Annotated in this window: 58 protein-coding genes and 1 pseudogene (2 of these 59 cut by a window edge); 19 read left to right on the plus strand and 40 right to left on the minus strand. The window is 64.7% G+C overall.

Annotated features, from left to right (window positions below):
- From MRY80_RS07240 to MRY80_RS07275, 8 genes are all read right to left on the minus strand, one after another.
- A protein-coding gene (locus MRY80_RS07240; protein ID WP_293289460.1) for an AMP-binding protein crosses the window boundary here: on the minus strand, positions 1-359 show its 5' end (the start). 1,621 nt of this gene lie to the left of the window's left edge; the window shows 359 of its 1,980 coding nt (coding positions 1-359); it begins with the start codon at positions 357-359; its stop codon lies off the left edge, out of view.
- A gap of 222 nt (positions 360-581) precedes the next feature.
- Positions 582-1,298, minus strand: coding sequence for a response regulator transcription factor (locus MRY80_RS07245; RefSeq protein ID WP_293289462.1), 717 nt, complete (start codon positions 1,296-1,298; stop codon positions 582-584).
- Positions 1,295-3,367, minus strand: a complete 2,073-nt coding sequence (locus tag MRY80_RS07250; RefSeq protein ID WP_293289464.1) for a PAS-domain containing protein — start codon at positions 3,365-3,367, stop codon at positions 1,295-1,297. Before MRY80_RS07250 ends, MRY80_RS07245 begins: the two co-directional genes overlap by 4 nt.
- A 17-nt stretch (positions 3,368-3,384) precedes the next feature.
- Positions 3,385-3,969, minus strand: coding sequence for a peroxidase-related enzyme (locus tag MRY80_RS07255; RefSeq protein ID WP_293289466.1), 585 nt, complete (start codon positions 3,967-3,969; stop codon positions 3,385-3,387).
- 86 nt (positions 3,970-4,055) lie between these two features.
- On the minus strand, positions 4,056-5,024 hold the full coding sequence (locus MRY80_RS07260; RefSeq protein ID WP_293289468.1) for an SLAC1 anion channel family protein: 969 nt from the start codon (positions 5,022-5,024) through the stop codon (positions 4,056-4,058).
- 96 nt (positions 5,025-5,120) lie between these two features.
- The gene (locus tag MRY80_RS07265; RefSeq protein ID WP_293289470.1) at positions 5,121-5,483 is read right to left on the minus strand and encodes a DUF5368 domain-containing protein; all 363 of its coding nucleotides are present in this window, start codon (positions 5,481-5,483) and stop codon (positions 5,121-5,123) included.
- A gap of 10 nt (positions 5,484-5,493) precedes the next feature.
- Entirely contained in the window at positions 5,494-6,792 is a 1,299-nt protein-coding gene (locus MRY80_RS07270; protein WP_293289472.1) for an FAD/NAD(P)-binding oxidoreductase, read from the minus strand.
- Positions 6,793-6,968: 176 nt separating this feature from the next.
- Complete coding sequence (locus MRY80_RS07275; RefSeq protein WP_293289474.1) at positions 6,969-7,808, minus strand: inositol monophosphatase; 840 nt, start codon at positions 7,806-7,808, stop codon at positions 6,969-6,971.
- A 144-nt stretch (positions 7,809-7,952) separates the two neighbouring features.
- Here MRY80_RS07275 and MRY80_RS07280 point away from each other — a divergent pair, with 144 nt between their 5' ends.
- The 6 genes from MRY80_RS07280 (at position 7,953) to MRY80_RS07305 (ending at position 13,009) form a co-directional block, all read left to right on the plus strand.
- Positions 7,953-8,555: a sugar transferase gene (locus MRY80_RS07280; protein WP_293289476.1), complete on the plus strand. Its 603-nt coding sequence runs from the start codon at positions 7,953-7,955 to the stop codon at positions 8,553-8,555.
- A 117-nt stretch (positions 8,556-8,672) separates the two neighbouring features.
- Positions 8,673-9,554: a glucose-1-phosphate thymidylyltransferase RfbA gene (gene rfbA / locus MRY80_RS07285; RefSeq protein ID WP_293289478.1), complete on the plus strand. Its 882-nt coding sequence runs from the start codon at positions 8,673-8,675 to the stop codon at positions 9,552-9,554.
- On the plus strand, positions 9,547-10,119 hold the full coding sequence (gene rfbC, locus MRY80_RS07290) for a dTDP-4-dehydrorhamnose 3,5-epimerase (RefSeq protein ID WP_293289480.1): 573 nt from the start codon (positions 9,547-9,549) through the stop codon (positions 10,117-10,119). Before rfbA ends, rfbC begins: the two co-directional genes overlap by 8 nt.
- A gap of 4 nt (positions 10,120-10,123) precedes the next feature.
- Positions 10,124-11,191 (plus strand): dTDP-glucose 4,6-dehydratase, encoded by a 1,068-nt coding sequence (gene rfbB, locus MRY80_RS07295; protein WP_293289481.1) that lies wholly within the window; start codon positions 10,124-10,126, stop codon positions 11,189-11,191.
- A gap of 4 nt (positions 11,192-11,195) precedes the next feature.
- Positions 11,196-12,065, plus strand: a complete 870-nt coding sequence (gene rfbD, locus MRY80_RS07300; RefSeq protein ID WP_293289483.1) for a dTDP-4-dehydrorhamnose reductase — start codon at positions 11,196-11,198, stop codon at positions 12,063-12,065.
- Positions 12,062-13,009 (plus strand): glycosyltransferase, encoded by a 948-nt coding sequence (locus tag MRY80_RS07305; RefSeq protein WP_293289485.1) that lies wholly within the window; start codon positions 12,062-12,064, stop codon positions 13,007-13,009. Before rfbD ends, MRY80_RS07305 begins: the two co-directional genes overlap by 4 nt.
- A gap of 10 nt (positions 13,010-13,019) precedes the next feature.
- Here the strand turns inward: MRY80_RS07305 and MRY80_RS07310 are convergent, their stop codons facing one another.
- From MRY80_RS07310 to MRY80_RS07360, 11 genes are all read right to left on the minus strand, one after another.
- The gene (locus MRY80_RS07310) at positions 13,020-14,432 is read right to left on the minus strand and encodes a sensor domain-containing diguanylate cyclase (protein WP_346433388.1); all 1,413 of its coding nucleotides are present in this window, start codon (positions 14,430-14,432) and stop codon (positions 13,020-13,022) included.
- Positions 14,433-14,593: 161 nt separating this feature from the next.
- Positions 14,594-15,379, minus strand: coding sequence for an HpcH/HpaI aldolase/citrate lyase family protein (locus tag MRY80_RS07315; RefSeq protein ID WP_293289489.1), 786 nt, complete (start codon positions 15,377-15,379; stop codon positions 14,594-14,596).
- Complete coding sequence (gene hpaH, locus MRY80_RS07320) at positions 15,376-16,158, minus strand: 2-oxo-hept-4-ene-1,7-dioate hydratase (protein WP_293289491.1); 783 nt, start codon at positions 16,156-16,158, stop codon at positions 15,376-15,378. The genes MRY80_RS07315 and hpaH overlap by 4 nt, the downstream gene beginning before the upstream one ends.
- A gap of 7 nt (positions 16,159-16,165) precedes the next feature.
- Complete coding sequence (locus tag MRY80_RS07325) at positions 16,166-17,620, minus strand: 2-hydroxymuconic semialdehyde dehydrogenase (RefSeq protein ID WP_293289493.1); 1,455 nt, start codon at positions 17,618-17,620, stop codon at positions 16,166-16,168.
- Positions 17,617-18,309 (minus strand): class II aldolase/adducin family protein, encoded by a 693-nt coding sequence (locus tag MRY80_RS07330; protein ID WP_293289495.1) that lies wholly within the window; start codon positions 18,307-18,309, stop codon positions 17,617-17,619. The genes MRY80_RS07325 and MRY80_RS07330 overlap by 4 nt, the downstream gene beginning before the upstream one ends.
- Positions 18,306-19,175 (minus strand): VOC family protein, encoded by an 870-nt coding sequence (locus tag MRY80_RS07335; RefSeq protein ID WP_293289497.1) that lies wholly within the window; start codon positions 19,173-19,175, stop codon positions 18,306-18,308. Before MRY80_RS07335 ends, MRY80_RS07330 begins: the two co-directional genes overlap by 4 nt.
- Positions 19,172-20,038 carry a VOC family protein gene (locus tag MRY80_RS07340; protein ID WP_293289498.1) on the minus strand — a complete coding sequence of 289 codons (867 nt, stop codon included), beginning with the start codon at positions 20,036-20,038 and terminating at the stop codon, positions 19,172-19,174. The genes MRY80_RS07335 and MRY80_RS07340 overlap by 4 nt, the downstream gene beginning before the upstream one ends.
- A gap of 65 nt (positions 20,039-20,103) precedes the next feature.
- Complete coding sequence (locus MRY80_RS07345; protein WP_293289500.1) at positions 20,104-21,072, minus strand: TRAP transporter substrate-binding protein; 969 nt, start codon at positions 21,070-21,072, stop codon at positions 20,104-20,106.
- A 134-nt stretch (positions 21,073-21,206) separates the two neighbouring features.
- Positions 21,207-22,139 (minus strand): 3-hydroxyacyl-CoA dehydrogenase NAD-binding domain-containing protein, encoded by a 933-nt coding sequence (locus MRY80_RS07350; RefSeq protein WP_293289502.1) that lies wholly within the window; start codon positions 22,137-22,139, stop codon positions 21,207-21,209.
- Positions 22,136-23,410, minus strand: a complete 1,275-nt coding sequence (locus tag MRY80_RS07355) for a TRAP transporter large permease (RefSeq protein ID WP_293289504.1) — start codon at positions 23,408-23,410, stop codon at positions 22,136-22,138. Before MRY80_RS07355 ends, MRY80_RS07350 begins: the two co-directional genes overlap by 4 nt.
- Positions 23,407-23,973: a TRAP transporter small permease gene (locus MRY80_RS07360; RefSeq protein WP_293289506.1), complete on the minus strand. Its 567-nt coding sequence runs from the start codon at positions 23,971-23,973 to the stop codon at positions 23,407-23,409. The genes MRY80_RS07355 and MRY80_RS07360 overlap by 4 nt, the downstream gene beginning before the upstream one ends.
- Before the next feature lie 160 nt (positions 23,974-24,133).
- On the opposite strand from MRY80_RS07360, the gene MRY80_RS07365 reads away from it, so the two are divergent.
- Positions 24,134-24,823, plus strand: a complete 690-nt coding sequence (locus MRY80_RS07365; RefSeq protein WP_293289508.1) for an FCD domain-containing protein — start codon at positions 24,134-24,136, stop codon at positions 24,821-24,823.
- Between the two features lie 300 nt (positions 24,824-25,123).
- Complete coding sequence (locus MRY80_RS07370; protein WP_293289510.1) at positions 25,124-26,734, plus strand: CHASE domain-containing protein; 1,611 nt, start codon at positions 25,124-25,126, stop codon at positions 26,732-26,734.
- 19 nt (positions 26,735-26,753) lie between these two features.
- On the opposite strand, the gene MRY80_RS07375 is transcribed toward MRY80_RS07370, so the two are convergent.
- The 4 genes from MRY80_RS07375 to MRY80_RS07390 are packed head-to-tail and all read right to left on the minus strand — an operon-like array spanning position 26,754 to position 29,700.
- A complete protein-coding gene (locus MRY80_RS07375; protein WP_293289512.1) occupies positions 26,754-27,185 on the minus strand; it encodes a hypothetical protein in 432 nt (143 codons plus the stop codon).
- 4 nt (positions 27,186-27,189) lie between these two features.
- Complete coding sequence (locus MRY80_RS07380) at positions 27,190-27,528, minus strand: hypothetical protein (protein WP_293289514.1); 339 nt, start codon at positions 27,526-27,528, stop codon at positions 27,190-27,192.
- Positions 27,525-28,661: an AI-2E family transporter gene (locus MRY80_RS07385; RefSeq protein ID WP_293289516.1), complete on the minus strand. Its 1,137-nt coding sequence runs from the start codon at positions 28,659-28,661 to the stop codon at positions 27,525-27,527. The genes MRY80_RS07380 and MRY80_RS07385 overlap by 4 nt, the downstream gene beginning before the upstream one ends.
- Positions 28,662-28,716: 55 nt before the next feature.
- On the minus strand, positions 28,717-29,700 hold the full coding sequence (locus MRY80_RS07390) for a PRC-barrel domain-containing protein (RefSeq protein WP_293289518.1): 984 nt from the start codon (positions 29,698-29,700) through the stop codon (positions 28,717-28,719).
- Positions 29,701-29,937: 237 nt separating this feature from the next.
- Here MRY80_RS07390 and MRY80_RS07395 point away from each other — a divergent pair, with 237 nt between their 5' ends.
- The 3 genes from MRY80_RS07395 to MRY80_RS07405 all read left to right on the plus strand — a co-directional run bounded on the left by MRY80_RS07395 (position 29,938) and on the right by MRY80_RS07405 (position 31,087).
- The gene (locus tag MRY80_RS07395; protein WP_293289520.1) at positions 29,938-30,276 is read left to right on the plus strand and encodes a hypothetical protein; all 339 of its coding nucleotides are present in this window, start codon (positions 29,938-29,940) and stop codon (positions 30,274-30,276) included.
- A 73-nt stretch (positions 30,277-30,349) separates the two neighbouring features.
- A complete protein-coding gene (locus tag MRY80_RS07400) occupies positions 30,350-30,532 on the plus strand; it encodes a hypothetical protein (protein WP_293289522.1) in 183 nt (60 codons plus the stop codon).
- A 48-nt stretch (positions 30,533-30,580) separates the two neighbouring features.
- Entirely contained in the window at positions 30,581-31,087 is a 507-nt protein-coding gene (locus MRY80_RS07405; protein WP_293289524.1) for a DNA starvation/stationary phase protection protein, read from the plus strand.
- A gap of 95 nt (positions 31,088-31,182) precedes the next feature.
- Here the strand turns inward: MRY80_RS07405 and MRY80_RS07410 are convergent, their stop codons facing one another.
- Positions 31,183-31,938: a Crp/Fnr family transcriptional regulator gene (locus tag MRY80_RS07410; protein WP_293289525.1), complete on the minus strand. Its 756-nt coding sequence runs from the start codon at positions 31,936-31,938 to the stop codon at positions 31,183-31,185.
- 131 nt (positions 31,939-32,069) lie between these two features.
- Between MRY80_RS07410 and MRY80_RS07415 the strand changes: the two genes are divergently transcribed.
- The gene (locus MRY80_RS07415; protein ID WP_293289527.1) at positions 32,070-32,429 is read left to right on the plus strand and encodes a response regulator; all 360 of its coding nucleotides are present in this window, start codon (positions 32,070-32,072) and stop codon (positions 32,427-32,429) included.
- A 24-nt stretch (positions 32,430-32,453) separates the two neighbouring features.
- Here MRY80_RS07415 and MRY80_RS07420 read toward each other — a convergent pair whose 3' ends face one another.
- The gene (locus MRY80_RS07420; RefSeq protein ID WP_293289529.1) at positions 32,454-33,023 is read right to left on the minus strand and encodes a sigma-70 family RNA polymerase sigma factor; all 570 of its coding nucleotides are present in this window, start codon (positions 33,021-33,023) and stop codon (positions 32,454-32,456) included.
- Complete coding sequence (locus MRY80_RS07425; protein WP_293289531.1) at positions 33,007-33,222, minus strand: NepR family anti-sigma factor; 216 nt, start codon at positions 33,220-33,222, stop codon at positions 33,007-33,009. The genes MRY80_RS07420 and MRY80_RS07425 overlap by 17 nt, the downstream gene beginning before the upstream one ends.
- Positions 33,223-33,347: 125 nt before the next feature.
- Here MRY80_RS07425 and MRY80_RS07430 point away from each other — a divergent pair, with 125 nt between their 5' ends.
- The 3 genes from MRY80_RS07430 (at position 33,348) to MRY80_RS07440 (ending at position 35,402) form a co-directional block, all read left to right on the plus strand.
- Positions 33,348-34,139 (plus strand): response regulator, encoded by a 792-nt coding sequence (locus MRY80_RS07430; protein ID WP_293289533.1) that lies wholly within the window; start codon positions 33,348-33,350, stop codon positions 34,137-34,139.
- A 70-nt stretch (positions 34,140-34,209) separates the two neighbouring features.
- Positions 34,210-34,374, plus strand: a complete 165-nt coding sequence (locus tag MRY80_RS07435) for a DUF1328 domain-containing protein (RefSeq protein ID WP_293289535.1) — start codon at positions 34,210-34,212, stop codon at positions 34,372-34,374.
- A 56-nt stretch (positions 34,375-34,430) separates the two neighbouring features.
- A complete protein-coding gene (locus MRY80_RS07440) occupies positions 34,431-35,402 on the plus strand; it encodes a PAS domain-containing sensor histidine kinase (protein ID WP_293289537.1) in 972 nt (323 codons plus the stop codon).
- Between the two features lie 212 nt (positions 35,403-35,614).
- Here MRY80_RS07440 and MRY80_RS07445 read toward each other — a convergent pair whose 3' ends face one another.
- Positions 35,615-35,878, minus strand: a complete 264-nt coding sequence (locus tag MRY80_RS07445) for a Rho termination factor (RefSeq protein ID WP_293289539.1) — start codon at positions 35,876-35,878, stop codon at positions 35,615-35,617.
- Positions 35,879-36,035: 157 nt separating this feature from the next.
- Between MRY80_RS07445 and MRY80_RS07450 the strand changes: the two genes are divergently transcribed.
- Together MRY80_RS07450 and MRY80_RS07455 are read left to right on the plus strand one after the other, a co-directional pair.
- On the plus strand, positions 36,036-37,310 hold the full coding sequence (locus tag MRY80_RS07450; RefSeq protein WP_293289541.1) for a DUF2254 domain-containing protein: 1,275 nt from the start codon (positions 36,036-36,038) through the stop codon (positions 37,308-37,310).
- Between the two features lie 2 nt (positions 37,311-37,312).
- Positions 37,313-37,495: a hypothetical protein gene (locus MRY80_RS07455; protein WP_293289543.1), complete on the plus strand. Its 183-nt coding sequence runs from the start codon at positions 37,313-37,315 to the stop codon at positions 37,493-37,495.
- A gap of 67 nt (positions 37,496-37,562) precedes the next feature.
- On the opposite strand, the gene MRY80_RS07460 is transcribed toward MRY80_RS07455, so the two are convergent.
- The 11 genes from MRY80_RS07460 to MRY80_RS07510 all read right to left on the minus strand — a co-directional run bounded on the left by MRY80_RS07460 (position 37,563) and on the right by MRY80_RS07510 (position 50,769).
- A complete protein-coding gene (locus MRY80_RS07460) occupies positions 37,563-37,760 on the minus strand; it encodes a CsbD family protein (protein WP_293289545.1) in 198 nt (65 codons plus the stop codon).
- A 71-nt stretch (positions 37,761-37,831) separates the two neighbouring features.
- Complete coding sequence (locus MRY80_RS07465) at positions 37,832-38,350, minus strand: DUF992 domain-containing protein (protein WP_293289547.1); 519 nt, start codon at positions 38,348-38,350, stop codon at positions 37,832-37,834.
- A 243-nt stretch (positions 38,351-38,593) separates the two neighbouring features.
- Positions 38,594-39,622: an ACP S-malonyltransferase gene (locus tag MRY80_RS07470; RefSeq protein WP_293289549.1), complete on the minus strand. Its 1,029-nt coding sequence runs from the start codon at positions 39,620-39,622 to the stop codon at positions 38,594-38,596.
- A complete protein-coding gene (locus MRY80_RS07475) occupies positions 39,619-41,808 on the minus strand; it encodes a thiamine pyrophosphate-dependent enzyme (RefSeq protein WP_293289551.1) in 2,190 nt (729 codons plus the stop codon). The genes MRY80_RS07470 and MRY80_RS07475 overlap by 4 nt, the downstream gene beginning before the upstream one ends.
- Positions 41,809-41,815: 7 nt before the next feature.
- Positions 41,816-43,018 (minus strand): acyl-CoA dehydrogenase, encoded by a 1,203-nt coding sequence (locus MRY80_RS07480; protein WP_293289553.1) that lies wholly within the window; start codon positions 43,016-43,018, stop codon positions 41,816-41,818.
- 428 nt (positions 43,019-43,446) lie between these two features.
- On the minus strand, positions 43,447-44,505 hold the full coding sequence (locus tag MRY80_RS07485; RefSeq protein WP_293289555.1) for an ABC transporter ATP-binding protein: 1,059 nt from the start codon (positions 44,503-44,505) through the stop codon (positions 43,447-43,449).
- Complete coding sequence (locus MRY80_RS07490) at positions 44,505-46,247, minus strand: iron ABC transporter permease (protein WP_293289557.1); 1,743 nt, start codon at positions 46,245-46,247, stop codon at positions 44,505-44,507. Before MRY80_RS07490 ends, MRY80_RS07485 begins: the two co-directional genes overlap by 1 nt.
- 70 nt (positions 46,248-46,317) lie before the next feature.
- Entirely contained in the window at positions 46,318-47,367 is a 1,050-nt protein-coding gene (locus MRY80_RS07495; RefSeq protein WP_293289559.1) for an extracellular solute-binding protein, read from the minus strand.
- 57 nt (positions 47,368-47,424) lie between these two features.
- Positions 47,425-48,153: a GntR family transcriptional regulator gene (locus tag MRY80_RS07500; protein WP_293289561.1), complete on the minus strand. Its 729-nt coding sequence runs from the start codon at positions 48,151-48,153 to the stop codon at positions 47,425-47,427.
- A complete protein-coding gene (locus tag MRY80_RS07505) occupies positions 48,150-49,112 on the minus strand; it encodes an FAD-dependent oxidoreductase (protein ID WP_293289563.1) in 963 nt (320 codons plus the stop codon). Before MRY80_RS07505 ends, MRY80_RS07500 begins: the two co-directional genes overlap by 4 nt.
- Complete coding sequence (locus MRY80_RS07510; protein WP_293289565.1) at positions 49,099-50,769, minus strand: UGSC family (seleno)protein; 1,671 nt, start codon at positions 50,767-50,769, stop codon at positions 49,099-49,101. Before MRY80_RS07510 ends, MRY80_RS07505 begins: the two co-directional genes overlap by 14 nt.
- Before the next feature lie 367 nt (positions 50,770-51,136).
- Here MRY80_RS07510 and MRY80_RS07515 point away from each other — a divergent pair, with 367 nt between their 5' ends.
- On the plus strand, positions 51,137-52,381 hold the full coding sequence (locus MRY80_RS07515) for a malonyl-CoA decarboxylase (protein ID WP_293289567.1): 1,245 nt from the start codon (positions 51,137-51,139) through the stop codon (positions 52,379-52,381).
- Between the two features lie 9 nt (positions 52,382-52,390).
- A complete protein-coding gene (locus tag MRY80_RS07520; RefSeq protein WP_293289569.1) occupies positions 52,391-53,944 on the plus strand; it encodes a malonyl-CoA synthase in 1,554 nt (517 codons plus the stop codon).
- Between the two features lie 615 nt (positions 53,945-54,559).
- On the opposite strand, the pseudogene MRY80_RS07525 reads toward MRY80_RS07520, so the two are convergent.
- Positions 54,560-54,760 (minus strand): annotated as a pseudogene (locus MRY80_RS07525) (transposase); the annotation flags it as partial.
- Between the two features lie 160 nt (positions 54,761-54,920).
- A protein-coding gene (locus MRY80_RS07530; RefSeq protein WP_293289571.1) for a hypothetical protein crosses the window boundary here: on the minus strand, positions 54,921-55,345 show its 3' portion. Its footprint extends 409 nt past the window's final position; 425 of the gene's 834 nt are visible here — the last part of the coding sequence; its start codon lies beyond the right edge, outside the window; the stop codon is at positions 54,921-54,923.

Consider the following 55,345-nt stretch of genomic DNA (forward strand, 5'->3'; position numbering starts at 1 on the left):
CAGATCGCGAAATGGACGCCCGCATGGTCGAGCACATAGGCCATTTCTTCTGCGACGGAATCCGCATAGACAGGCACCGGTACGGCGCCCAGCGCCTGTGCCGCGGCAAAGGCCCAATACAGGCGCGGCCGGTTGTGCCCGACAATCGCGACCTTGTCGCCAGACTTCAATCCGATCGCTTTCAAGCCGAGGGAAAAGGCGCGAACCTCGTCGCTGAGCTCAGCCCAGGTCCAGCTCTTCCAGACTCCATGATCCTTGTGCCGCATTGCGGTCCGCGCGCCGAACCGCTGCGCGTTCAGCAGCAAATATTGCGGAAAGGTACACGGGACTGACGCCCCGGCCTGCACCGGTGTCGGCATATGCTTCTCATCCTCCCTTGTCTCGGACGCGCCCTCCTGCGCGGCCGAGACAAATCCCCGGTGGCAAGCGCTCCTCAACGCATCCACAGGGCAGAAACAGTGAAGTCCAAGGCAAGGCCTTGTTCAACCTCGACTTTAGCTAGCACCGCATCGTTGCCGGAATTTTTCCTGATTGTTGCGAATTGTTTCAGGATTGCTGCGTCGCGAAATCCGGACGCTGCGTCAGGTCCATTCGACCTTCGCCACCATCAGGTATCCCGCGCCATAGACCGTCTTGATGAACCGCGGATTGCGGGGATCCTCCTCCAGCTTGGCGCGAAGCCTGGAAATGCGAACGTCGATCGACCGGTCGAAATTGGTGTCGGCATCGATTCCCAGCCGATCCATGAGGTCGGCCCTTGTCAGCAGGCGATTGGCCGATTCCAGAAAGGCCCTCAGCACGCCAGCCTCCCCACCGGACAGGCTGCTGTGTTCGCCGGTCGGCGAGATCAGTTCGAACACGCCGAAGTCGGCAGTCCAGCCGGCGAAGCGCGCGACCCGCCTCTGCGTATCGTCTCCCGACACGCCAACCAGCCTGCGCAGTACCGACCGGACCCGGGCGACGATCTCCTTGTCGTCGAACGGTTTGACAATGTAGTCGTCCGCGCCGAGCTCAAGACCGATGAGTTTGGAATCCAGCTCGTGCCGGCCGCTCACGATGATCGAGGCGATCTTGGGCCGGTTGCGCAACTCGGCGACGATCGACAACCCGTCGCGATCGGGCAAGGAAAGATCGATGAGGCACAGATCCGGCTCGCGCCGCGTCAAAGCCCGAATAAAGGACGCGCCGCTGTCGAAGGCTGCGGTCTCGAAGCCCACACGTTGCAGTGCTGCCTCGAGGATGTCCGCGATATCCCGGTCATCCTCGATGATGGCGATATACTGACCTGTGGCCGTCATGCGTCGCTCGGGATCGCTGCCGGCTGATCGGCAAAGAGGTTGTCCAGCGCTATGACGAAGTCTTCTTCGCCAAACGGCTTCTTGAGCAGTCGAAACTCGGTTTCCGCCTCGCCGAGCGCAGGATGCGTGCTCGACAGCCCGCTGATCAGAAGGAATGGTGTTTCCGGCCGAATACGCTTTGCCGCGCGGGCGATGTCGATGCCGGTCTTTGATCCCGCCATCATGATGTCGCTCACCATCAGCGACACCTTCGGCAGGTTTTCGAGCAACTCCAGCGCTTCATCGTCACTCGCCGCCTCAATGACCTGGAACCCGGCCTTCAACAGGTAGCCGCGAACCAGTTCGCGGATCTCGGCCTCATCGTCGAGCACGATTGCGAGACCGCCCGGCCGGTTCACGCCCGGCTTCGGATGGCGCTCAGCGGCCGTCTCCGGAGCCGCTTCGGCAGCCATCGGCAGGCACATCCGTATGAACGCCCCTTTTCCTGGTTGGCTCTCGATCTCAAGCTCGCCGCCCGAGCGCCGAAGGAACCGCCGAACCATCGAAAGGCCAAGTCCGCGGCCACGACCGCCCTGCTTTGTCGAGAAGAACGCCGTGCAAGCCTTCTCGATCGTGCCTTCTGAAAAACCGCATCCGTCGTCGCGCACTGCGATCAGCGCATGGCGCTTTCCCTGCACCTGGACACTCGACAATTCCACCGCGATCGACCCGGCATGGCCGATCGCGTCGCGCGCATTCAGGAGCAGATTGAGCAGCGCATCCTGAAAGGCCCGCTCGTCCATGCAGACCGACATCGTCGCTCCCGGATCGGTCACCGAGATCGTGATGGCAGGATCGAGCGATGCGGCAAACAGGCGAACGAGGTCATCCGTTATCCGATTCACATTGCAGAGCGTCGGCACGAGATCCTCGTTGCGCGAGAAGCTCATCAACTGGTCGGTGACCCGCCCTCCCCTTTCAACCGCGCGCCGCGTCGCCTGGAGAATGCGTTCACGTTCGCTATCGGCGAGACCCGGATCCGAAAGTCGGCTCAGATTGCCGTGAATGATCGTCATGATGTTGGAGAAGTCATGCACCACGCCCGAGGTCAGCGCGATGGCCGCCTCCATGCGCTTGGAATGCACGACGAGATCCATCGCGCGCTTTTCCTCCGTCACGTCCAGCGACAGGATATAGGCACCCGTGACATCGCCATCCAGGTTACGGTCGGGCACCAGAGACGTGCGCAGATGGCGGTGATTGCCGTTCACGTCGCGCGGATTGAAATCGACCGAACAAGGCCGCCCTGCAAGCGCGCCCTCGATCGCCGGCAGCAGGATTTCGAGATCCTCCGGCTCGAACATCTCCGATACCCGCTTGCCCTGGAACTGAACGTCATCGAAGCCGAGCATGTCGGCCATCTTGTTGTTGGAGAAGCGGTAGACCAGGTCCCTGTCTATGTGGGCGATATGGGCCGGAACCGAATGCGTGACCATGCGTAGCCGGCTTTCCGATTCGGCCAGCCGGCTGCTGACCTCCTCCAGCGCCCGGTTTGCGGCATTGAGTTCGCGGTTGGTGGTTTCAAGCTGTTCCGAACGTTCCAGAAGGCTGTGCGACAGCCGGTCCGCGCGTTCGCGCAGCAGCACTTCGGCATGCTTCTTCGAGGTGATGTCGGTATAAACGGCGACCCAGCCGCCATCGGCCAGCGCATGGCCCTCCACCGCGATGACCTTGCCGTTCGGCCGGACCCGCTCCAGATAATGATCTTCAAAGGCCTCCGCGCGCTCAACCCGTTCGCGGACCAGTTCGTCGACCTCACCGGGACCGAAATCGCCCTTCTCGGCAAGAAACCGGATGATGTCCTCGAACGTCGATCCCGGCGCCAGGAACCGGTCCGGAAGATCATAGAGACGCAAAAATGTGCGGTTGGCGTGGGCTAGGTGTAGGCTGGCGTCGAAGATGGTGATCCCTTGCTCCAGGAGGTTGAGGCCGGAGACCAGCCACTCCATACGGCGCTCGGAGAGCTGCGCGCCCGATGGCGGGACGAGGCGCGGCGTCTGAAGCGGGCGGGTGCGATGGATGTTCGTCATGCCGGTGCGACCGCGCATCAGGCCTGGCGGCCGAGCGAATAGAACTCGTCGTTCGGCCGCATGCTCATGACGTTCGCCATGCGGTTCGACATGCCGAAGAAGGCCGAGATCCCGGCGATGTCCCAGATGTCGTCCTCGCTGAAGCCATGCGTGCCGAGGGTCGCGAAGTCCGCGTCGTCGACCTCGTAGGACCGGCTGGTGACCTTCACGGCGAAATCCAGCATGGCCTTCTGGCGCTCCGTCAGGTCCGCCTTGCGGTAATTGACGGCGACCTGGTCGGCGATGAGCGGGTTCTTCGCCCTGATGCGCAGGATCGCGCCATGCGCGATCACGCAATACTGGCACTGATTGACGCTCGACGTCGCCACGACGATCATCTCGCGCTCGGCCTTGGTGAGGTTGCCCGGCTTTTCCATCAGCGCGTCGTGATAGGCGAAGAAGGCCCTGAATTCGTCCGGCCGCGCCGCCAGAGCGAGAAAGACGTTGGGGACGAAGCCCGACTTCTCCTGCACGGCCTCGATCCGCTCACGGATGTCGTCCGGCAAGTCGGCAAGCGCCGGCACCGCAAAACGGCTGACCGGCCTGGTTGATGAAGACGCCATGATATCCTCCCAGATGCGCCGGCGGCGGACCGGCTGTCGAAGCGTAAACCGGTCGGAGGCCGGAAAACAGCCCCCGCCCGGTCAAGCTATTCGGGCACGCAGATCTGGCGCGCCTGGATGGCCCGCGCGGTCCGGTAGAGGAGCACGGCGACGATCACGGCCAGCGCGGCGAACAGGAAGCCGGCGATGAACTCATGCGCCGCCGAGCCGGTCGCGTGGGCATAGACGAAGGAGGCGATGGTCAGCGCCGCGACGGGAAAGGACAGCGCCCACCACGACAGCGCGAAGGGCAGCCGCACGAATTTCGAAAACTGCGTCATAACGACCGCCGCGAAGACATAGCCGGAATTGATCAGAATGCGCGCGAAGACGTCGATCTCGCCGGTCAGGCGGAAATAGGCGACGAAGGCCACGGCCGGCGGCGCGATCAGGATGACAAGCGTCGGCAGCAACCGGCCCGGCAAGGGATCGTGGAAGATCAGCCTGTTCATCACCAACGTCAGCAGGATGATCCAGAAGATCAGCCCGGCGGAGAAGAACAGCCAGGAGATCTCGATGAAGCCGAGTTGCGCGCCGGCGACCGGAACGACGACATTGCCGACGGCCGGAATGAACCAGGCCGGCCCGATATGGATCGGCTGGAACGGGCGATGTCCGATCCAGTTGGCGACGACGCTCAGCGTCAGCGCGCCCTGCGCCACGGCGCCGACGATCCAGAGCGCGGTCGCGACGCCACGGCTGTAGGGCACGAGCGCGACGGCCAGAAGCAGCACCGAAATGGAAATCGTCGGAAAGAAGGCGATCTTGACCGGATGCGCCCATTCCTCGGCGACCGCCGGCCGATGCCTGAAATACTTGGTCGCGTAGAGAACCGAAACGACCAGCAGGATGACGGCCGACGCCGCGAGTGCCACGAGCGACACAAGCGAAGGCAGCCCGATCGCCGTCTCCGCCGCATGGGCGGCCAGCGTCAGGCCGAGCATGCCCATCACGACGGCGAAGAAGGTGACCGGGAAATTCTCCAGCCGGTCGACTGGCTGATGCTCTTTCTGCACGTTTGATTACCCCCGGTCTCGAAACCCGCGGCCCGCCTGTCCGGGCCGCAGATTAGGCTTGCGTTCAGACTTGGCCAAGACGTCCCGGTCCGATCTTCAGCGCCCTGCTTCCTTCTGTCGCCCCGGCAGCAGGCCGAGCAGCACGTAGGTCAGGATGGTCAGGCCGATCGCACCGGCACTGCCGATCAGGATCAGGACGATCACGTCGATCGGTCCGCCAATGTCGGAGAAGCCGGAATTGGTGACGAACTGGACGAAGAGAATGGCCGCCACCGCGCCGACCGGAGCCCACAATTCGGCGCGCAGGAAGCGCCGGCTTTCCAGACGGTGTTCCCGCAGGATCTGCCAGACGAAGGCGAGCAGGATCAGGCCCGCCACCGCGACCATGCCCCAAAACAGGCCCGCGCCGAAGATTTCCTCGAACACGGCGATGAACATTCCGATCGATACGTCTTTCATGACGGTCTCCTCAGGCCCGGCCGCGAAGCATCGCGTTGTAGGTCGGTTTCAGGGCGATTTCCTTCATCAGCCAGGAAATCCAGAGTTCCTCCAGCGGCGCGATGATGCCCGGGAAGGACGGTGTCAGGTTGTTCTTGTAGTCGAACTCGATCAGCATCGCCTTGCCGACCTGCGTGATCAGCGGGCACGACGTGTAGCCATTGTAGGTCTCCGCCGATTCCCTGCCGTCGATCTGCGCGACGAGCTGTTCGACGGCGACGGGCACCTGCCATTTCACGCTCGCAGCGGTCTTGCCCTTGGGCACGCCGGCAACGTCGCCGACGGCGAAGACCTCCGGGAAACGGCGGTGGCGCATCGTGTACTGGTCGACCTCGACCCAGCCCTGATCCGTCCATTTGTCGGCCCAGGGCAAGGCGCTGTCGCGGATGACGTCCGGCGCGCGCATCGGGGGAATGACGTTGGTGAAATCGAAACCGATCTCGGTGTCGCCCTCCGGCGTCGCGAATGTCGCGATCTTCCGGCCCGGATCGATCGCCTTCATGACATGGTCGTAGACCGTGTTGAAGCCGCGATCCTCATAGAGCATGCGGACCTTCTCATTGACGATCGGAACGCCGAACAGCGTCTTGTTGTTGGCGGCGTAGATGATCTCCGACTTGCCGCGCGTGCCCTTCTTGCGAGCATAGTCGTCGGTCAGGAACGTGTATTTCAGGGGCGCCCCGGCGCATTTCATTTCGGTGGCCGGCCGGGTGAACAGGCCGACGCCGCCGGTCTCCGTGAACCGGTCCATCGCCGTCCAGGTCTTCGCCGCGTAATCCGGTCCGGCATAGACCGATCCGATGCCGTCCTTGCCTATGAGGTCGAGCGACATGCCCTCGATGGCGTCGAAATCGAGCTTCAGGCCCGTGGCGACGACGAGATAGTCGTAATCGACGGCCTTGCCGTCGGTCGTCACGACCTTGCGGGCGGTCGGGTCGATCTCGGCCGCCGCCTCCGATATCCACTCGATATCCGACGGCAGCCAGTCCGAGGTGGCGGAGACCGAATAGCCGGCCGGCTTCAGCCCGGCCGCGATCAGCGTGAAGCCGGGCTGGTAGAGATGCTGCTTGCGCGCGTCGATGATGGTGATTTTCGCCCCGTCCAGGCGCTGGGCGAGCCGGTTGGCCATCGCCGTTCCCGCCGCGCCGGCGCCGAGGATCACGATCCTCGCTTTCGTGGGCAGCTTTTCGGCCCGGGCCGGCGAACCGGGCAACAGGACCGTCGCACCTGCGGCCGAAAGGCCGAGAAACTGTCTTCGATTGGTGAGCATGCGCACCGCGCCTCCCCGCAACGTCGTTTCGTTTGCCGTCAGTGAGGGTGACGACTTGATGACATATGCGGATATTGGCATGTGACAGACGCCGCTTTGACATGGATCAAAAAGACGTATCTGAAATGCATTTTATCGGGCGCGATCGCGTGCGGCGTCGGTCGCGCGGCGCGGCCTCAGCCTTCGATCAGGAAACCCAGCGTCGCGCGGATCGCGTTCCAGCTCTCTTCGTCGGGCGCCGTGAGAAGCATGCCCTCGCGCATCGTCGCGCGATAGGCGCGGCCGTCGAGGAGTGCGGCATGGCCGCCGGCCTCGCGATGGATCAGTTCTCCGGCAGCGTGGTCCCAGGCGTTCAGGGACGCCGTCAGGCAGAAGGATTCATGGCCCTGCGCCAGCATCCGGTATTCGTGGCACGAGCAGCCGAGCGACCCGACACGGCCGAACGCCATGAGAGCCGAGGCCAGCGCCGGACGCCGGGCGGCGTCGAACATGTGAAGCGGCACATAGCCGGTCATCGCGTCCAGGGGCCCCGGCGCGGCGGCGCGCAGCCGCGTCGCCGTTTCGCCCGGCCGGCCAAACCAGGCGCCGCCGCCGCGATGCGCCATCACCCAGTCGTCGCCGATCGGGTCGTAGAGAAGGCCGAAGACCGTCTCGCCGCCGGCGACCACGGCGAGGATCATCCCGAAGGTCGCGAGACCGTGGGCGTAGTTCCAGGTGCCGTCGATCGGATCGAGGATCACGGCCAGGTCCGCGCCGTCGAGACGGTCGAGGAGGCCGGGATCCGCGGCGACCGCCTCTTCTCCGATGACCAGCGCGTCAGGCAGCGCGGCATTGATCGCCGCGGTCATGCGCGCCTCGGAACGCTGATCCGCCTCCGTGACCAGATCCGATGGCGAGGATTTCGCACTGATCGCGTCAGGCCGCAGGTTGCGGAAACGCGGAAGAACTTCGACGCGCGCGGCGTCGCGCACGATCTCGAGCAGCCTGTCGGCCGCGGTCTCGTCAAATCGGGTCATTTCGGATCACATCGACTGGAAGGGCTGGCGGATGGCGCTCTCACCGGGCGAATAGCAGGCGGGGTCGCAGCCATCAACCGTCGTCAGCCGTCATGGACGGGTTTGACGAGAAGCCGGCAATCCTGTTTCTCGGTGGGCACGATGATGAGCGCCACCGACCCGCATGCCAGAACGACAGCCGACCGGCTCGCCAAGCGGGTCATGGACCTGGCTTTCGTTGCCACGGTGGCGGTCGCGTTCTGGTGGCTGCTGCTGGCCATCTGGCTCGCCGTGCGGCTGACCTCGCCCGGTCCGGCGCTGTTTGCCCAGACCCGTGTCGGGCAAGGCGAGAAGGTGTTCACCTGCTACAAGTTCCGCACCATGCAGGTGGGAACCCCGCAGGCCGGCACGCACGAGGTCTCGCCTGCGGCGATCACCCCGCTCGGGCGCCGGCTGCGCCGCTGGAAGATCGACGAACTGCCGCAGATCTGGAACGTCGCGCGCGGCGAGATGAGCCTTGTCGGCCCGCGCCCCTGCCTGCCCGGCCAGAGCGAATTGATCGCCTGGCGCAGACGCCTCGGCGTCTTTGCCTGCAGGCCGGGCATCACCGGCCTGGCGCAGGTGGCCGGCGTCGACATGAGCGAACCGGAGAAACTGGCCCGTATCGACGCGCGCTATTGCGCGTCGCGCAGCCTGGCTCTCGACCTGCGGCTGGCGGTTCAGACCCTGCCCGTCGGCAGGTTGACGGGGGGTTATCGCAAGATCTGACGGCGTCCGACCGCAGCTTTGCCGGTTGTTTTTCGCCTTCTTTGCCGATAGCTCCCTCGTGTCGGACATGCAGCGGGCGGGTCGTCCACCCGCTCCGGGAAGGATCGCGAGGGGGCCATGAAGGGGATCATACTGGCCGGGGGAACCGGGAGCCGGCTTTATCCGGTGACGATCGCGGTCTCCAAGCAGATGCTTCCGATCTACGACAAGCCGATGATCTACTACCCGCTGAGCGTGCTCATGCTGGCGGGCATTCGCGAGATTCTCGTCATTTCCACGCCGCGCGACCTGCCGCAGTTCCAGCACCTTCTGGGCGACGGCTCCGCGTTCGGCCTGAGTTTCTCCTATGCCGAACAGGCCCAGCCGAACGGTCTGGCGGAAGCCTTCATTATCGGCCGCGACTTCGTGGGCGACGACTCGGTCGCCCTGATCCTCGGCGACAACATCTATTACGGCGAGGGCCTGACGGACCTTTGCCAGACGGCCGTCGGCAAGCCGCATGGCGCGACCGTCTTCGCCTATTACGTCTCCGATCCCGAGCGCTACGGCGTCGTCGGCTTCGACGCCGAGACGGGTCTGGCGCGCTCGATCGAGGAAAAGCCGAAGGAGCCCAAATCCAACTGGGCGGTGACCGGGCTTTATTTCTACGACAACGACGTGCTCGACATCGCCGCCTCCGTGACCCCTTCGGCGCGCGGCGAGCTGGAGATCACCGACGTCAACCGGGCCTATATGGCGCGCGGCGACCTGCATGTGGCGAGGCTCGGCCGCGGATATGCCTGGCTCGACACCGGCACCCATGACAGTTTCCACGAGGCCTCGGCCTTCGTGCGCACCATCGAGCACCGCCAGGGCATCAAGATCGCCTGCCCGGAGGAGATCGGCCTGGAACAGGGCTGGCTGACGCCCGAAGCGGTGGAGGAACGCGCCGCCACGCTCGGCAAGACGGACTACGCCGAATATCTGCGCCGCCGCGCCAGAGAGATCATCCATGGCTGAGATCCGCGACCTCGGACTGGAGGGCGTCGTCGAGATCGTGCCGCGCAGGTTCGGCGACGAGCGCGGCTTCTTCTCCGAGGTCCACAATGCGCGCGCCCTGGCCGACGCCGGCATCGACATCGCGTTCTGCCAGGACAATCACTCGCTGTCGCGCGATCGCGGCGTGCTGCGCGGCCTGCATTTCCAGTTGCCGCCGCATGCCCAGGCCAAGCTGGTGCGGGTGACGCGCGGCGCGATCTTCGACGTCGCCGTCGACATCCGCAAGGGTTCGCCGACCTTCGGCCGCTGGGTGGGGCTGGAAGTGTCGGCGGACAAATGGAACCAGATCCTCGTGCCGAAAGGCTTCGCGCACGGCTTCGTCACGCTCGCGCGGGACACCGAGGTGCAGTACAAGGTGGACGCGTATTACGCGCCCGACTGCGACCGCTCGATCCGCTTCGACGACCCCGCGCTCGGCATCGACTGGCCGGTCGCGGCGAGCGACGTGATCCTGTCGGCGAAGGACGCGAACGCTCCGATGCTCGCCGATGTCGACACCGGCTTCGTCTACGCAAACGGAGGCTAGCCCCATGCGGATCATGGTCACCGGCGGCGCCGGCTTCATCGGATCGGCGGTCTGCCGGCATCTCGTGTCGAAGGGCGAGGATGTCGTCCTCAATCTCGACGCTTTGACCTATGCCGGCAACCTGCAGTCGCTCAAGCCGATCGAGAACCACCCGAACCACATCTTCCTGAAGGCCGACATCCGCGACGAGGAGACGGTGTTCGCGGCGATGCAGGCGCATGACATCGACGCCGTCATGCATCTCGCCGCAGAAAGCCATGTCGACCGCTCCATCGACGGCCCGGACATCTTCCTGGACACCAACGTGATCGGGACCGGCCGGATGCTGTCGGCGGCGCGGCGCCACTGGGACACGCTGTCGGCCGAGCGGCGCGAGGCGTTCCGCTTCCACCACGTCTCCACCGACGAGGTCTATGGCGACCTGCCCTTCGATCGCGGCATCTTCACCGAGGAGACGCCCTACCAGCCGTCTTCGCCCTATTCGGCCTCCAAGGCGGCGTCGGATCACCTCGTGCGCGCCTGGCACCACACCTACGGCCTGCCGGTGGTGCTGTCGAACTGCTCCAACAATTACGGCCCGTTCCACTTCCCCGAAAAGCTGATCCCGCTGGTGACGCTGAACGCGCTCGACGGCCGCGACCTGCCGGTCTACGGCAAGGGCGAGAACATCCGCGACTGGCTCTACGTGGAAGACCATGCCCGCGCGCTGGAAACGGTCGTGAAGTCCGGCGTTCCCGGCGAGACCTACAATATCGGCGGCCGCTCGGAACGCACCAATATCGACGTCGTGCGCGCCATCTGCGCGATCCTCGACACGGAACGCCCGCTCGGCGGCGACACAAGCTACGCCGAGCAGATCCGCTTCGTCACCGACCGCCCCGGCCATGACCGGCGCTACGCGATCGACCCGACCAAGATCGAGCGCGACCTCGGCTGGACGGCCGAGGAGACGTTCGAGACTGGCCTGGCGAAGACCATCCGCTGGTATCTCGACAATGACTGGTGGTGGGCCCCGATCCGCGAGACCGACGCCGGCGAGCGACGGGGCAAGGTCGAAAGCCATGCCGGATAGGCCTATGCGCATCGTCGTCACCGGCCGCGACGGCCAGGTCGCAAGGGCGCTCGCCGAACGCGTCGCGGCCACCACCGGCCACGACCTCGTCCACGCCGCCCGGCCGGAGTTCGACCTGGAAGCGCCGGACACGCTCGCCGAGGCGATCGCCGCGCTTGAGCCCGACCTCGTCGTCAACGCGGCGGCCTACACAGCCGTCGACAAGGCGGAGAGCGAGCCGGAGCGGGCGATGGCGGTCAACGCGACCGCCGCCGGCGAGATCGCGCGCGGGGCGAGGCTGGCGGGCGCGCCGATCGTGCAGCTCTCGACCGACTACGTCTTCGACGGCGCGCTTGACCGGCCGTATCGCGAGGACGACCCCGTCGCGCCGCTCGGCGCCTATGGCCGCAGCAAGCTCGCCGGCGAGATCGCCGTGCGCGAAGCCAATCCGCGCCATGTCATCCTGCGCACCGCCTGGGTCTATTCGCCCTTCGGCGCCAACTTCGTGAAGACCATGCTGCGCCTCGCCGAAACCAGGGACGAGATGGGCGTCGTTTCCGACCAGCACGGCAATCCGACCTCGGCTTTCGACATCGCCGACGCGATCCTCGCGGTCGCCGGCGGGCTGGGGTCCACGAACAGCGGCACCTACCATCTTGCCGGCACGGGCCCGGCGACCTGGCACGAATTCGCGCAGGCGATCTTCGAGATCGCCGGCCCGCACCTGCCGAAGACACCGCGCGTCAACGCCATCACGACAGCCGACTACCCGACACCCGCCCCGCGCCCGGCCAATTCGCGCCTCGACACCGGGCTCTTCGAACGGACCTTCGGATACCGCGCGCCGGAATGGCGGACATCGCTGCGCGAAACGGTCGAACGGCTGTTTCCATGACTGCCAGAGGGCCGGCAGACGCACCGCGTTTCCTGATCCTGCTCGCGGCCTTCAACGGCGAAAGCCATCTCGACGAGCAACTCGCGTCGCTTGCGGCGCTCGACGAAGAGCGCATCGACGTGCTTGCGTCGGATGACGGATCGACCGACCGCACCGCGGACATCCTGTCGACGGCGGCGACGGATTGGACGAAGGGCCGCTTCGACATCCAGGCCGGGCCCCGCGCCGGCGCCGCGGAAAATTTCCGGTCGCTGATCCGCAACGCCGAGACCGGCGCGGACTATGTCGCATTCTGCGACCAGGACGACCTCTGGGACCCGGACAAGCTCGGCCATGCGCTGCGCAACCTGAGCGATGTCCCGACCTCCATGCCGGCGCTCTATTGCGGCGCGACCCGCACCATGTCCGAGACCGGCCAGCAAACCGGAACGTCGCCGCTCATGCCGCGGCCGCCGTCCTTTCGAAACGCTCTCGTCCAGTCGATCGCCGGCGGCAACACGATGGTCATGAACCGCGCCGCGTTCCACCTGCTGCAAGAGGCAAGCGACAAGGCGCCCTTCGTCCTGCATGACTGGTGGAGCTACATCGTGATCTCCGGCGCCGGCGGCACGATCGCCTACGACCCGACGCCCCGCGTTTCCTATCGCCAGCACGGCGGCAATCTGATCGGCACGAACACGGGCTTTCAGGCACGCATGCGGCGGGTCAGGCAGCTTCTGCGGGGCGGATGGTCGGACTGGATCGACACCAATCTGTCGGCCTTGAGCGAAGCGCGCGAGCTGCTCACGGAAGAAAACCGGCGCGTGCTCGACGAGTTCGTCGCGCTACGCAGGGACCGCAACCCGCTGCGGCGAGTCCGCCGCCTTCAAGCGTTGCGGATCCACCGCCAGCAGGAAACGGGCAACATGTCGATGGCGGTCGCGGCGCTCATCGGCAAGTTGTGAGGCAAACCCGTCACGCGGCGTTGACGTTGCGGGCCGCTTCCTTGCGCTTTTCGGCGTAGTATTCCCGTTTCTGGACATACATCAGATAGTCGGCGCGTCCGACGACGGACTCCATGCTTTCGCCCGGCTCGCTGACGGCGACGCCCAGCGCGATCTCCAGCGGGGCGTCGGAATAGAACTGGTTGTTGATCTTCAACAGCTTGCGGATGTTCTCGACCAGCGCCGCTGCCTCCAGCCATCCGCTGCCCGGCATGAGGATGGCGAATTCGTCGCCGCCGATCCTGGCCGCACAATTCGGCTGGGGAACCGCTTCCTTCAGCACCTCGCCGAGCCTGCGCAACATGTTGTCGCCGGCTTCGTGGCCGAGGCTGTCATTGGTTTCCTTCAGGCCGTTCAGATCGATGACGATGGCCGACACCGGACGCAGCGGCTTCCTGTCGAGCCGGTTCATTTCGTCGGTGTAGAAGGCGCGGTTGTAAAGCTTCGTCAGCACGTCGTGCTTGCCCAGATATTCCAGATAGGCTTCCGCCTTCTTGCGCGCGGTGATGTCGGTCAGAGAAACCTGGACGAGGGACCAGTCTTCCTCGTGGCCGGGAAAGACCGAGAACTGCAGCAGGACATGGCGCTCGGTACCGTCCAGCGCATAGTTCAGCACTTCGCGGCTATGCGACAGGTTGCCGTCCCAAAGCTCGATCAGTTGCTCGCGGAAATGCTGTTCCATGTCGTCGCGAAAGATCTCCTGCTGGCGCTGCAGCAGGGTGTGCCGGTCGGGCGCGCGGAAGAGGTCGAGCGTCGCGTTGTTGACCCGGATCACGCGGATCTCGCTCATGCACTGGCGCACGAATTCGGGATGGACGTCGGTGAAGACGCGGAAATCGTTGATCCCCTGTTCGCGCACGCCCTCGAGCAGCCGCTTGATCGTGCTGAAATCCTCGACCCACAGCGATACGGGCGAATGCTCGAAGATACCGTCGGCGTAGCGGCGCTGTTCCTGCTCGCGGCGGCGCGCCTCTTCGCGCGCCGTGACGTCTTCCGTCGTCAGCAGCAGCCGGTCCATCTTCTCCTCATGGCCGGGCAGGATCGAGCCGCGCAACTGGATGTCGAGGCGCCGGCCGCTCAATGTGTAGTTGACGGCGTTGCTGGAAAACTCGCGCTTGCCATCCCAGAGCTGCGCCAGTTCCTCGATATGGGTGGTCAGCATGTCGTCGCGGAACACCGTGCCGAGATTGGCGATCAGTTCGTCCTGATCGGCCGCCTCGAACAGTTCCAGCGTCCGGCGGTTCACCTGCAAGACGCGGATCGCCGCCGAACAGGCGGCGGCCCGTGAGAGGTCTTCTGTCAGATAGGCGCGGATGTCCTCCACGCCTTCGGCGCGCCAGCGATCAAACAGCGCCTTTACGCCACTGAAATCCTCGATCCACATGGCGACTGGAGCAAGGTCGAAGACCTGTTGTTCATGAATAGCAGTGTTCACGACGCGCTCCCGTATTGGCTTGTCGCCGCAATTCTGACGCGAAAAAGTATCCAAGCGTTTAAGCCCCTGCGTCAGGTCACAAGCCCGATCACCCGCGCTCTACCGCGAAATTACGCTTCGTCTCCACCGTTTTCGGCCAAAGAGGCCAGAAGTGAGCGCGCCGCGCCGACCAAAAGCCCCGTATCGACGCCCCCCGCGACGAAGCGGTAGCCCCAGTTGCGGTAACGTGTCGCATCCTGCGCGCGGGTCGCGAGAATGCCAGGAACCTTGCCTGCAGCGGCAATGCGTCCGGCAGCCGCGCGAATCGCGTCCTGCACCTCTGGCGCGCCCGGATTGCCGAGATGCCCCATCGAGGCCGAAAGGTCGGACGGACCGATGAAGACGCCGTCGACGCCATCGACCGCGGCGATCTCTTCCAGACGCGCCAGCGCGTCCGCCGTCTCGATCTGCACGAGGACGCAGATCTGCTCGTTGGCCTTCTTGAGATAGTCCGTCGCCATGCCGTAGCGGCTGGCCCGCGTCGAGCCGGCGACGCCGCGAATGCCCTCCGGCGGATAGCGCGTCGCCCGGACCGCCGCGGCGGCCTCCTCGGGCGTCTCCACGAAGGGAACGAGAAGCGTCTGCACGCCGATGTCGAGCAGTTTCTTGATCAGCACCTTGTCGTTCCAGGCGGGCCGCGCGACCGCCGCCGCGCTGCCGGTCGCCGCCGCCTGCAGGATGGGCTGCAGCGACGCGACCTCGACCGGCGAATGTTCGGTGTCGAACAGCATCCAGTCGAAGCCGACCAGCGACAGCGCCTCGGCCGCGACCGGGCTGGCCAGCGAATTCCAGACGCCCCATTGGGTCTCGCCCGCTGCGAGCCGTGCCTTGAAGCGGTTGACCGGCGCCTCGATCATGTGAACTGCACCGCGACCGAGCCGAGCGGGCCGAAATCGGCATGTAGCGTGTCGCCTTTCGCCGCCCAGACCGGCCGGGTGAACGAGCCGGACAGCATCAGGTGGCCGGGCTCCAGCGTTGTGCCGAACGGGCCGAGCTTGTTGGCAAGCCAGGCGATCGCCATGGCCGGATGGCCGAGGACGCCGGCGGCGACGCCGGTCTCCTCGATCTCGGAATTGCGGTAGAAGAGCGCGCCGACCCAGCGCAGATCGACATCCTCCGGCCGCACGGGACGTCCGCCCAGCACGATGCCGGCGGCCGCGCCGTTGTCGGCGACTGTGTCGAAGATCTTGCGCGGCTCCGTCACGCGCGCGTCGATGATCTCGATCGACGGCACGACCCATTCGGTCGCCCGCAGCACGTCGACGAGGCCGACGCCGGGGCCCTTGAGCGGCTCCTTCAGGATGAAGGTCAGTTCCGGCTCGACGCGCGGCACGCAGAAGCTGTCGAACGGCACCTTGGCGCCGTCCTGCAGGACAAGGTCGTCGAAGAGGTAGCCATAGTCCGGCTCGTCGATCTTGGACGAGGCCTGCATGGCCTTCGAGGTGAGCCCGATCTTGTGGCCGACGATTCTGCGCCCCTGCCGCACGCGCTCCTGCGCGACGGCGGACGAGATCGCGTAGGAATCCTCGATCTCGATCTCGGGAAACATCTCCGACGGGCGCTTGCCCTGCACTTTCGTGCGATGGCTTTCAAGCAGGGAGGCGACCGCCTCCGCGCGCTGGTCTTCACTTAGCATTTGGTCCTCAAAGCTTGATGCAGACGTTTCTGAGTTCGGAGTAGAACTCCATCGAATGGACGCCGCCCTCGCGACCGATGCCGCTGGCCTTGGCGCCGCCGAACGGGGTTCGAAGATCGCGCAGGAACCAGCAATTGACCCAGGTGATGCCGACATCCACCGCCGCGGCGACGCGATGCCCGCGGGTCAGGTTCTCGGTCCAGATCGAGGTCGCGAGGCCGTAGGGCGAGGCATTGGCGAGTTCGATCGCCTCCTCTTCGGTGTCGAAGGGCGTGAGATGCGTGCACGGGCCGAAGATCTCCTCCGACACGATCGGCGAACTCTCGGGCAGCCCGGTCCACACCGTCGGCTCGACGAAGTAGCCATTCTCGTAGCCCTGCAGGTCCGGCACGCCGCCGCCGATCAGCACTTGCGCGCCCTCTTCGCGGGCCTTGTCGTAATAGGACAGCACCTTCGCGCGGTGTTCCTCGGAGATGACAGGGCCCATCGTCGTGGCGTTGTCGAAGGGATCGCCGAACTGATAGGCGCGCGCCTTCCTTGCGAGGCCGTCCGCGATCCGGTCGAAGATGCCACGCTGGACGTAGATCCGCTCCGTGCCGAGGCAGACCTGGCCGGTATTGGCGAAGCAGGCGCGGCCGATGCCCTCCATCGTCTTGTCGAAATCGGCGTCGTCGAAGATGATGCCGGGGTTCTTGCCGCCGAGTTCCAGCGAGACCGGGCGCACGCCGCGCGCCGCGGCCGCCATGATCGCCTCGCCGGTGCGGGTCTCGCCGGTAAAGGTGATGCCGTCGACGTCCGGATGGGAGGTCAGGAATTCGCCCGCGCAGCCCGGGCCGCGGCCGTGCACGACATTGTAGACGCCCGCCGGGATGCCGACCTCGTTCATCACCTCGCCGAGCAGCGTCGCGGTGGCCGGCGTTTCCTCCGACGGCTTGACGACGACGGTGTTGCCGCAGGCGAGCGCCGGCGCGACCTTCCAGGTCATCAGCAGCAGCGGCAGGTTCCACGGGCAGATGACCGCGATCACGCCGCGCGGCGTGCGCACCGCGTAATTGAGGGCGCCGGCGCCGTCCGGGGTCGACTGGGCGAAGCTCTCCGTGCCGAGCACCGACACCTGGTCGGCGAAGACGTTGAAATTGGCCGCGCCGCGCGGAATGTCGACATGGCTGGCGATCGAGCGGGGCTTGCCGGTGTCGCGGATCTCGGCGGCCAGGAAATCGTCGAACCGCGCATTGATGCCGTCGGCGAGCTTGCGCAGCAGTCCGATGCGCTCCGGAACCGACATCCGCCCCCAGGGGCCCTTCAGGGCGGCGCGCGCGGCGCCGACCGCCGCATCGACCTGGTCGCGGTCGGCCGAGCGGATCTCGCCGATCACCTCGCCGGTCGTCGGAAAATGATTGGCGAACCCCTCGCCCCGGCCCGAAACATACTGGCCGTCGATGAAATTCATGAACTCGGTCAACGTGTGCCGTCCTTGTGTTCGTTGGGCTTCTCCGGGTCCCCTGCCGTCAGATGGTCCCACATGCGTTCAATGATCAGCCCGGCCCTGGTGGCGCGGGCCTCTGCGTCCGCGGCGGTCAGCGCAGGTGCGTCTGCGAGCCCCGCCGAGCGCGCCGCCAGCTCGACCCGGCACATGTCCTCCAGGTACCAGGCGAGCACCGTCGCCTCCCGGAGGCTCGCACCCGCGGTCACCGCCCCGTTGCCGCGCATCAGCAGGCCGGCGCCGGGTCCCATTGCCGCGATCGCGCCGTCTGCGCGGGCGTCGTCGCGGACGAGTTGCGGATCGCTCCAGTAGCCCACCTCCGGCGCGAAATAGGCGCCGAAGCCGTGCCGCATGGCGGGCACCACGCCGAGCGCGCAAAGCGCCATGGCGTTGGGGCCCATGAAGCGCGTCACCCCGCCGGCATCCGGCCGCGACGCGTAGATGCGCTGATGCAGCCGGACCTCGCCGAGGACGCCGTCCGGAAGAGGCCCCTCGACGGGCACCTCCACGCAGGCCGCACCCGGCTCGGTCAGTCCCATCGGCACCGGCGGGCAGACGAGGAAGCGGTCCGCGTCGATGCGGGCCGAGCAATGGCCGTAGGCGTGCACCAGACCGGCGCGCGCCAGCGCCCGTGCGGCCAGCCGGACCGTGACGGCGAGATCGCTCATCCGTCCTTTCCGTTGTCGAAGGCCGCGATCCGCGGCGCCGCACCCCATTTGCAGAAGCCCTTCGGCGCGAAATGGAACTGGCGGTCGCGCCATGCCGGTTCGTCGTGGATCTCGCAGACGCCGGTCGAATATTCGAACGTCATGCCGTCCGGCCCGGTGAAATAGAGGAACTCGGCCGTCGACGTCGGATGCCGCCCAGGGCCGAAGGTGATGTTGACCTGGTTGTCGCGCACGAAGTTGAAGCTGCGCTGTATGTCGTCCGTGCCGCCGACCTGGTGGTTGATGTGCTGGATGCCCGCCTTGTGGAACGGGAACAGCGCGATCGAGTGATGGATCGTGCCGAGGCGCATCAGCGGCGCGTCGCCGATCCGGTCGCTGACCCGCGCGCTGCAGACCTTGGTCCAGAACGCCTCGTCGCGCGCCGGATCGGTGGTGCAGAGCCCGACATGGGAGAAGCCGGTGATGCCCGCGTCGCGCGTGCCGTGATAGTTCTGGCCCGTCGTTTCCGGACGCACGACGAATTCGATCGCGTTGCCGGTCGGGTCCTTGAAGGCGATGAATTCGCGCACGTAGCGCGCCTCGCATTCCTCGCGGGTGCCGTAATGCACGGCGTGGCCGAGCGCTTCCAGCGTGGAGGCCGCGGTCTGCAGGTCTTCGCCGCGCCCCAGTTCGAACGCCGTGACCTGGTCTTCCGGGTCCGCGTCGAAATAGCAGAGCGTGTGCGCCCGCTCGTCGGATTTGAAGTAGGTCGCGCCCTTGCGCCGCTCCGAGACTTCGAGGCCCAGAATGTTGGTCGCGAACCACTCCGCTCCGGCGAGGTCGCGCGTGCCGAGGCGGCAATAGACGACGTCTCTCAGTTCGATCATCGCATCTCTCCTCCGAGAAATTCCGGCTGTTCGGTCATCGAGCCCCAGATGCCGTGGCTGCGCGCGGTGTCGGCGAACTGGCGCGGACCGCGCGCCTCGATCTGCGGCCCCTTCTCCATCTCGGTGATGTAGCTCATCAGGAGTCCGCGCGGGCCGCGTGTGGTGACGTAGATGCCGCCCGAGGCCGCCTGCCGGTCGGGGCCGGCCAGCACCGGAAGCTGGCTCTTCTGCATGAAGTACCAGTTGCGCATCAGGCTGTCCTTCTCGTCCACCTCCCAGCAGGCACCGAGAATGCCGTCGCGCTCCGACGGGTAGAGGACGACCCGGTGATGCGCCTCGTCGAGCGCGAGATAGGCCGCGTCGCCCGCCCAGTCGGACACGCGAAGGCCGAGGCCGCGCGTCCAGAACGCCTCGTTGGCGGCGATGTCCGTGCAGGCGAGCTGCACCGAATTGAAATCGACGATCCCGGCGTCGCGCGGTCCGTGATACCGCCAGCCGGACTGCAGCGGACGCCACAGCACCTCGACCGTGACGCCGTTCGGCGCGGCAACGGCGAGAACGGCTTTCGACTGGCGTGCGGTCGCCTCGTCGGATGTCAGAAAGGAGGGCGCGTAGCCGGCGGCTTCAAGCTGCGCCTTGACCGCCTCCAGATCGTCCTCGCGCGCCACGGTCAGCGCGACCGCCTCGCCCTCGCCGCCGGTCGAAAAGCAGACGGAATAGTTGCGTGCGTCGGACCGGAACATGGCGTTGTGATCGTCGCGGTCGCCCGCCTGCAGACCGAAGACGTCGCTGGCAAATCGCGCCGCGGCGTCGAGATCGTCTACGGATACCCTCAGGTATCGAAGGTCGCGGTATCGGGTCACTGGATCCTCCCTGCTGCCGTTTCGCACGGGCGGCCATCCGCCCGTGCCCTTGTCTTTCGCCAAACTCACATGCCGGCGGCTTCGGCCTCAAGCTCCTTGAGCATCGGCGCTTCCTCGCGCCAGCGGGCGTACCAGGCGTCCACGGCCGGGCCGAACCAGGCGCGATCGACGTCCTTCACCGGCACGTCCGTCGTTTCCAGCTTGGCGCGATAGTCGGCGTCGATGTCGGCATAGCCGGCGACGAGGCCGTCGAGCTTTTCGGAGAACACCTCTTCCACGATCGCGCGGTCCGCCTCGGGCATCGCCGCCCATTTGCGGCCCGACGCGATGGACGCCATCGGGAACATCATGTGGTCGGAGATGATGATCGACTTGGCGTGCTCGTAATATTTGGAGTTCCAGGTGCCCTCGACGTCGATCTGCATGCCGTCGACCTGGCCGTTGGCGAAGGCGTCGTAAAGCGCGGGAAGCGGCATCGGCGTCGGCGCCGCGCCCAGTTCCTCCCAGAAGGCCAGTTCCGGCGCGAACGGGATCGTGCGGATCTTCTCGCCCTTGAGGTCCTCCACCGTCTCGACCTCGTGCGAGGTCACGATCATGCGCATGCCGGCCATGCCCCAGCCGAGCCCGGCGAGGCCGAAATCGGCCATGCCGTCGAGAAGCTTCTGCGCCGTCTCGCCCTTCAGGAGCTTGCGGGCACCGGCGACGTCGTCAACGATGAACGGCGCGAGGAAGATGCCGTAGTTGGGGTCGCGGTTTGCGAACTCGCCCAGCGTGAAGAAGGCGAAATCCATCGCACCGGTCTGCAATTGCTGCAGCATCTGGGCCTCGTTGCCGAGCTGGCCGGACGGGAACACGAGGATATCGACGCGACCGTCGGTGCGCTCGCGGATTTCATCGGCGACGACGCTTGCGGTCACGGTCCACTGGTGCGGCGGCGGCGTGATGAGCCCCATCCGGTATTCGTCGGCAGCCGCGCCATTGGCGGCAATCGCGACGATGGAAGCCGCCAGTGCGGCGCCTGCAAATCGTTTCATGGTCTTCCTCCCTGGATTGACACACCGGCCTGCGGATCCAATTCGCTCCGGACGGCTGGCATGAAATATCGATTTTCAATCATAATCAAGAAAAATATCGATATTTTTGCGTGAAGTTAAATTTTATCGGTTTTTCAATCCTTTGCCGCACCCCCTGCATCGAGGCTGGCCAGCATCGACAGGATGACGGGAAGGGTCTGGTCCCGGTCGGCGGCCTGTTCCGGCAGCGGCGCGAGCGGCGCCGTCTCGTAGGCGCGCACCAGCGCGGCGCAGGTCTCGGCATCGAGCCGGGGCGTGCCGAGATCGTCCCAGAGCGCCTCGAACTGCGGCCCGAGCGCGTCGAGAAACCCGCCCATGCCCCGATCGCCTCCGGCAAGCGCGAAGACGCTGTTCGGCCCGACCCGGCACCAGCGCGGCGCCAGCGCTTCCGTCACGGCGCGCTCGGTGTCGGCCAGGCTGGCGGCCCCGGTGGCGACCAGATGCACCGCCTCGCGCCAAAGCGCCGCCTGCAGCCGGTTGACGAGATGGCCCGCCACCGGCCTGCGCAATTCCAGCACCGTCTTGCCCATGGCCTCGTAGAAGGCCCGGGCGCGGGCAAGCGCCTCGTCGGACGTGGCGGCCCCGCCGGCGATCTCGACGACCGGCATCAGATAGGGCGGGTTGCAGGGATGGCCGATCAGGACGTCCGCGCTGAAGTCGAGGCCGTGGCCGATTGCGTCGGCGGTGAAGCTCGACGAGGAGGAAGCCACCGGCGTTCCCGCAGGCAGGCAGGGAGCGAGCCCGGCCAGCACCTCGCGTTTCAGGGCGAGGCTTTCCGGCAGGGCTTCCTGCACGAAGCCGGGTTTGCCGATGTCGTCGGTTCGCGTGACGTGGCGTGGCAGCATCGCGTCGGGTGACAGCGTGCCGAGCCGGTCCATGACGTCATGCGCCGCAAGCCATGTCGCCTCGACGCGCGCCGCCGCGGCGGGGTCAGGATCGAGCACGACGGTCTCGTGGCCAGCGCCGGCAAACGCGCCGGCCCAGCCAGCGCCGATCAACCCGCCGCCGATGACGAGCACCGTGCTCATTGCAGCGCCGCGCCAAGGCCGAGGCTGAGCGCCGGGAAGAAGACCAGCGCGACGATCACGATCGCCACCGCAAGGAAGAACGGCATGATCAGCCGCGCCAGCCGCTCGGCGCGCACCCCGCCCATCAGGGCTGCGGTGAACAGCCCTGTGCCGACCGGCGGGGTCAGCAGTCCTGCGGTGAGATTGAGGCAGACGATGACGCCGAACTGGAACGGGTCGATGTCGTAGACGCCCGTCGCCACCGGCAGGAAGACCGGCACCACAAGGATGATCGCCGGGATCGGATCGGTGACCATGCCGAGGAACAGCAGCATCACATTGATGAGCAGCAGGAAGACGATCGGCGAGGACGTCAGCGACTGCACCCAGCTGGCGACGATCGCCGGGATGTTCTCGAAGGTGATGACCCAGGAAAACAGCCCCGCCGCCGCGATCAGGAACAGGACGATCGCCGAGGAGGTCGCGGCCCGCATGAAGGCCGGCCAGATGTCGGACAGCGCCAGTTCGCGATAGACGAAAAGGCCGATCAGCACCGCCATCACGGAGGCGATGGCCGCGGCCTCCGTCGGCGTGGCGAAGCCCCCGAGGATCGAACCGATGATGACGATCGGGATCAGCGAGGCGGGCAGCGCGTCGCGCACCGCCGCCGCGCGTCCCATCAGCGAGATGCGTTCGCTCGTCGGAAAGCCGTGGCGGCGGCCGAGCCAGGCGATCACGGCTAGGAAGACCGCGAACAGGATGACGCCCGGAACGATGCCCGCGACGAAGAGGTCGCCGATCGGCAATTGGGCGATCACGCCGAAGATGATGAACAGCATCGAGGGCGGGATGATCGGGGCGAGCATGCCGCCGGCCGCCGTGATCGCGACGCTGACGTCGCGCGGATAGCCGGTGCGCTCCATCTCCGGTACCGCGATGCGCGACATGATGGTGATCTGCGCCACCGTCGAGCCGAGGATCGAGGCCATCATCATGTTGGCAACGAGATTCACATAGGCGAGCCCGCCACGCACCGGCCCGAGCAGCGCCATGGCGAGCGCCATCAGCCGCCGTCCGATCCCGCCGGCATTCATGAACTCGCCGAGCAGGATGAAGAGCGGCAGCGCGAGCAGGCCGTAATTCTCAAGCCCCCCGAAGAATTGCTGAGGAAAGCTCTGGAAAAGGATCGTGTTGCCGCTGGCCCAGATCATCACGATGGCGAGCGCGACGAGCGCGAAGGCGATCGGCACGCCGACCACCAAGAGGACGAGAAAGGCGACGCCGACCATCATTCGGTCTCCGGCATGGCGCCGAAACGGGCGAGCACATGCACGATTCCGGACACGCAGAAGACGGGCATCACCAGCCAGAACCAGAGCTTGCGCACGCCGAGCGTCGTCGTCGGCTCCTGGTAGAGGAAGTTGAAGCTCTCGCGCGCATAGGCACGCAGGCTTTCGGCCGTCAGCACGCCGATCGGGTCGAACCAGTTCCACAGCATCCAGGCGAAACAGGCGAACAGAGCCAGGAGCGTCGTATCGACGACATAGGTCAGGATCTTGCGGTTGCGGTGGCTCATCGCGTCGGCGATCAGGCTGACGGCGATGTGCTGGCGGCGCGCGATGCCGTGCGACGCCCCGGAAAACGCGCCGAGCACCATCAGGTAGACCGCCAGTTCGTCGGTCCAGATCAGCGGCCGTCCGAGCCCGCGGGAAACCACGTTGGCCAGCAGCAGCAGAAGGATCACCATCACGATCGCGCCGGTGAAGCGCGCCTCGAACCAGGCGATGGCCCCGCTCAGCTTCTGAAGCGTCTCGCGTGTCGCCATCCATGCGCCCGTCTGCGACCCTGCGGCCATTGCGCGCTTCCTCCCTGCGGTTCGCTCCCGTCGAATTGGCGCGAAATGAATATCGATATTTTTGAGTTGTCAAACGGAAAATCGATATTCTTGCAATTTGCCGCGATTGGCATATTCTGCGTAACAGGCTAATTACCGAAGCACGGAGGAGTGTCCGGTCTTGAACGTCGTCGATTCCAAGCTGCCGGAGAAAACCATCGCGGAGCGCGCTTACCGCACGATCCGCGATGACATCGTGTCGGGCATCCTCAAGCCGGGCGAGAAGCTCAAGATCGACACGCTGCGCCAGCATTACGGCTTCGGCGCCGCGCCGCTGCGCGAGGCGCTGTCGCGGCTCTCGGGCGACCACCTCGTCCAGGTGATGGGCCAGCGCGGCTTCGTGGTCGCGCCGATTTCGCCCCGCGACGCAGCCGAGATCGGCGACCTGCGCAAGCTGCTGGAGGTCGAGGCGCTCGCCCGCTCGATCCCGCGCGGCGACCTCGCCTGGGAGGAACGCCTGATCACCAGCTATCACCGCCTGTCGCGCCTCGAGACCGGCGAAAACCAGGGCATCGACGAATTGGACCTCTGGGAAAAGCACAATTCGGCGTTTCACGACGCGACGGTGGCGGCCTGCGATTCCATGTGGCTGCTCCGGCTGCGCGAGCAACTGTTCCGCCAGCACGAACGCTACCGGCGCTTCAGCCGGATCAAGTCGGTACGCACGCGCCACATCCACGAGGAGCACGAGGCGCTCTTCGAGGCGGCGATGGCGCGCGACGTCGACAAGGCGGTCGGCATCATCTCGACCCATATCCAACGCACGACCGAAGCCGTCGTCGCGGCGCTGGACGAGCGCGGCGGCGCGTAAAGCGCGCGGTGGATGCGAACGCGGCGGGCGGAAAGGCCCAGCCCGCCAACCGCGGCAACACCCTTGTGTACCAACGCGTCGCCGGCCGGCCGATCGGCCCCGCCCCGCTGCCTCCGCCGCCCCGAATTCGCGAAGCCCTCCCGGCAGCGTTGCAGCGCCCAAACGCCTTCAACCACGGGGTCGGACGATCCTGCGCGGACCGGGATGAAGTTGTCCACCGGTGACATACACCCCTCGAATCCATGCTTTGCCAAACGGTGAAAGCCAGAGTATCAAGGAGGCGCCTACCGGAATGAACAGATGAAGCGTCTTCTTCCCACGGCCGTGTTTTTGATCGTCGCATTGCTCGGCGCCGGGATTACATGGGTCGTTTATCAAGCCATCCACGACACTGCCAAAGCCGAGTTCAAGTCGCTGGCCGGCGAAGCCGTCAACCGCGTCACGTCGCGCATCGATCAGCATCTCTCACTGCTGACCGCGACGCATTCGCTGTTCACGGCCGGCGGCGGACAGATCGGCGCGGGGCCTTTCAGGACGTTCATCACCGAGCTCGACATCGAGGGCCAGTATGACGGCATCCAGGGCATCGGCTTCGCGCAGATGATCCGCACCGGCGAGGAGGCCCTCGCCGAAGCCCGGTTGCGGCGCGAATATGATCTCGAACGCGCCGTCTGGCCGGAAACCGACCAGCCTTACCGCACGCCGATCGTCCTCCTGGAACCGCACGATTCGCGCAACGACAAGGCGCTCGGCTTCGACATGTTCAGCGAGGAGAAGCGCCGCCGCGCGATGCAGGTCGCCATGCGCAGCCAGGACACGACCGCTTCTCCGCCGGTCGCGCTGGTGCAGGAAATCACCGCCGTCAAGCAGATGGGCTTCCTCGTCTACAGGCCGTTCTACGCCGACGAGTCCCGGACGTCGGGCACGCCGGACGGCTTCGTCTACGCGCCGTTCCGGGCCGGAGACCTGCACGCCGCCGCGCTGGAGGAACCGCCGGTTCTGCCGGTCGTGCTCAAGACATATGACGTCACCGACGACGAGCCGGTGCTGCTCTACGAATCGCCGGGCTTCGACCAATTGCAGGCCCCCGACGCCATGACCGACACGATCGAGGCCGACATTGCGGGCCGCATCTGGCGCTTCGAGGTCGCCTCGACCGGCAGCGCCGCCGCCTATGCCGAGTTCCTGCCGGTCTATGCGCTCTGCGCCGTCCTGATCGTGCTGGCCGGCTCGCTGGCCGCCGGCGCCCGCTGGCAGCACCGGGCCGTGGAAGCGGCCGTCGCGCTGCACGAGGCGAGCCGCCAGAGCCTGAGCGAAAAGGAGCTTCTCGTCCAGGAGATGCGGCATCGCATCAAGAACTCGATCTCGCGGATGATGGCGATCGCGCGCCAGACGGCGGCGACGTCGGAGACGCTGGAGGATTTCACCAAGTCCTTCTCCTCGCGCATGAACGCGATGGCGAAGGCGCAGGACCTGCTGGCGCGTTCCCATTGGGGCCGCGCCGACCTCGGCGACCTCTTGAAGACGGAACTCGGCCAGGTCTTCGGCGACCATCTGGACGAATCCCAGGTCGACGGCCCGCCGATCGATCTCAACGAACGCGCCACCCAGGCGCTCGGCCTGGTGTTTCACGAACTGGCGACGAACGCGCTCAAATATGGCGGCGTGGCCGACGACACGACGGAATTGACCGTGCGCTGGCGATTCGAGGGCAAGCGCGACAAGCGCAAGCTGAAGCTGGTCTGGGCGGAAAAGGGCAACGTCGTCGAGAAGCAGCCAGAAAGCAAGGGCTTCGGCACGCGCCTCGTGGATGCCAGCGTGCGCGGCGAGCTGAACGGCGAGATCGACCGCAGCTTCGACGCGAACGGCATGACCGTCACCTTCACCATTCCGGCGAAATCGATCGGCTGACGCGAAAAGGGCGACCGCCTCAGCGGTCGCCGCGCGGCGGTTTCATGAAGGCCGCGGTGGCCGCGAAGGCGAGGATGGCGGCGACCGGCAGCAGCGCCGGTGTCGCGCTTCGGCCGGCAAGCGCGCCCATCTGCGTGGCTTCGGCCATCGCCGCCGAGCGCAAGGCGGAAGCGCGCAACGCCATGCGCGCATGGCGGCGGCGCAGGATCGCGTTGACCATCAGGGCCACCAAGCCGAGAAGGGCGAGGAAGACGGCTGCGACCGCCAGCCCCTCGATCACGCCGAGCCGCTCCACGAGCGCGATGATCGCCGCGGCGGCGCCAAGCGCGAAGGCGGCGACAAACGCCAATCCGGCAAGACCGTAGCAGATCGTCGCCGACGCGGCGCGCGCCTTGAGGCGCGCGGCGTCGGCCTGCAGCGTGCCGGCCAGGATCTTGAAACCCGACAGCATCGCGTCAGCGGCGCGTGATCAGTGCGGCGAGGAAGCCGATCCCGGCAGCCATGCCGAGCGCCTGCAGCGGATGACGGCGGATCTGGGCGGACGCCTCGCGCTCGAACGCGCTGGCGCGCGCGGAGATGTCCGCATAGACGGCCTCGCCCTTCTCGCGGGCGGCGGTGCGGGTCTCGCGCGAATAGTCGGCGGCGGTGCGCATGCCGGCCTCGCCGAGCTGGGCGAAACGGTCGGTCAGCGCGGAGAGATCCTTGCGCAGACCCTCGATTTCGGCGGCGAGTTCGGCCTCGCTCGCGAGGCTGCCGTTCTTGTCGGTTCGTGCGGTCTTGGTTGCCGTGGTCATGTTGGTCTCCTTTCTGGAGAGCCAACGCGCGCCGACGCGATCGGTTCCATCGCCTCGCCCGGACGGCGGCGCGGCGTCAGAAGGCGCCGCACGGCCGAAAGCGAGACCGACCGCTCGGCAACCGCCTTCAGCACGATCAGCGTGGGAACGGCGATGATCAGGCCGGCAAGGCCCCACAGCCAGCCCCAGAACAGGAGCGACAGCACGATCGCGAGCGGCGCAAGGTTGAGGCGACGGCCGAGGAAATGCGGCGTGACCACGTTGGCCTCGATGAAATTGATCGCCAGATAGGCGAGCGCCGGCGCGAAGATCTCGAAGCCCGTGTCGAAGGTGATGATCGAGGCGGCCAGCAGCGCCATCGTGCCGACGGCGGGGCCGACGAACAGGATGAAGTTCAGGAGCGCGACAGCGATGCCCCAGACATGCGGCAGCGGAACGCCGAGCGCCCACAGCGCCAGTCCGACCGCGACGCCGAGCGTGGCGTTGATGATGCTGGCGACAACGAAATAGTGGCTGACTTCGCGCTCGACGGCCTTCCAGATCCGCGCCGCGCGCAATTTGCTCTCCGTCGTCGCGAACGGCATGGTCGCGAGCGTCAGGAAGGGGCGGCGCATCACCAGGATGAAGGCCGAAATGGTCAGCGTGACGACGATGCCCGTGGCGATGTCGGCAAGCGAAGTGGCCGCGCGCGCGATGAAATTCGGCTCGCGCACCACGACTTCCGGCACCTCGGAATCCTCGACGATGTTCTTGACCTCGTCGGCGACCTTGGAGATCGCGTCGCTCGCCTGTTCGGCGGCGGCGAAGGTCTCGCGCAGGTGAAACAGCTTGACGCGCAGTTCGGAGACGATCTGCGGATAGGCCTCGAAGGTTTCGGAAATCGGGCCGGCGGTCAGCACGAAGATCAGCCCGAGAAGGCCGCCTGCCGCCGAGATGATCAGGGCCACCGCAAGGATCTTGGGCAGGCCGGCGCGGTAGAGCGCCATGATCGGAAGATGCAGGACCAGCGCGGCCAGAAGTCCAAGCGCGATCGGCAGGAAGACAGCCTTGGCGAAAAACAAAGCCGCCACGATCGCGATGAGAAGCGAGAGTGTGGCGAGCGACCGGAAGAGCAGGCTGTCGAATGCGATCATGCGCGTTGTCCTGAAAAGTGCCGCGCCCCGGTGAAGGGACGCGGCAGGGCCGGTATTATTCGACCGGAGCGATCAGGATCACCGAGTCCTTGTCGGACTCATACTGGCCTTCGGTGTAGGCCTTGTGGTTTTCCAGAGCGTCCTTGGTCAGGCCGGTCTTGATCGCCGTCCAGTCGCTGGAACCTTCGGCGCGGGCGAACTGAAGTTCGTCGAACGAGACCGCGACCGGCTTTTCGTTGATGCCGAGAAAGCCGCCAACGTCGACGATGAAGGCTTCGACCTTGCCGCCTTCGTCGATCAGGATGTCGCCGACTTCGCCGATCGTTTCGTTTTCGGCGTCGATGACGGACATGCCGATGATGGTGTCGGCCTTCAGGTCGGCTTCAGTCGCCGGCACGGTCTCCATCTTCGGGGTGGAAGCGGTGATGATCGTGTCGTCGGTCGCCTGGGTCATGTCGTCATTGGCGGCCATCTTGTCGTCGGACATCTTGTCGTCGACCTTGGGCATGGTCTCGTCGGCGGCCACGGCGTCGTTGGTCGGAACGCGCGACTGCGTGCCGTCCATCGCCGTCTGGGCGTCGGCCTCGAGAGCCGCACGGTCGAAGTCCGGAGCGTTTTCGAGCTGCTCCTTGGTCAGGCTGGTCACGAGAACCATGTCGCCGTCTTCGGCGGTCATCCAGGCCAGCTCGTCGATGGACACGGCGACTTCCTTCTCGCCGATGCCGAGGAAACCGCCGACGCCGGCGATCACGGCCACGGCGCGGCCGTCGGGCGTCATGATGATGTCGTTGACGTCGCCGATCGTTTCGGCCTCTTCACCTGCGCCACTGTGGATGTTGGCGCCGATGAAGCGGGTCGCCAGGACCTGATGGGGATCGGCGGAATAGAAGCCGTCGACGGGGCCGGTGCCCTCGAACTGCTCGCCGGTGAAGACGGGCGCATTGGGCGAAACGTCGGCATTCGACGCATCCTGGGCGTAAGCCATCGGGGTAACGAACAGTGCAATGGCGGCGGTGGTGGCCAAAAGACGCTTATTCATAGTAGTATTCCTCTTCGTGAGTGTTGCTACTCGCACATCCGGTGGCCGTGAGCTTCCAACAAGCGGTCACCGGGTGCCCCTCTCCAACGCGCCGCCCTGCCGGTGGTTCCGTAAAAGTTCGAAAAGCTTTTTACGTTACGGCATTTGCATCCCCGCGCGCCTCGCGGAAAGCGTCGTCACGAACGCAAATGGGAACGCAAAAGGCTTTCGCTCGTTGTCTTCGCGAAGGAGATGACGATGGAAAACCTTGTATTCGCCATACTCATGCTCGGTTGCGACCACGCGCTCGACGAGTGCGTCTATGTTCCCACGCCCGCGGAATACTATTCGACGCAGGCCGAATGCGAGGACATCCTCCCCCTCGCCTTCCACGAAGCCGAAGACCATCCGGTCGCGCTGGGCGACTGCATCGCCGTTCCGCGCGAATGGATGGAGAAGGACGTCGCCTTCGAATGGTCGATCGACACGGACGACCGGCTGAAGGTCGCCGTTGTGGGTCCGCAGAACGAAGTGTTCGGCGAGGATCCCTCCTCCGCCGTCGCCTCCGACAAGACCCGCCGCATTCCGGCCGGCTGACACCGTCTGGCGCCGGAACCTTTGACGGCCCGGCGCATTCAAACACGCATCGAAAACAGAAAAGGAGAAAGCCATGCAGAAGCTTTCGCCACAGGAAGCACGCCAGGGCGAACGCGGTCGTCCCGTGCTCTACGTGCTGATCGCCGGCCTTGCACTCGCCGGCGTCGCCGCCCTTTTCCTGCATCCCTACCAGCAGGATGCAGGCACGCTGGATCAGACCCCGATCGCCGCCGAGAGCGAAGCGACGACCGGCTGATCCGCCTTCCCCCCGACCTCAAACACGAAAAAGACGAAGGAGAACGACATGACCCATGCAGTTCTGAAAGCGAAGCTTGGCAACGAAAAGCCGGACACAGGCATCGACAATGCCGCCCGCAAGGAAATCGCCGAGCACCTGTCCGGCATCCTGACCGACACCTATTTCCTGACCATCAAGTCGCATGTCTATCACTGGAACGTGGTCGGCCCGATGTTCCATTCCATCCACGTGCTGACCGAGGAACATTACGGCGACCTGTTCCAGGCTGCCGACGTGATCGCGGAGCGCATCCGCGCGCTCGGCTTCCACGCCCCGGTGGTCGATGCGGCCGGCCCGGACAACGCCGTCGTCTCGCTCAACACCGCCGCGAAATCGGCGCATGACATGGTGAGCGACCTGATCAAGGACCACGAGGCGGCGATCCGCAAGATGCGCGACGCGGCAGAGATCGCCGAAAAGCACGAGGATTTCGTGTCCCACGACATGCTCGTCGCGCGTTTGAGCTTCCACGAGAAGGCCGTCTGGATGCTGCGCTCGCTGATCACCGAATAAGCGACGGGGCCGCTCCGCCCCGCTCATCGAAAGAAAAAACGCCCGCCGGTTTCGTCCGGCGGGCGTTTTCATTGGCGGGTCGAACGATCGGACTGTCAGATGAAGGGACGAGCAACCTCGGGCAGGCCGTCCCAGCCCGCGATCTGCTTCAAGACGTCGATGTCCTTGATCTCGAACCCTGAATCGAGCCAGGCGATGGCGTTCTGCGACGTCAGCTTGCGAAGCGTCTTGTTGGTGTGAACCAGCGACAGGCCGAGCGTGTCGGCGACATGCTGCTGCGTGAGCGGCGCAATGCGATTGCCGCGCGAGAAGAGCGCGACGGATTCCGCCCGCTCGTTGAGGAACGCCAGCAGATAGGCCGCGCGTTCGGCGGCCGAGCGGCGCCCGACGCTGAGGAGATGCTCGTCGAGCATCTGCTCCTCGCGGGCCGCGAGCCAGGTGATGTCGAAACCCAGTTCGGGATGTTTCTCGTACAGTTCGAAGAGCCGGCTGCGCTCGAAGACGCACAGGATCATGTCCGACAGCGCCTCGACCGAATGATGCATTTCGGACAGGAGCGAACCCTGCACGCCGATGAAATCGCCGGGAAGCACGTAATTCAGGATCTGGCGGCGCCCGTCCTCGAGCGTCTTGTAGCGAAAGCCCCACCCCGATAGCACCGTGTAGAGATGCGGGCTGTGCGTGCCTTCCACCAGGATCGTCGATCCGGCGTCGCTGACGAGCTCGCCGCGCTTGAACGTGCTGACGAACCGCAGCTCTGCGTCGGAAAACGCCCTGAAATCTCCGCTGCAGACGAGCGGACACTCATCGCAGGCGATGTTGCGCTTCGGTTTCGGTGACTTTGCATCCATGGCCGGACCCGGTTCTCAAAAAACTGATCATTCCGCCCGGGCAGTGTGTCTTTTTTTAATGACCCGGCGGGATTTCTCGCACATAGCTGAAGGCTGATGCTCTCAAATTAAGGCTCTTGGAGTTATCAGCCGTGCTGTCGGGCAAAAGCATTCTGATCGTCGAAGAGGCCGCACTGATCGCCGTGGACATCGAAACCGTCCTCGGCGAGCTGGGCGCGGCGCAGGTCGTCACCATGGGTGGCGGCGAGACACCTCTTCCCGCAAGCGTCAAGGACGGCGCGATCGATCTTGCCATTCTCGACATCAGCACGGCCGCCAGTCGCGGAGACGACCTCTCCTCGACCATCGACAAGGCCGGCGCGCCGGTCATCTTTCTGACGACCGACCCGCAGGTCGATGCCGTTCCCGATTTCGGCGGCCGGTTCCAGACCGTCCAGAAGCCATTCACGTATGAGGAGCTTTGCGGGGCGCTTGCCAGGCTCATGGCCTGACCGGCATCCCGCCTTTTTTCCTCGTCAGGCGGCATTGCCGACCAGCGGCCGGTTCATCACATGCGTCGATACGCCGTCCGGACCGAACTCGCTGCTGTCGGTGACGTCCAGCAACTGGCTCAGCCTTGTGCGGGCACGCGACACGCGGCTCTTCACCGTGCCGACCGCGCAACCGCAGATCTCGGCGGCTTCCTCGTAGGACAGGCCCGACGCACCGACGAGGATGATCGCTTCGCGCTGATCGTCGGGCAATTTGACGAGCGCTGCCTGGAAATCCTGCATGTCGAGCTTGCCGGCCTGTTCGGGGTGAGCGGCCATGGCTGCCGTCAGGGCGCCGTCGGCGTCGGAAACCTCACGGCCGCGCTTGCGCATCTGGCTGTAGAATTCGTTGCGCAGGATCGTGAAAAGCCAGGCCCGAAGATTGGTGCCGGGCTGGAATGACGCCTGCTTGTCCCAGGCACGCACCAGCGTTTCCTGCACGAGATCGTCTGCCTTGTCGGCGGCGCCGCACAAAGACATGGCGAAAGCGCGCAGATTGGGAATGGCGGCGAGAAGGCCGTCCTTGAAACTCTGGGCGTCACTCATCGGCGCCATCCTTCGACGGTTTCTGTTCCGCGGCTTCCAGCCTGTTCAACAGATCGACGAACCGATCCGGAACCGGCTCGCTCAACACCTCGTCGAACTGCGCCCGCAGCTTCTTTCCAATTTGCGAAACGGCGAGATCGTCCAGTTTCGGTGGTTTGTCTCTGCGTTCCGGCATGTCCATATGCGCCTGATTTTCCGTTGCAGTCATGGGCCTTTCACCTCTCCAATCTACGCCACAACGCATCAGAGGAAAATTGGTTGCAAAAAAAATGGAACTTTTCTTTGGTGATATCGTTCCTACGTCATCGGAAGTGACTATCAGGAGGGAATGACATGTCGCTTGCAGCCGCCTTGACAGGCGAGATTCCCTATCTTCGACGCTACGCGCGATCGGTGATGGGATCCCAATCCAGCGCGGACAACTACGTCGCCGCGCTGCTCGAAACGCTTATTTCCGATCCATCGTCCCTGCCGAATGAACGCGACATGCGTTCCGGCCTCTACAAGATGTTCGTGTCGCTGTGGTCGTCGATCGACATCAACCTGCGCGACCAGCAGAGCGCCGGCATCGAGAGCAGCGCGACACGCAATCTCCAGGCCCTGTCGCCCCTGCCCCGCCAGGCGTTCCTTCTGGTCTCCGTCGAGGGCTTCACGCGCGAGAAGGCGGCCTACATCCTCGGCGTCGATGAAGGCGAACTGGACGAATTGCTCGACGAGGCCAATCACGACATCGCCGCCCAGGTGGCGACGAAGGTGTTGATCATCGAGGACGAGCCGCTGATCGCGATGGACATCCAGACGATGGTCGAGGATCTCGGCCACACCGTGACCGGCATCGCGCGCACCCACACCGAGGCGGTGAAGATGGTCGCCGAAGACCGGCCCGGCATCGTCCTGGCCGACATTCAGCTCGCCGACGGAAGCTCGGGGCTGGATGCCGTCAACGAAATTTTGCAGCAGCTCACGCTGCCGGTGATCTTCATCACCGCCTTCCCCGAACGCCTGCTGACCGGCGAGCGTCCGGAGCCAGCGTTCCTGGTGACCAAGCCGTTCGAGCCCGCCGCGGTTTCGGCGCTGATCAGCCAAGCGCTGTTCTTCCAGGAGGACGTGAAAAACGCGGCCTGATTGCCGCTTTATTGGGAACCGGAGGAGGGCATGCGCGTTATTACCTTGTGCAAAACAAAGGAGACACGACATGCTTGGTTGGGCACTTACTTTTCTGGTTGTCGCTCTTATCGCGGCTTTTCTCGGTTTCGGCGGCATTGCCGGCGCATCCGCAGGAATCGCACAGATCCTGTTCTTCGTATTCCTGATCCTCTTCGTGGTCAGTCTCGTCGCCAGGGCGGTGCGCAGAGTGTAATCCTTGATGCGGGCGGACCTGAAAAGGTCCGCTCGCCAAAATGTATGGCGTAGGGAATGCCGAACCGGAACATCATACTGAAGTCCCTGGAGGGAACGCCCGTCACGATTTTCTTCCAGGATCTGGGCGGCACTTATGAATGGTTCGTAAACCCGCAATCCGTCTGGGCGAGACAAGATTTCAGCGGCAGAAGCGAATGCGAGGTCTTCAACGAGAAGGATCTGGCGAAACTCGCCAAGGCCAAATCCGAAGCCACGGAGACCGGCGAACCGCGCGCGCTCGAGGTGATCGCGCGGGCCCGTGACGACAAGACCGGCCGGGATATCCGCTGGAACCTGCACCTGACGATCAACAAGACCGTCGACCGCAACACCGGCACCGACGGCTTCATCTATTCCTGCACCGACATCACCGAACAGCGCCAGCGCGAGCAGACGCTGAAGAACCTGCTGCGAGAGGTCTCGCACAGGTCCAAGAACATGCTCGCCATGGTGCTGAGCCTGTCCGCCCAGACCGCGCGCGTGGCCCCGACGAAGAGCGAATATATCCGCCGTTTCACCGGCCGGCTGCAGTCGCTCGCCAAATCCCAGGACGTCATTACCGATCGCGACTGGCGTGGCTCCAGCCTGTCGGAACTGGTGCGCCGGCAGGTGCTGGAAGTGCTGCCCATGCAGGACGGCCAGATCACCTTCGAGGGCGACGACGTCGAGCTCGGCCCGAACGGCACGCTGCATGTCGGCCTGGCGCTGCACGAGCTGGTCACCAACGCGCTGGTGCACGGAGCCCTGACGCTCGGCAAGGGCAAGGTCGTGATCCGCTGCGACCGCGCGCCCGACCCCGACGACGGAGCGACGTTGCTCTGGACGGAAACGCCGCGTGTCTTTTCGGCCGACACGCCGATCAAGAGCTTCGGACGCACGATGCTGGAACGCATCGTTCCGGCCGCCGTCAACGGCACCGGAAAGCTCGAACTGACCGACGACGCGGTCAATTACCGTCTGACAATCGCTGAATCCGAAATCGTCTGATCTGCCCGCAAGGGCGGGCATATCCGCTTCGTTCTTTTCTGTTGCCAAAAAAAAATGAGGAGAGAACCGGGCGGGGTGACCCGGTTCTCTCCTGAAAACGGCGCCGAGGGGGGGGTGCGGAGGGGGGCTGGCGCCGTTGTCTCGAATGTCCGTTCTTGTGTTCGCTTCAGGAACGCGCGCCGGCGGGATTGGTTCCGCCGATTGAAAGAAAATCAGTGATCGCGCAGCGCATCGATGAGTTCGGCCTTGTCCATGTCGGAACGCCCGTCGATGCCGATCTCGCGGGCGCGGTCATAGAGCTCGTCCTTCGTCCACTCCTCGTAGGGCGAGGATTGCCCGCCCTTCTTCGACGGATTGCGCCGGCCGTCGGCTTTCGCATTGGCGATGCGGGCCGCCTTTTCCTTGGACGCGCCGTCTTCGCGCAGCGCCTCGTAAACGTCGTCGTTCTTGATGCTCGGGCCGTGGTCCTTGGCCATGGTGTCGTCCTTTCATCCGATGGGCGGCGCGCGGCTCGGCCGCAGCGCCCTCTTGGGATGCAACGCACCGGCGCGCAGATCGTTCACCCGGCAAAAGCCGTTGCCCGGCCGACGCCGCCTCCGCTATCCCTTAGGTCAAATAGGAGACCATCAACGCGTGTTTAGAAACCTGCAGCGGCAATTCATCTCCATTCAGGGCCTGATCACCGTCCCGGGCGCGATCGCGCTCGTCATCTGGGCGCTGAGCGTGCCGCTCCTGTGGCTCGACCACGAGTACCGGCCGCAGATCGCCGACGCCCTCGGCATGCTGCACAGCCTCCCGCCCGAGACCGCATCCGACGTCCTGTCGACCATCGCGACGGCCGCCATCACCACGCTGAGCCTCGTCTACTCGCTGGTGCTCGTCGTCTTCACCCTGGCCGCCGGCAACATTGCGCCGCGGCTGCTGAAGGTGTTCACGAGCGACCGCGTCAACCAGGTGACGGCCGGCCTGCTCGGCGGCGCCTTCCTGTTCGCGCTGACCGTGCTCTACCGCGTCCGGCCGGATTTCGTGCCGATCCTGTCGGTCGCCGTCGCCATTATGCTGGCGGCGCTGTTCGTCCTGCAGTTGATCTATTTCGTGCATTCCGTGTCGCGCAGCGTCACGATCGACGAGGAGATTGCCAGCATCTCGTCACAGCTGGAGGAACGGATCTCGACGATGGTGCGCGAAGACGAGGAGGAGGCCTCCGATCCGCGTCCCCCGCTCGATTTCCCCTATCCGGTCACAAACCGCCAGTCGGGTTATCTTAACGCCGTCGACGAGGAGGTGCTCTACCAGCTGGCCTGCGAGAACGACATGACGGTGCAATTGCAGGCAAAGCCCGGCGAGTTCATCCTGGAAGGCCAGGCGATCGCGAAAGTGTCGCGAATGCCGGACGGCAAGGCCGACGAGATCAACAAGGTCATCCACGAGGCGCTGCTGATCCTGCCGTCGCGCACCACGGTCGGCGACATCGAATATTCGATCAACCTCCTGCTCGAGATCGCGCTTCGTGCGCTTTCGCCCGGCGTCAACGACACCTTCACCGCCATCGCCTCCCTCGACCGCATGACCGCGGCGTTTTCGGCCGCCGTCCGGCACGGATTGCGCAGCCGCGACGTCAGCGACGAAGACGCGGTGGTCAGGGTCGAGATCCCCGGCCTGAGCCTCAAGGACATGCTGAACACGGCCTTCCACCCGCTGCGGCAGGCGGCCTCCGGCAACATGTTGATGATGATCCATATCGCCGACGCGCTCGCCCGGCTGCACGAAATCGGGAACCAAAAGGCACGGACGCTCATTTCGTCCCATGGAGAGCTGCTGCTTGCGAGTTGCCGGGCATCCGGCCCGCTCGACGAGGACTACGCCTTTCTGGAGCAGCGGCTTCCGTTCCTCAAACAGGGAGAGTGACGATGCCCGAAGACCGCACAGCCAATATCGATTCGCAGAACCGCCATATCGCCCAGGAAGCGCAGACCGACACCGATCTGGAGAGCGTGGTGCCCCCGACCTGGCGCACGGACGCCCGGTGGCGCATCGCCGCCCTCGCCGTCGTCGGCGCGGTCATCATCGTGGCGCTGACCCAGGCACTTTGATCCATCCCGCCGCACGAAAAAAGGCCACCCGATCGGGTGGCCTTTTTCGTCGTGCACGGCTGATCGCTCAAAGCGAGTTGATCCAGTCGTCGACTTCACGCGCCGCTTCTTCCTTGGTCTTGCCGTAGCGGTACTGAATCTTGCCGGCGAGTTCCTCGCGCTTGCCGTTGACCTCGGCGAGGTCGTCATCGGTCAGGGCGCCCCAGGACTGGCGGGCCTTGCCCTTGTACTCGGTCCATTTGCCTTCGATCTGATCCCAATTCATTGTCATTCTCCTTTGCTGGGTGGTGGGGAAGTTCTGCGGCGGCCGGCACCGAAGCGCCGGCCGTATTCCGGTCAGTCGGCGCTGGAGCGCAGCTCCAGTTCGCTGACGGCGAGTGCGAAGTTCAGCCCCGTCTGACCGGTCACGCTGATCGGCTGCAGCGCGATCGTCTCGCTCGATCCGCCGAGCAGGGCGTTCACGCCCACGCCGGCTCCGGCGGTCGCTTCCGCGGTCACGCCGTAATAGTTGCCCGCGAGCGCGCCCGGGCGGAAATCATCCGTGGTCGGCGCGAGCACCGCCCAGGTCATGTAGGTGACGTCGGTCGTGCCGATATCGACACCGTATTTCGAGATCGCGCCGAAATAGGGCTCCTGCGCGCCGTCGCCGCTGGGGCGATAGATGCAGCTCAGATCCTTGGTCGATCCGAACACGAAACCGGGGCCGCCCTCCACGACGCAATCGAGGATGCCGATCTCGACACGCTCGATATCGTCGGCCGGCGTGGCGTCGGTTTCCTGTGCCGTGGCGGTGCCGGCCACGAGGGCGGCGGTCAGGGCCAGGGCACCGGAAGCGATCGTCTTGCTGAGTTTCATCATTGTCTCCTTGCAGTCTTATTGGCCGAGCCGGCCTGCGGGCGAACGCAATCCCTTCCGCTCCGGAACCGTGGTCCCGCAAGAGGCTGACTTGGGTCGTCGCATTCGGCTTGTCGGCGATCGCGGGAACTGCCGCGGTCGTGCAGTCAACGCGTGACGCCGCAGTCGGTTCCTGCGATCAGGAGATGGAGGCGAGATAAATGTCGGAGCCCGCCGTCGCGCGACGAGTAATCCCGTCCGGGCTCAGACCACGGTTGCGCGCTGGTCGGGCATGCCCATGGAGGCGAGGAACGGCGCGTGGTCCTGCCGGGCCCGAAAATCGCCCTTGTCGCCCATGCCGTACCATTCGGCGAGGATGAGGGACTGGGCGACGGCGCCGCCGAGCGTCGTGCCCGGGCCCGTGATGATGAAGAGGTCAGGCGCGAATTCGCGGGCCGCCACCGTCACGGCGCGGGTGAAATCGTAAGCCTCGGTCACCTGCGCGCCGAGCGTGTAGTCCCACAGAGCCTGCGTGTCGGTCGCGCCCGGCCACCAGATGGCCCCGCGTCCGTCGATCATCGGCAGATCGGGCTGGCCGAACAGAGAGGCTGGCAGTCGTTCGCGCCCCTCATTCGCCACCGGCGCCTGAAGCTGGGTGTGGAACGCCGCGTGATTGGCGAGCCGCATCGGAAACCGCTCCTGCGCCGGTTCGACCGCCTTTTCGAAGGCGGCGAGCCCCGACTCATTGCCGGCAAGCACCAGCATGCCGCCGAGCGCGATCGACAGGGCGAGCACATGACCGTCGCGCGAGGCGATGTCGGCGACGAGGTTCAAAAGCGCGGCCCGCCGCGCGGGATCCGGCCGCCAGTCCTCGCCGACGAATGGGTAGATCAACTGCCCGCCGATGAGCGCGTTCTGCATCAGCGTGCCCATCGTGTTGGAGACGCGAAAGCCGTCTTGCGGCGACAGGGAGCCGCCGCAGGCCAGAGCCGAATACCAGCCCATGGAATTGCCGGTCACCGCCACGATCTCGATCCGCGCGCGGTCGATCGACAGGAAGTCGCCGAGCGTCGCCGCATAGATCAGCGCGGACGCGTTGTCGCCGCGCGTGTGGGTCGCCACGGAGAAGCGGGACGCACCGTCCAGCTCGCCAAGCGTCGTCTGCCCCTGGGCGCCGCGTTGCGCGTCGAAATCCGACAGAAGCACCTGATCGGGGAAATGGCGCGACAGATAACCGAGCTCCGCCTTGTTGTAGGTTCCCCGGCCAGGACAGATCACGACCGCCGTTTTCATGCCTGGGCTCCCGCGAGCGCCCGGGCCGCGGCCACGATCCCGTCGGCAGATGGCATAGTGGCGGCATAGGCAGGGCCGGTCGCGATGAAGCTGTCCTCCGCGCTCAGGCGGGCATGCGGCACGTCCGTACGTTCCGTCAAAAGCGTCATCAAGGCTTCGGCGAGCCCGCCCGTGCGCCGTGTTTCGTCGACCACCAGCACATGCCGGCAACCCGAGACGGCCTCGAGGATCGCGTCCTCCGGCAGCGGCGAAAGCCAGCGAATGTCGATCACTCGCGCGGCGATCCCGTCAGCTTCCAGCCGTTTCTGTGCCTGACGCGACAGATAGGCCCCGTTGCCGAATGTCAGGATCGCCAGATCCTCGCCATTGCCGTGCTGACCGACCTCGCCGAAACCGATCCGCTCGGACGGGTCGGGGTAGCGCGTCAGCCAGCCCCCGTCGCCCGCCTCGTGCAGGTCTCGCATGGGATAGAGCGCAATCGGTTCGAGGAACACGACGAGCCGCTGCTCCTCGCGTGTCAGTCGCACGCATTCGCGAAGCATCATCGCCGCATCCGCCCCGTTCGACGGGCAAGCAAGGATGAGGCCCGGAATGTCACGCAACACGGCGACCGAATTGTCGTTATGGAAATGACCGCCGAACCCCTTCTGGTAGCCGAGGCCGGCAATCCGGACGACCATCGGGTTGGTGTATTGGCCGTTGGAGAAGAAAGGCAGCGTCGCCGCCTCGCCGCGCAATTGGTCCTCGGCATTGTGCAGATAGGCGAGAAACTGGATTTCGGGGATCGGCAGGAAGCCGTTATGGGCAAGCCCGATGCCCAGCCCGAGGATCGACTGTTCGTCGAGTAGCGTGTCGATCACGCGCGCCGAGCCGAAGCGCGCGATCAGTTTCTGCGTCACGCCATAGACCCCGCCCTTTCGGCCGACATCCTCGCCCATCAGCGCGATTTCGCCATGGGCGAGCATCACGTCGGTCAGCGCCCAGTTGATCAGGCGGGACATGATCTGCGGTTCGCCCATCGCTTTCAGATCGCCGCCGAAGGTCTCGGCGCGCGCTTCGGCGGTTGGACCGTTCGTCGGCCGGCAGGCGCGCGCCGGCGGAATGAGGCTCGCCATCACCTCGCTTGCCGTCTTCAGGCGCGGCCGGGTGACAGCCTCCTCCGCCACGCGTTCGACGCGGGAATTGGTCTCCTCGTAGATGGCCAGCGCCGCGGTGGGTTCGAGCGCTCCCGTCTCGGACAGCAGCCGAACCGAATGCAGCAGCGGATCGTTCGCCTCCTCGGCTTCCACTTCCTCGCGACGCATATAAGTCGTCGGCACGTCGGCGCCGGCATGGCCATAGAGGCGCACGGTGCGCATATGCAGGAACGCCGGCTTGCGCCGGGTGCGGACATAGGCGGCGGCTTCGGAGGCGACCTTGTAGGTGTCGTAGATGTCGAGGCCGTCGCTGGAGAAGTATTTCAGTCCGGGCCGGTGCGCGAAATTCGCGCTGATCCAGCCCTGCGGCGTCTTGGTCGAGATCCCGATGCCGTTGTCCTCGCAGACGAACAGAAGCGGCATCGGCACGGACTGGTAGCTCGTCCATTGCGCCGTGTTGAACGCGCCCTGCGCGGTGGAATGGTTCGCCGACGCATCGCCGAAGGAACACATGATGATCGCGTCGTCCGGCAGCGCCTTGTGCTCCGGCGGGTGCCTGCGGGCGAGCCCGAGCGAATAGGCCGCGCCGACCGCCTTCGGAAGATGACTGGCAATGGTCGAGGTCTGCGGCGGAATGTTCAGCGCCTTCGAGCCCAAGACCTTGTGCCGCCCGCCGGAGATCGGGTCTTCCGACGAACAGGCAAAGGACAGCAGCATGTCCCAGGTGATCGACTGGCCGGGAACCTGCTCGGCGCGCTGGATCTGGAAGGCCGCGTCCCGGTAATGCAGGAACGCCATGTCGGTCGGCCGAAGCGCGGCGGCGACGGCGGCCATGCCCTCATGACCGGACGAACCGATCGTGTAATAGCCCTGCCCCGCCGCCTGCATGGCCCGGCTCTTGCGATCGAGCGCGCGGCACAGGCACGCGGACCGGTAGATCGAGACGGCCTGCGCCTGGCTCAAAGGACCTTCGGGCGCGCGGCCCGGCGGCAGATCCCCTGCCGCGACCCTGCGCAGGAAGTTCTCGTGGACGATCGACGAACGGTCCATGCCGCCCTCAGAAGAACGCCTGCAGGCCGGTCTGCGCCCGGCCGAGGATCAGGGCGTGCACGTCATGCGTGCCTTCATAGGTGTTGACCGTTTCGAGGTTCGCCATGTGACGGAAAACCTGGAACTCCTCCGAGATGCCGTTGCCGCCGTGCATGTCGCGGGCGGCCCGCGCGATGTCGAGCGCCTTGCCGCAATTGTTGCGCTTGATCAGCGAGATCATCTCCGGCGCGGCATTGCCCTCGTCCATCAGCCTGCCGACGCGCAGCGCCGCCTGCAGCCCGAGAGCGATCTCCGTCTGCATGTCGGCGAGCTTCTTCTGGAAGAGCTGCGTGCCCGCGAGCGGCTTGCCGAACTGCTTGCGGTCGAGCCCGTATTGGCGCGCCGCCTGCCAGCAGAATTCCGCCGCGCCCATCGCGCCCCATGCGATGCCGTAACGCGCCCGGTTGAGACAGCCGAACGGCCCCTTCAGCCCCTCGACATTCGGCAGCAACGCATCCTCGCCAACTTCGACGCCATCGAGGACAATTTCGCCGGTGACGGAGGTCCGCAGGCTGAGCTTGCCGCCAACCTTCGGCGCGGACAGGCCCTTCATGCCCTTCTCCAGCACGAAGCCCCGGATCTTGCCGCCATGCGCCTCCGATTTCGCCCAGACGACGAAGACGTCGGCGATCGGCGCGTTGGAGATCCACATCTTCGAACCATTCAGCACATAGCCGCCATCGACCTTCGCCGCGGTGGTTTTCATGCCTCCGGGATCAGATCCGGCGTCGGGCTCTGTCAGCCCGAAACAGCCGATCCATTCGCCCGCCGCCAGTTTCGGCAGGTATTTCCTGCGCTGTTCCTCCGAGCCATACGCGTGGATCGGATACATGACGAGCGAGGATTGCACGCTCATCATAGAGCGATAGCCGGAATCGACACGCTCCACCTCGCGCGCGACGAGGCCATACGAGACGTAGCCAGCGCCCGCCCCGCCATATTCTTCCGGCACCGTCACGCCGAGCAGGCCCGTTGCGCCCATTTCGGCGAAGACCGACGGATCGACCGTTTCCTCGCGATAGGCGTCGATGACGCGCGGCTGCAGCTTCTCCTGCGCATAGGCCGCGGCGGTGTCACGGATGAGGCGCTCTTCCTCGCCAAGCTGGTTCTCAAGGAGAAGCGCGTCCGGCCAGGAAAAGGCCGTCAGCGAAGGGCCGTGTCCGTCACTCATGATCAAATCCTTCCCGGGCCTCGCCGATGCGCGTCAGGCCCGTCCTCACTTGTTCCTCCCGCCGGTGCACAGCGGCCCGAAACCGCTATTCCCACTCCATCATCTCTGAGACAAGTCGCTTCTTGTTTGTGCGACTGCTATTTCGTCCGGACAAGCCGCACCGCGAGAAACTCCTGAACAATTACAAACCGTTGAATTATATCGCTATTTCCAGGGGTCGCGTATTTTTTGTGACCTACCGATTCCAGAGAAAGTGGTACCAATAACCCATAGGACTGAAACCGCAGGACGGCCTGGATTCCCGATGGGCCTCCCCCTATCGAGGGAAGGAACTCCGTTCAATCCATCACCATCGCAGCAGGAAGCAATCCGGTCCACCGCTTCGATCTCGCGGGGAGGAATGAATGGGCCGGCGATGACAGAATGCGCTAATGCATCTGCACTGCCTGCCGCTGGTCAAGGCTGACCCAGGGTGTGCTGCCGACCTCGAAGACCGCCGCAGGCGGAGCGACGGTCCGGATCGAAGTCGTCTCGCCCAGACGCACGGTGTAGTCCCAATACTCGCCGAGGAACGCGCGCTCGAGCACGGTCCCTTTCATCGCGGGTCCGTTGACAGTGGCGGGTTCCTGCACGTGCAGGGTGAAGGCCTGTGGGCGCATCGAGAACACTACGCCCGACTGCGGCGGCGGACTCTCGCAGCAGTCGGCCGGCAGGTTGAAGCCGTCGAATTCCAGCCGCTCGCCGGCAGGCCGTGCCTCCAGGAAGTTCGTGCGACCGATGAAGCTGGCGACGAACTTCGTCCTCGGCCGGTTGTAGAGTTCGAACGGGGACGCCACCTGCTCGATCTTGCCGTGGTTCATCACCGCGATCCGGTCCGAGGTCACCATCGCCTCTCCCTGGTCATGCGTGACGTAGACCGAGGTAATGCGGAACTCGTCGTGGATGCGCTTGATCTCGAAGCGCATTTCCTCGCGCAGCGACGCATCGAGATTCGAGAGCGGTTCGTCCAGCAACAGGACCTCGGGACGGATCACGACCGCACGCGCCAGCGCCACGCGCTGCTGCTGCCCTCCCGACAGTTCCGATGGATAGCGGTCCGCGAGCTGGTTCAGCCGCACGACCTCCAGGATTTCGCCCACCCGCTTGTTGATCTCCGCCGTGGGAAGCTTGCGCAGCTTGAGACCGAACGCGACGTTCTGTGCGACGGTCATGTTCGGCCAGATCGCATAGCTCTGAAAGATCATAGACATGCCGCGCTTCTCCGGCGGCACCGTTCCGGCGGGCGTCGCCAGAACCCTGCCGTTGAGAGTGATCGCGCCCGACGTGGGTTCGAGAAATCCGGCGATCATACGCAGCGTGGTTGTCTTGCCGCAGCCCGAGGGGCCGAGCAGCGAGACGAACTCGCCTTCCTCAAGCACGAGATCAAGGTCGAGGACCGCATCGACAGCGCCGAACTTGCGGCCAAGTCGTTCCAGTTCCAGTCCCATCAACTTCTCCTTACCATGAAATCCCTGCCAAGCAGGCGGATGCCAAGCAGCACCATGATTGTGATGATGACCAGCAGCACGGAACCCAGCGCCGCCAGCTTTTCCATTTCGCCTTCCTCGGTCATGTCCAGGAGGACGACCGAGACAACTCGGGTCTTCGGTCCGACGAGAAAGACCGCGGTGCTCAGCTCCTGGGCGGCCGGCACAAAAATCAGCAGCCAGCCGGCGGCCAGCGGTCGCTTCAGGAGCGGCGCGACCACCTTGCGGATCGCATAAAGCCGGCCACCGCCGAGAATCCGCACGGCTTCTTCCATCTCCGGATGGATGGCTCGCACGCCAGCCGACCCCGTCGTGTAGGCGATCGGTAGAAACCGGGTGACGAAGGCCAGCGCGAGGATCGTGTAGGTGCCGTACAGCGCCACCGGCGGAAGGGCGTAGACCGAGTAGAACGCGATCGCCAGCACGATGCCCGGAATGACGAACGGCGCCATGCAGAGATAGCCCAGCACCCCCGGCATCGGCACCAGCTTACGCTGCACGATGTAGGAAATGGACAGCGCCAGCAGCACGGCGAAGGTCGCCGCCACCGCGCCCAGCCCGAGGCTCGTGACGATGGCCTGCTGCGAGGTCGCGTGCTCGAAGAGAACGTAGTTGAAATTCTGGAGCGTCAGGTTCGACAGGGACAGGCCGCCGACCCAGGAACTGCTGAATGCCGCCATGAAGAGCACCAGCGCGGGCATGGCGACGGACAGCGCCACGACGAAGGCGCTGTAGCCGAAGAGGACCCAGCGCCACGGGCCCAGCCGCACCATTCTGCGCTCGCCGCCCTTGCCGGTGACTGCCGTATATCCCTTGCGTGACAGGATTAGCCGCTGCAGCAAGAGCAACACCGCCGTGATCAGCAAAAGCGGGATCGAATAGGCGGCGGCAGTCTCGATGCGCAGCGGATAGGAAAAGAACTCGGACAGCTGAATCACCACCACCGGGAAGCGCGCGGGGATCGAAATCAGCGCCGGTACCCCGTACAACGCGATACACACCAGGAAAGTCAGCAGCGCGCTGCCCAGGATCGAGGGGAGCACCAACGGGAACGTTACCTTCCACGCCGTCTTGATCGGTCCGGCACCGAGGATGTTGGCCGCATCCTCAAGCTCGGAATTCAGCATCTCGAAGGCGGCGCTGATAAGAACGAACATCGTGAAGTAGAGGTTGATCGCCATCACCAGAACCAGCCCCTCGAAGCTGAAGATGTTGACGATGGAGGCCTCGCTGCCGGTCAGGCCCTGCCAGGCACGGTTGAGCCAGCCTGAATTCGGCCCCGCCAAAAGGATCCAGCCGATGCCGCCAAGATAGGGCGGTATGATGAAGGCGCCGAACACGCCCGCCCGGATGAAGGACTTGAACGGCATATCTGTACGGGAACAACCCCAGGCCAGCGGCAGGGCGAAGGCGAGGCTCAGCGCCACGACGGCGACGCCCATGTAGAGCGTGTTGACCAGCGCCTGCACGTGCCGTGCCTTGCCATAGGCGTCGATATAGTTCGCGACGGTGAATCCGCCTGTCGCGGGATCCGTGAAGCTCTTGACGATCAGCGCGGTCAGGGGCGCGACGATCAGCACGACCAACACCAGACTCATGCCGATGAAGACGAGACTGCTTGGTTGAAACCGGTTCAGAAGTCCGACACGTGGCCTGGCGGCTGCGCCGCCATAGGCGACGTTCGTCGAAGTCGTGGTCGACACTGGGTAGGCTCCTCGTGGTTCGCCGCTTTGGGAGAGGGGAGCGCGGCCGAACCGCGCTCCCGAAGGGTCGTCAGATTCCGAAGGTTTCGCGGAACTTCTCGGTGGTCGGACCGACCTTTTCGGCGGCGGTGCCCGGATTGGCCGTGATCATCGGCGTGTTCGCGAGAGAGGGCACGCCGTCTGCCGTCGGCACGTCGCTGCGCAACGGAAAGCGGTGGGCGTCGGCGAGCATCTGCGCCGCTTCCTTGCCGAGCAGGAACTCCTCGAAGAGCTTTCCGGCGTTCGGGTGCGGTGCGGCGGCGAGCAGGCCGGTACCGCTCGGAGGCAGCATCAACCCGTCCTCGGGCACGACGATGTCGACCGGCTTGCCGCCCATCTTTCCGCCGAGACCGAGCGTAATCGGCGCGATGGCGACCTTGCGCTCGCCCGACACGACGAGGTTGTAGCCGTCCGAGACCGAACGGCCGATCTGCGGCTTGTTGGCCTCGAGTTTTTCGAAATACTCCCAGCCATAGGCCTCTTCAACCGCCACGGTGAACATGCTCATGCTGCCCGAAAAGCCCGGATGGGCAATGGCCAGCTGATCCTTCCATTTCGGATCGAGCAAGTCGTTCCAGGTCTTCGGCGCTTCGTCCGCAGGGACCAGATCGGTGTTGTAAACGATCCCGTACGGCGAGATGTTTGAGGCGTACCAGTATCCGTCCTGGTTGCCGGCCGCCTTCATCGACGGAAGCATGTGTTCGAGATTGTGGGGCTTGTAGGCCGCAAGTGCGTCGGCCTTCAGCATCTCGACGAAGTCGGTGTCGTCGTTCGAGGAATAGACATCGCCCTGCACGGCGTTCGCCTGCACTTCCTGCATGACGCGCTGGAACGTGACGCTGCCGGTGGCGCGGATCGCGTCACAGGTCACGTCGGGATAACGCTTTGCGAATTCCGCGCAGATCGCGTTGGCCATTTCGCTGGTGGTCTGCGAAACATACCACACCACGCCGCCCTCTTCTTTGGCCGCGTCATAGAGCTCCTGCTCCCATGGCTCATAGCTCTGGGCCGAGGCCGGCATCGACGCGAGGCCGGCGCAGATGGCCGCCGCCGCGGCGAATGTCTTGGTCGCAAATTTCATGTCTTCCTCCCTGGTTGTCATGGATTGGCCAAAGGCCGTTGGACTGAATCTATGCCCTCAACGCGTGGCTTGCCGTGCGCCGACCGGCTCGCTGCCGACCGGACCCGACGAAATCGCCATCAGGAAATCGCTGAAGGAATCTCCCTGGACGATGATGTGCTGGCGCATCAGTTCGTCGGCGCGGTTCGGGTCGCGCGCCCGAAGCGCCTCGATCACCGAATTGTGCTCGGAGGCGGAATGCGCCAGCCGGTTCGGCACCCGCAACTGCAGGCGGCGGAAGGGCTTCAGCCGGGTGTGCAACTGCCCGGCTATCTGGGCCAGATACTTGTTGCCGCTGGAATCGTAGAGGTGCCGGTGGAACAGTTCGTTGGCGTAATAGTAGTCGTCCGCCGCCTGCCGCTCGCAGGCCGCCATGCAATCGGCTTGCAGCGCCTCCAGCACCGCCAGGCTCTCATCGGTCATCCGGCGCGCCGCCAGACGAGCGCACATGCCCTCAAGCTCCGCCATGACCTCGAACATGCCGATCAGGTCGGCCATCGTGACCTCGTTGACGAAACAGCCCTTGTTCGGAATCCACTGGACCAGCCCCATCGCGCTCAACTGCATCAGCGCCTCGCGGATCGGCGTACGCGAGACTGAATGCCGGTTGGCGAGTTCCGTCTCGTCCAGCCGGGCGCCGGGCGGATAATGACCGCTGACGATATCCTGCTCGATGGCTTCCCGCAGATGTCCGGCCCGGCCGCTGCGGCCCGTCGCGTTCTGCTTGTTCTGTCCGTTCGTGCTCATGCCGCGACCTCCTCGAGAGTATGCGCCGACGTGACGGCGCGATGGGCCGATATTGCGGCAGTCGCACCCTCTCCCGCCGCGGCAGAGAGAAGGCTCACCGCGCCCGCGCGGATGTCGCCCGCAGCGAAGACCATCGGATGCGAGCTTTGCAGATCGCCATCGGTCCGGATGCGGCCATCGGCGTCCAACTCCAGCAAGCCGCCAAGAAAGTCGGTGTTCGGATCAAGGCCCAGATAGAAGAACACGCCGTCCGCGGCGACGGTTTCGACCTCACCGCTCACGGTGTCGCACAGCCGGACCGCCGTCAGGCCGCCTTCGCCTTCCAGCGCCTCCACGGTGGTGTTGGGTCTTTGAACGATGTTGTCGCGCGCATCCGCTTCGGCGACCGCCCGCTGCTGGGCCCGGGGCGCGTCGCTCCGATAAGCCAGGATCACTGTGTTCGCGTAGTCCGACAGCACCGCCGCCTCGTCGAAGGCCGAGTCGCCCCCGCCGACGACAACGGCCGCGCGGTCCCGAAGAAGCGGACCGTCGCAGGAGGCGCAATGCGAAACGCCGCGCCCCTCGAGCGCTTCCTCACCGGGAAGCCCCGACTTTCGACGGCTCGAACCCGCCGCCACGATCACAGCCCGGCACGAGACGTCTCCGTCGTCGCAGGAAACGGTCAGCCCGTCCTCCGACCCGACGATCCCGATAACCGACGCCAGCCGCATCTCGGCCCCGAACGCCTCGGCCTGCTCCTGCAGAAGCGGGCCGAGCTCGATCCCCGAGATCGGTTCCGGAAAGCCGGGGAAATTGCTGATCCGGTCCACCGTCATCACCTGACCGCCCACGCCCATCGAATCGATGACCAGCGTATGCGAACCCAGCCGCGCCGCCGTCGCGGCGGCGGTCAGCCCGGCCACGCCGGCACCGATGATGATGATGTCGTAATCCGCCATCGCCGCCTTACCGCCAATCATCGATCAGGACGGTCGCCTGCGGGCGAGCGCCATAGATCTGCCAGTAACCGTTGGTTTCTCCGCCCACCACGACAACGGTGATCTCTTCCTTGCGGAACATGTTGATCATCGCGTCATCGCCTTCGGCGAGCCGCTCCGCGAAGGGCGCGTCGCCGAATGTGGCGAGCGGGTAGATGTAGTTCTGCACGAGCTGCAGGTCCCAGTATTCGCTCGCCTTCATCCGTGCGGTTTCGTGGAGCCAGTCGATGAGGTCCTGCTTCTTTGCGAATCCGCCGCGGCTGACGAATTGCCGCGCGACGATCGGGTCGAGGACCAGGACCGGAGCAGTGATCGCATCCGTGCCGCGCAGCATGTGGCCGATATGCTCGCGCCAGTGCTTCTCGCGCAGACCGAGATTGTTGGTGTTGGACCGGCAGCCCCAGAATATCGAGACGGTGCTCTGCTCTGGCTTGTATCCCTTCTGCACATGCAGAGGTTCCCACGGCGACCGCTCTTCGTTTTCGGCGAAAGTCAGGCCGGTGTAGAGATAGTTGTTGCCGAGCGACCCCATGTAGCTCTCGCCAGGCACCGACCCGCCTTGAAGATTTTGCGAAAGCAGGCTGTACGCCCGTCCGATGGTCGTGTTGGCGTGATTGTACGGGCCGAGCGCGCCCAGCCCGCAATTCATGCCGATCTCCTTGCGGATGGGGCCGTTGACGATGCTCATCGTCGCCGCCGAGCTGGAAGAGCTCGACCGCGCGCTATAGCTCGCCGCGGCCTGCGCGAGGATCACCGGGAAATATTCCGGCGTCGCCCCCGCCATGACCGCGTTTACGGCGACGTTTTCGACGGTATAGCTCCACAGCCCGCGGTTCTTTGTCGGCTGCATGCGCCCGACGATCTCGTCCGGCTTGCGGCTTGTACCCGCCAGCATCTCCGCCACCCGCTCTTCTGTCGGCGGGACGATCGGCAACTGGTCGGTCCAGTGATTGCTGCGGAACAACTCCTGCACCGCCGCCTCAGATTCCGCCGAGATCACGCGCGTGCGCTCGATTGCCGGCGCTCCGATCTGGCTCGCATCGGGCTGAGGCAGGGCCTTGGTCAGCCCGTCGACGATTTCGCGCATGACGCCGTTGCCGGTCACCGGATCGTCGCCCTTCACATAGTCGGCCAGTTCGGCCGGCGTCTTGCCCATCACCGGCTGCGGCACGAAGACGAGCGGCGCCTGCGGCAGGCCCGCCATGCGGGTGACCGACCGGACGACGCGCACGAACTTCTCCGTATGCACGGCGACCGTCGGCACGCCGTACTTCGTTTCCAGCGTCACCGCATGGGTCGAAACGGCGGGCGCGCAGGTGCTGCAATGCCCGACCCCGATGATGGCGGCATGACCCTGGTCGCGAATTTCTTCCCAAAGCTCCGGGTCGTCCTTGGCGTAGGTGCTGGCCAACTGCACCAGCTTCGTCCGGACGCTGGGCATCTGTTCGGCGAACCAGAGCTGGATCTGCTTAAGCAACTCGATGGAATCGTCGAACCGGCTGTCGATCAGGTAAACAAGCTTGTCATTCAGACTGTCGAGCCGGGGAGCGGCATCCTTGCCCGTCACCTTCGGCGGCGTGCCGCGCGGATCGAGCACAGCAATTCCGCCGTCTCTCGTCGTGGCGCTTCTGTCGAGCATGCAAAACCTCCCACTGCACATCCCTGCCCTTCGATGAAGGCCCGGATCCGGTTTGACGATAGGCACAAACTCGCCCTCACGCAACACAATAACGACAAGATTGCATACAATTCGATATCGATGGCATGCATACCGTCATAAATGGAGGGAAACCTCCCCGACTCACACCCAACCCGAGAGACGACGCCAAGCCCGAAATTTCCGACAGGATCGGGCTAGTTCCGCATTTCAGCGCCTTCCATACGCCCGCGTTATGGCGTATCGTCTGAAAAATATTGTATACACATATCGTGTTTCGGAATACAAAACCGATCTGTTTGCACTCAGAAAATTGACCCCTGACGCCCGTTGAAAACCGAGAGTCGCGATGAGTTTCCTCGCCGAGATCATGTCTACGCTGTTTGACCGGAGGCTCGGGCAGCGGATCGAAATCGGCGGCGATGACCGGTCGATCGAGGACATCTGCCAGGCGCTCGCGAATTCCGCCGCGGAGTCTTCCGCGGCCGTTCTGGGTGGCAGCATCCTCGGAAAATATGAGGAACTCGACGATACGGGAAAGCTCGCCTTCTTCCGCTTCATCGCCCACGAAATGACCATCGACGCGGATCGCGTGCGGGAAGCGCTCGCCCTTCTCGAAAAGGGCGCCACGCGCGAAACTTACGGCGCGTTCATGGAAGCCGTCGAGCCGCCGCGCCAGGAGCTCATCCGTCGGATCAACCGGGTGCCGAACGCGACCGGGAAACTCGTCCGCATGCGGCAGGACCTGCTGCGCCTCGGATCCGGCGAACCGGACCTCCAGGCGCTGGACCTCGATTTCCGCCACCTCTTCGCGTCCTGGTTCAATCGCGGCTTCCTGGTGCTGCGGCGGATCAGCTGGGAGAGCCCGGCTCATATCCTCGAGAAGATTATCGCCTACGAGGCCGTCCACGCCATCGACAGCTGGGATGAACTGAGGCGTCGTCTGGAGCCGCCGGACCGGCGCTGCTTTGCATTCTTCCACCCGGCCATGCCGGATGAACCGCTGATCTTCGTCGAGGTCGCCCTGACGAGCGGCGTCCCCGGCAACATTCGGACGTTGCTCGCCGACGACCGTGAGCGCCTGAGGCCCGAGGATGCCGACACCGCCGCCTTCTATTCAATTTCCAACTGTCAGGCCGGCCTCTCCGGCATCTCCTTCGGCAATTCACTGATCAAGCAGGTCGCGGCCGATCTTTCCATGGAACTGCCGGCCCTGAAGACTTTCGTCACGCTCTCGCCGATCCCCGGGCTCTGCAAGTGGTTGGAGCAGATGGGCGCGGCATTGGGGCCCGACGACGACCTCATCCTGCGGGCAGCCGCCCGCTATATTCTGACAGCCAAACGCACGGACGGCCTGCCGCTTGATCCGGTGGCGCGGTTTCATCTCGGCAACGGGGCCGAGGTGCATGCGGTGCATGCGGGCGCAGACCTCTCGCCCAGGGGACAGGAGCAGTCCGCAGGCGCGATGGTGAACTATCTCTATGACCTGCCGAAGGCCTCGCAGAACCAGGAGCGGTTTGCCGCCGCCGGCAGGATCGCCGCCTCCGCACAGGTGAAATCACTGGCCGCTGCGGCATTCGAATTGCAGACCTGAGGAGAGCCAATGCCCAATCCACTTTACGACCGGCTGTTCGGACGCCACGCAGGCAGGACGACGCCGTTCCTGCATCTCCCCGACGGCACGGCGGTCAGCTACGCGGACTTCCTCTCCGACGCCGCCCGGATGGCGAACGTGCTGGTCCAACGCGGCCTCGAACCGGGCGATCGGATCGCGGCCCAGGTCGAAAAGTCGCCGGACGCGCTCGCTCTCTACGCAGCCTGCGTTCAGTCCGGCATCATATTCCTGCCGCTGAACACTGCCTACACGACCGAGGAGCTGGCGTATTTCGTCGAGGACAGCGGATCGCAGCTCGTGGTCTGCGACAGCGGCAAGGAAGCCCAGCTCACGGATATGGCAGAAGCCCTCGGCGCAAGCATCATGACGCTTGACGCGAACGGCACCGGCACGTTCGCCGAAGCGGCGAATACCATGCCGTCGACATTCGCGACCGCGCCTCGCGAGACGAACGACATCGCCGCCCTCCTCTACACTTCGGGCACCACTGGCCGCTCCAAGGGCGCCATGCTGACCCAAGGCAATTTGCTGTCGAATGCCGAAACGCTGGTGGAGTGCTGGCGCTTCGATCAAGACGACGTGCTTCTGCACGCGCTGCCGATTTTTCACACACACGGGCTTTTCGTCGCGACGAATGTCGTTCTGATGGCCGGCGGATCGATGATTTTCCTGCCCAAGTTCGACGTCGATGACATCATCGGCCAGCTTCCCGCTGCGACGTCGATGATGGGCGTGCCGACCTTCTACACGAGGCTCCTCGACCATCCCCGGCTGACGCCAGACCTGGTCGCCCATATGCGGCTCTTCACCTCCGGCAGCGCCCCGCTCCTGTCCGAAACCCATGTCCGCTTCGAAAAGGCGACCGGCCATAGAATCCTCGAACGATACGGCATGACCGAGACCAACATGAACACGTCCAACCCGTATGAGGGCGAGCGGCGTGCCGGCACGGTCGGGTTTCCCCTGCCCGGCGTCGAGTTGAAGATAACGGATCCCGAAACCGGGGAGGAGCTCGCCCAGGGCCAAGTAGGCCAGATCGAGGTACGCGGTCCGAACGTTTTTGCCGGCTACTGGCAAATGCCCGAAAAGACAGCCGCAGAGCTGCGCGACAACGGGTTTTTCATCACCGGAGACCTCGGCCGGATCGACGAGGACGGTTATGTCCACATCGTCGGGCGAAACAAGGATCTGATCATTTCCGGCGGGTACAATATCTATCCGAAGGAAATCGAATTGATTCTCGATGAACAGCCTGGCGTCATCGAGAGCGCCGTGATCGGCGTACCGCACGCGGACTTTGGCGAATCGGTGGTTGGGTTGATCGTGCCCAAGCCCGGGGAAACGCCGGATCTGGAGGCGATCAAGTCAGCGGTCGGAAACCGCCTCGCCCGTTTCAAGCAGCCCCGGAAACTGCTGCTCTTGGACGATCTGCCGCGTAACACCATGGGCAAGGTCCAGAAGAATGTCCTGCGCGACGCCTACAGCAAACTGTTCATGGATGAACCGGCTGCTCGGCAGGACGTTGAGGCCGGCTCCAAGTGAATGCCCACTTGGCGTTCCCTGATTGCAGCCGGTCAACGGAAGCCGAAAGTAGGAAAGAAAAATCGTCGGCGCAACGTCCGTACGTCGGCCTTGACTGAAGACCGTTCAGGTTCCCCTTACTCCCACTCCATCATATCTCAAAGTTATAACTGTTTGATTTCATAAGCGGTTTTCGCGCAGGCAAACTCGCGTACCGGCAGAAATACCGTCGAAACTTAAGTGATTGTTTTGACATCGTTTTTCGATATTCACGTTTCCGTGAGCAACATTAGGTTTGTGCAATCAAACCCACTGTTTCAAGTTCTGCACTTGACCTTACAGCTTTGCGTTCTGGTTGCGAGAGCGCGCAACCACCGATACCGACATTCATTACTAGTGGTCATCTAATACGCAACCTGGCCCCGAGAACTCATGTCACCATCGGTTCGAAGGAAGATCGTATGCCTAGGTGCCAGGACCAATGAACAGAACGAGACTGGGACGGCGGCCAGGCCGCCCGGGTGTTCCGCGACTTCATGTGGTCGACCAAGGAAAGTTGGCCGCGCCGCAGGCGGGTCGTCGCCAAGGCCAGTGCACTACACTGGGCCCCAATCCGCGCTTCATCGTCATCTCGCTCTTCAGGTTTGCATTCTCTTCCTCGAGCGCCTTCAACCGCTTGGTGTCCGATACGTCCAAGCCGCCGTACTTCTTGCGCTAGGTGTAGAACGTCGCATCAGAGATGCCGTGCTTGCGGCACAGTTCGGCTGTCGACATGCCTGCCTGGTGCTCATTTGGGATGCCGGTGATCTGTTCTTCCGAGAATCGTGAACATTTCATTGCCTGTCTCCTTTGTTGAGGAACAAGCTAACCCAAAATCGGGAACATCTCAGGGTAGCAGGTCAAGCGCAACGTTTCTATGGGAACTTGTTCGTCCATGCCGTGAATGATGATGACTGCCTGCTTCACGGGTTTCGCCGCCTTTCCCTATTCACACTGTTTAAGGGATGTTCCATTCAACCCGCATGAAATAGCGCACCATGCCGGCGAACGGCTGCGGCGCGTGCGTCATGTCGTGCATGATATCCTGGACGTCATCGCGCACGCTGCCTGTCGCCACATCGGCGATGTTCTTAAGTTTCAGCAGTCTCTCGTACGTCTGCCAGCGCAGGAACAGAAGCTCGTCGCGATTGAGGTCGATTACATTTTCAGCCGCTTTAGCCGCGGCCTGCGCCTTGGGACTTGCGTCGCGCGCCTTGATCCATACCTCCTGCAGAACTTCGTCGGCCTCCCAAGCGAACAAGGGTTCGGGATCGACGTAGTATGGATTGGGTAGATCGCCTTGCTCTTGGGTGGCTAGTTGGATGAACTGTGCCACCATCGCTGTATCGCGCGGTTCCGGCACGGTTGCCTCCGCTAGCGCCA

It is taken from the genome of Oricola sp., from assembly GCF_022763245.1.
GTDB lineage: Bacteria > Pseudomonadota > Alphaproteobacteria > Rhizobiales > Rhizobiaceae > Oricola.

Excerpts from the sequence above, each read along its gene's own strand:
- rfbC (WP_293289480.1), top strand. The coding sequence starts at position 9,547 with ATGGCTGAGATCCGCGACCTCGGACTGGAGGGCGTCGTCGAGATCGTG.
- MRY80_RS07485 (WP_293289555.1), bottom strand. The coding sequence starts at position 44,505 with ATGGGACTGGAACTGGAACGACTTGGCCGCAAGTTCGGCGCTGTCGAT.
- MRY80_RS07460 (WP_293289545.1), bottom strand. The coding sequence starts at position 37,760 with ATGAATTGGGATCAGATCGAAGGCAAATGGACCGAGTACAAGGGCAAG.
- MRY80_RS07465 (WP_293289547.1), bottom strand. The coding sequence starts at position 38,350 with ATGAAACTCAGCAAGACGATCGCTTCCGGTGCCCTGGCCCTGACCGCC.
- MRY80_RS07405 (WP_293289524.1), top strand. The coding sequence starts at position 30,581 with ATGACCCATGCAGTTCTGAAAGCGAAGCTTGGCAACGAAAAGCCGGAC.
- MRY80_RS07510 (WP_293289565.1), bottom strand. The coding sequence starts at position 50,769 with ATGCTCGACAGAAGCGCCACGACGAGAGACGGCGGAATTGCTGTGCTC.
- MRY80_RS07310 (WP_346433388.1), bottom strand. The coding sequence starts at position 14,432 with ATGTGGATCGAGGATTTCAGTGGCGTAAAGGCGCTGTTTGATCGCTGG.
- MRY80_RS07375 (WP_293289512.1), bottom strand. The coding sequence starts at position 27,185 with ATGCTGTCGGGTTTCAAGATCCTGGCCGGCACGCTGCAGGCCGACGCC.
- MRY80_RS07345 (WP_293289500.1), bottom strand. The coding sequence starts at position 21,072 with ATGAAACGATTTGCAGGCGCCGCACTGGCGGCTTCCATCGTCGCGATT.
- MRY80_RS07250 (WP_293289464.1), bottom strand. The coding sequence starts at position 3,367 with ATGACGAACATCCATCGCACCCGCCCGCTTCAGACGCCGCGCCTCGTC.
- MRY80_RS07455 (WP_293289543.1), top strand. The coding sequence starts at position 37,313 with ATGCCCGAAGACCGCACAGCCAATATCGATTCGCAGAACCGCCATATC.
- MRY80_RS07425 (WP_293289531.1), bottom strand. The coding sequence starts at position 33,222 with ATGACTGCAACGGAAAATCAGGCGCATATGGACATGCCGGAACGCAGA.
- MRY80_RS07330 (WP_293289495.1), bottom strand. The coding sequence starts at position 18,309 with ATGAGCGATCTCGCCGTCACGGTCCGGCTGGCCGCACGGGCGCTGGCG.
- MRY80_RS07495 (WP_293289559.1), bottom strand. The coding sequence starts at position 47,367 with ATGAAATTTGCGACCAAGACATTCGCCGCGGCGGCGGCCATCTGCGCC.
- MRY80_RS07435 (WP_293289535.1), top strand. The coding sequence starts at position 34,210 with ATGCTTGGTTGGGCACTTACTTTTCTGGTTGTCGCTCTTATCGCGGCT.
- rfbB (WP_293289481.1), top strand. The coding sequence starts at position 10,124 with ATGCGGATCATGGTCACCGGCGGCGCCGGCTTCATCGGATCGGCGGTC.
- MRY80_RS07520 (WP_293289569.1), top strand. The coding sequence starts at position 52,391 with ATGCCCAATCCACTTTACGACCGGCTGTTCGGACGCCACGCAGGCAGG.
- MRY80_RS07335 (WP_293289497.1), bottom strand. The coding sequence starts at position 19,175 with ATGATCGAACTGAGAGACGTCGTCTATTGCCGCCTCGGCACGCGCGAC.
- MRY80_RS07410 (WP_293289525.1), bottom strand. The coding sequence starts at position 31,938 with ATGGATGCAAAGTCACCGAAACCGAAGCGCAACATCGCCTGCGATGAG.
- MRY80_RS07315 (WP_293289489.1), bottom strand. The coding sequence starts at position 15,379 with ATGATCGAGGCGCCGGTCAACCGCTTCAAGGCACGGCTCGCAGCGGGC.
- MRY80_RS07305 (WP_293289485.1), top strand. The coding sequence starts at position 12,062 with ATGACTGCCAGAGGGCCGGCAGACGCACCGCGTTTCCTGATCCTGCTC.
- MRY80_RS07440 (WP_293289537.1), top strand. The coding sequence starts at position 34,431 with ATGCCGAACCGGAACATCATACTGAAGTCCCTGGAGGGAACGCCCGTC.
- MRY80_RS07420 (WP_293289529.1), bottom strand. The coding sequence starts at position 33,023 with ATGGCGCCGATGAGTGACGCCCAGAGTTTCAAGGACGGCCTTCTCGCC.
- MRY80_RS07370 (WP_293289510.1), top strand. The coding sequence starts at position 25,124 with ATGAAGCGTCTTCTTCCCACGGCCGTGTTTTTGATCGTCGCATTGCTC.
- MRY80_RS07505 (WP_293289563.1), bottom strand. The coding sequence starts at position 49,112 with ATGATTGGCGGTAAGGCGGCGATGGCGGATTACGACATCATCATCATC.
- MRY80_RS07360 (WP_293289506.1), bottom strand. The coding sequence starts at position 23,973 with ATGGCCGCAGGGTCGCAGACGGGCGCATGGATGGCGACACGCGAGACG.
- MRY80_RS07255 (WP_293289466.1), bottom strand. The coding sequence starts at position 3,969 with ATGGCGTCTTCATCAACCAGGCCGGTCAGCCGTTTTGCGGTGCCGGCG.
- MRY80_RS07470 (WP_293289549.1), bottom strand. The coding sequence starts at position 39,622 with ATGAAAACGGCGGTCGTGATCTGTCCTGGCCGGGGAACCTACAACAAG.
- MRY80_RS07275 (WP_293289474.1), bottom strand. The coding sequence starts at position 7,808 with ATGACCCGATTTGACGAGACCGCGGCCGACAGGCTGCTCGAGATCGTG.
- MRY80_RS07380 (WP_293289514.1), bottom strand. The coding sequence starts at position 27,528 with ATGACCACGGCAACCAAGACCGCACGAACCGACAAGAACGGCAGCCTC.
- hpaH (WP_293289491.1), bottom strand. The coding sequence starts at position 16,158 with ATGCTAAGTGAAGACCAGCGCGCGGAGGCGGTCGCCTCCCTGCTTGAA.
- MRY80_RS07400 (WP_293289522.1), top strand. The coding sequence starts at position 30,350 with ATGCAGAAGCTTTCGCCACAGGAAGCACGCCAGGGCGAACGCGGTCGT.
- MRY80_RS07445 (WP_293289539.1), bottom strand. The coding sequence starts at position 35,878 with ATGGCCAAGGACCACGGCCCGAGCATCAAGAACGACGACGTTTACGAG.
- rfbA (WP_293289478.1), top strand. The coding sequence starts at position 8,673 with ATGAAGGGGATCATACTGGCCGGGGGAACCGGGAGCCGGCTTTATCCG.
- MRY80_RS07390 (WP_293289518.1), bottom strand. The coding sequence starts at position 29,700 with ATGAATAAGCGTCTTTTGGCCACCACCGCCGCCATTGCACTGTTCGTT.
- MRY80_RS07395 (WP_293289520.1), top strand. The coding sequence starts at position 29,938 with ATGGAAAACCTTGTATTCGCCATACTCATGCTCGGTTGCGACCACGCG.
- MRY80_RS07270 (WP_293289472.1), bottom strand. The coding sequence starts at position 6,792 with ATGCTCACCAATCGAAGACAGTTTCTCGGCCTTTCGGCCGCAGGTGCG.
- MRY80_RS07265 (WP_293289470.1), bottom strand. The coding sequence starts at position 5,483 with ATGAAAGACGTATCGATCGGAATGTTCATCGCCGTGTTCGAGGAAATC.
- MRY80_RS07350 (WP_293289502.1), bottom strand. The coding sequence starts at position 22,139 with ATGAGCACGGTGCTCGTCATCGGCGGCGGGTTGATCGGCGCTGGCTGG.
- rfbD (WP_293289483.1), top strand. The coding sequence starts at position 11,196 with ATGCGCATCGTCGTCACCGGCCGCGACGGCCAGGTCGCAAGGGCGCTC.
- MRY80_RS07500 (WP_293289561.1), bottom strand. The coding sequence starts at position 48,153 with ATGAGCACGAACGGACAGAACAAGCAGAACGCGACGGGCCGCAGCGGC.
- MRY80_RS07430 (WP_293289533.1), top strand. The coding sequence starts at position 33,348 with ATGTCGCTTGCAGCCGCCTTGACAGGCGAGATTCCCTATCTTCGACGC.
- MRY80_RS07280 (WP_293289476.1), top strand. The coding sequence starts at position 7,953 with ATGAGCGCCACCGACCCGCATGCCAGAACGACAGCCGACCGGCTCGCC.
- MRY80_RS07385 (WP_293289516.1), bottom strand. The coding sequence starts at position 28,661 with ATGATCGCATTCGACAGCCTGCTCTTCCGGTCGCTCGCCACACTCTCG.
- MRY80_RS07245 (WP_293289462.1), bottom strand. The coding sequence starts at position 1,298 with ATGACGGCCACAGGTCAGTATATCGCCATCATCGAGGATGACCGGGAT.
- MRY80_RS07480 (WP_293289553.1), bottom strand. The coding sequence starts at position 43,018 with ATGAGTGACGGACACGGCCCTTCGCTGACGGCCTTTTCCTGGCCGGAC.
- MRY80_RS07515 (WP_293289567.1), top strand. The coding sequence starts at position 51,137 with ATGAGTTTCCTCGCCGAGATCATGTCTACGCTGTTTGACCGGAGGCTC.
- MRY80_RS07475 (WP_293289551.1), bottom strand. The coding sequence starts at position 41,808 with ATGGACCGTTCGTCGATCGTCCACGAGAACTTCCTGCGCAGGGTCGCG.
- MRY80_RS07355 (WP_293289504.1), bottom strand. The coding sequence starts at position 23,410 with ATGATGGTCGGCGTCGCCTTTCTCGTCCTCTTGGTGGTCGGCGTGCCG.